The following is a 55,620-nucleotide window of genomic DNA, read 5'->3' as shown; positions in this document are numbered from 1 at the left end:
GCCGCGACGACGTCGAGCTGATCGCCTTCCCGTTCTGATAAATCGCTAACCTCCTGACTTCAGGCGCGAGTGAAAGAATTCGCGCTTTTCACGGTGAAAACCGGCTACGCAACCGTTTTCCTTGCCGGGCGCCCGTGGTATGCTCTACGCCCTCAAATGGCTTGCCGCCTCAGGCAATTGGCCAACGCTTGTACAATACAGGAGCCTTACACCCATGGGAGCCAACGCCGCTTCAGCCACCACCGCTGGCGCTAAAATCGCAATTGTAATGGGATCGAAAAGTGACTGGACCACCATGCAATTTGCGGCCGACGTCCTGACCTCGCTTGATGTCCCGTTCCATGTTGAAGTCGTCTCCGCTCACCGCACGCCGGACAAACTGTTCAGCTTCGCCGAACAGGCCGACGCCAACGGTTTCGATGTGATCATCGCCGGCGCCGGCGGCGCGGCGCACCTGCCGGGCATGCTGGCGGCGAAAACGCTGGTGCCGGTGCTGGGTGTGCCGGTGCAGAGCGCGGCGCTGAGCGGCGTAGACAGCCTGTACTCCATCGTCCAGATGCCGCGCGGCATTCCGGTGGGCACGCTGGCGATTGGCAAGGCGGGTGCGGCCAACGCTGCCCTGCTGGCAGCGCAGATCCTGGCGCGTCACGACGGCGCACTGGCGCAGCGGCTGGCCGACTGGCGTCAGGCGCAGACCGACGAGGTGCTGAGCAACCCGGACCCGCGGGAGGAAGCATGAAGCCGGTTTGCGTACTGGGCAATGGCCAGTTGGGCCGCATGCTGCGTCAGGCCGGCGAACCGCTGGGGATCGCCGTCTATCCGGTCGGTCTGGACGCCGAGCCGGAGGCGGTGCCGTATCAAAACAGCGTGATTACCGCCGAGATTGAGCGCTGGCCGGAAACCGCGCTGACGCGCGAACTGGCGACGCACGGCAGCTTCGTCAACCGTGATATTTTCCCGCGTCTGGCCGACCGCCTGACGCAAAAGCAGCTGCTCGACCAGCTGAAGCTGGCGACCGCGCCGTGGCAACTGCTGGCCGACGCGGCCGAATGGCCGCAGGTGTTCGCCACGCTGGGTGAGCTGGCGATCGTCAAACGCCGCGTCGGCGGCTACGACGGCCGCGGCCAGTGGCGTCTGCGCCCCGGCCAGGAAAACGAGCTGCCGGCCGACGCCTACGGTGAATGCATCGTCGAGCAGGGCATCAATTTCTCCGGTGAAGTGTCGCTGGTGGGCGCGCGCGCTCACGACGGCCGCTGCGTGTTTTATCCGCTGACCCATAATCTGCACGAAGACGGCATCCTGCGCACCAGCGTGGCGCTGCCGACGCCCGATCCGGCGCTGCAGCAGCAGGCGGAGCAGATGCTGTCCGCGATCCTCAACGCGCTGGACTATGTCGGCGTGATGGCGATGGAGTGCTTTATCGTCGGCGACCGTCTGCTGATCAATGAGCTGGCGCCAAGGGTGCACAACAGCGGCCACTGGACGCAAAACGGCGCCTCCATCAGCCAGTTCGAGCTGCATCTGCGCGCCATTCTCGGCCTGCCGCTGCCGACGCCGGTGGTGAACACTCCGTCGGTGATGGTGAACCTGATCGGCACCGGTGTGAACAACGACTGGCTGGCGCTACCGCTGGTGCATCTGCACTGGTATGACAAAGAGGTGCGCGCCGGCCGTAAAGTCGGCCACCTGAACCTCAACGATCCCGATACCGGCGCACTGCGGCAGGCGTTGCAGCAGCTGGCGCCGCTGCTGCCCGCCGAGTACCAAAGCGGCCTGGAGTGGGCTCAGCAGAAGCTGGCGTAATCTGCGCCGCTAGCAACAAGGGTTCACGCAGGTGAACCCTTCAAACTGCTGACAAAGCCTGTTATTAGGGAGAGCGTGGCGATGGGGTCGTAGCGGCGTTAGCCGCCGGAGCGCCCCTCGTTACGCTAGGCCCGAGTATCTCGGATTCTCAGACCACTTTGTCATCAACCTCAACGGTTCACGCAGGTGAACCCTTTTTTATTGGCGCTAGCCGTCGTAACGGCGGAACAGCGCCTGTCCGCGCAGCAGCCGGACGCCCAGCCAGCCGCCGCACAGTGACAGCAACAGCGCGCTGAGCAGCGGCAGCGCCCACCACAGCAGCGGCGTCGGCTGCCACGGGAAGTCAAACACCCGGCTCTGCAGCTGCCACAGCGCGGCTTCGGCGCCCAGCGCCGCCGCCAATCCCGCGGCCAGCCCCAGCAGTGCAAACTCGCACCACAGCGTCCGCCGCAGCAGGCGCTTGCTCGCCCCCAGCGTGCGGTACACCACCAGCTCCTGACGGCGCTGGCGCATCCCCACCTGTACCTGCGCCAGCAGCAGCAGGCCGCCGCACAGCACCACCAGAATCACCATCACCTCCAGCGCCCGGCTGACCTGCTGCAGCACGCCGCCGACCTGATGCAAAATGGCACCGATATCCAACAGGCTGAGCGTCGGGAACTGCCGGTTCAGCTGGGTCAGCACACTGCCGTCGCCGCCGTAGCGGAAACTGGTCAGCCAGGTCTGCGGCTGGCCGTCCAGCGCGCCCGGCGGGAAGATAAAGTAGAAATTAGGCCGCAGGCTCTCCCAGTCTACCTGCCGCAGGCTGGTGACCTTGGCCTGAAACGACTGGGTATCGCCGCTGAAGGTCAGCGTGTCGCCCAGCTTCACCTTCAGCCGTTCCGCGATGCCGGCATCCATCGATACCTCGCCGCGCTGCGGCGGCCACTGGCCTGCGGTCAGCGGATTATGTTCCGGCCGCTGCGCCAGCCAGGTCAGGTTCAGCTCGCGATTGACCGCCTCGCCGCCGGGATCGTCCTCGCGCACCAGCTCCGTCGCCGCCCGCTGGTTAATCTCCGTCAGGCGCACCCGCACGATCGGGTAGAAGGTTTCCGGTGCGATCTGATGCTGCTGCAGGAAAGCGCGCACCTGCGGCACCTGCTGCGCCGTCATATTCATCAGGAAGTAGTTCGGCGCCTCCGGCGGCAGCTGCTGCTGCCAGCGCTCCAGCAGATCGCCGCGCAGCACCAGCAACAGCGCCAGCAGCATAAACGACATGGAAAAAGCCGCCAGCTGGCTGACGGTGACCCACGGCTGATGCAGCAGCCGGTTGACCGCCAGCCGCAGCGCCAGGTTGCGCAGCCGGATGCGACGTAGCAGCGCGATGCAGCCCCAGCCGATCGCGCCGAGCAGCAACGCCAGCACCACCGTACCGGCCAGCACTGACCACAGCAGCGTGCTGCCGCCCATCAACAGGCTCAACAGCGCCACCACAATCAGCAGCGCCGCCGGCAGGAAATAGCGCAGCGGCCAGACGTTGGCCACCACGTCGCGCCGCAGCACCCGCAGCGGCTGGGTCGCCAGCAGCTGCCGGTAAGGCCGCAGCCCCACCAGCAGAGAGATCATCACCAGCGCGCCCAACGCCCACAGCCACGGCCAGCCTCCGGCGGCCGGCAGCGCGCTGGGCAGCACCGGCGCCAACAGCCGGATCAGCAGCGCCTCAAACGCCAGCCCCAGCAGACTGCCGCACAGCGCCGCCAGCAGCAGCACCGCCAGCCACTGGCCGATAATCAGCCGACGCAGCGCCTTGCGCCCGGCGCCCAGCGTTTTCAGCACCGCCATCAAATCATGGCGGCTGCGGCAGTAGTGGCTCATCGCCACCGCCACCGCGGCCACCGCCAACAACAGCGTCAGCAACGCCGACAGTAGCAGGAACTGCTGGGAACGCTGCAGCGACTTGCCCAGCGCGCCGCCGGCGTTCTCCGTATCAAACCAGCGCTGATCGGCCTTCAGCTGCGGCGTCAGCGCCGCCGCATAACGCGCCAGATCTGCCTCGGCGCCGGCGAACATATAGCGGTAGGTCAGGCGGCTGCCGGGCTGCACCGCACCGGTTTTCTCAACGTCCGCCATATTGATCAGAATACGCGGCGCGGTCTGGAAAGGATTAAAGCCGGCGTCCGGCTCCTGCAGTATCTCCCCGGCGATGCGCAGCGTGGCGTCGCCGACGTCCAGCTCATCACCCACCTTGACGCCCAACAGCGCCAGCAGCCGCGGCGCCACCAGCACCGTGCCCGGCTGCGGCTTGACGTCCGCCGGCCGCGTCTCCAACCTGCCGTACAGCGGATAGGCCAGATCGGTGGCCTTAACATTGGCGAGCTGCGGCCGATCGCCGGCATAGGTCATGGTGGTAAAAGAGAGCTGACGGCTTATCCGCAGATTTTGCCGGCTGGCGTCAAGCAGCCAGCCTTCCGGCACCGGGTGTGCGCTGCGCAACACCCGGTCGCCGGCGATAAAATCGCGGCTCTGCTGGCTCAGCCCTTTTTCCATCCGGTCGCTGATGCTGCCAAGCGCCAGCACGCAGGCCACCGCCAGCGTCAGCGCCAGCCAGACAATCAGCAGCGACGGCGAACGCCATTCACGCCAAAACCAGCGCCAAATCATGCTTCCTCCCACAACTTGCCGTCACGCAAGCGCAACCGTCGCTGGCATCGCGCCGCCAGCGTTTCGTCGTGGGTCACCAGAATCAGGGTGGTGGCAAAATCACGGTTGAGGGAAAACAGCAAATCGGCGATACGTTCGCCGGTCTGACGGTCGAGGTTGCCGGTCGGCTCATCGGCAAACAGCACGCGCGGCCGACCGCTGAAAGCGCGCGCCAGCGCCACCCGCTGCTGCTCGCCGCCGGACAGCTGCGCCGGCAGGTGATCCAGCCGCTGCCCCAAACCAAGCTGCTCCAGCAGCTGCACCGCCTGTTCGCGGCTGCGGCGATCGCTCTCACCGCGCAGCAGCGCCGGCAGCTGTACGTTTTCCATCGCGTTCAGCGTCGGCACCAGCATAAAGGACTGAAAGACAAACCCGACGTTGTTGGCGCGCAGCGACGCGCGCCCCTCTTCATCCAGCGCACCCAGCGATTTCCCCAGCAGATGCACCTCGCCGTCGCTGCCGTCGTCCAGCCCAGCCAGGATCCCGAGCAGCGTCGACTTGCCGGAACCGGACTCGCCGATCAGGGCCAGCGTCTGCGCGGGTTTGACAACCAGCTCGACTCCGGTGAGGATGGTGAGCTGATGCTCACCCTGACCAACGTGCTTACTAAGATGATGAACTTCAAGAACGTTTTCCGCTGGCATTTTCCCATCCTTTTACTGTTGGCTTTATTCAGTTTACGTGCGGCGGCGGCCGATACGTTATTGATTCTTGGCGACAGCCTCAGCGCCGGCTACCGTCTGCCGGTGGCGCAGGCCTGGCCGGCGCGGCTGGCCGAACGGTGGCAGAAACAGCCCGGCAGCCCCAAAGTGATCAACGCCAGCATCAGCGGCGACACCGCCGCCCAGGGGCTGGCGCGCCTGCCGGCGCTGCTGAAGCAGCATCGGCCGCGCTGGGTGTTGATTGAGCTCGGCGCCAACGACGGGCTGCGCGGTTTTCCGCCGCCGGATCTGCAGCGCGACCTTGAGCAAATCATCACCCTGACGCAGCAGGCGGGCGCCCGCCCGTTGCTGATGCAGATTCGGATACCACCGAACTACGGCCGCCGCTATACTGAGTCGTTCAGCGCGGTCTATCCGCGACTTGCCGAGCAGTTCAAGATCCCCCTGCTGCCGTTCTTTATGGAGCAGGTGGCGATTAAACCGGAGTGGATGCAGGATGACAGCCTGCACCCGAATCTGGACGCCCAGCCGTTTATCGCCAACTGGATGGCGGAACGCCTGGCGCCGTTAGTGACACAATAAGCCTGTGCCTCCTTGATCCAGGCCGCCTCGCGATCACGCCGCTGCGGCTAGTATGACGGGTATAATCAAATTAGGGATGAAGAGTAGGTAAAGTTATGCAAAAAGCGGTACTCATTACCGGCTGTTCCAGCGGGATCGGCCTGATCGCGGCGCAGGACTTGCGCAGCCGCGGCTATCGCGTCCTGGCCGCCTGTCGCAAGGCGCAGGACGTCGACCATATGCAGCAATTCGGCTTCGAAAGCATCCAGTTGGATCTGGACGACAGCGCCAGCGTCGAGCGCGCGGCGGCGCAGGTGATCGAGATGACCGGCGGCCGCCTGTACGGCTTGTTTAATAACGGCGGCTACGGCGTTTACGGCCCGCTCAGCGGCATCTCACGCCAACAGCTGGAACAGCAGTTTTCCACCAACCTGTTCGGCACCCACCAGCTGACGCAGCTGCTGCTACCGGCCATGCTGCCGCACGGCGAGGGGCGCATCATCCAGACCAGTTCGGTGATGGGGCTGGTCGCCAGCGCCGGACGCGGCGCCTACGCCGCCAGTAAATTCGCGCTGGAGGCCTGGTCCGACGCCCTGCGTATGGAGCTGCACGGCAGCGGCATTCAGGTCAGCCTGATCGAACCCGGCCCGCTGACCACCCAGTTCACCCAGAACGTCAACCAGACCCGCAGCGATCAACCGGTGCATAACCCCAGCATCGCCAAACGCCTGACGCTGCCGCCGGAGGCGGTGCTGCCCAAGCTGCGCCATGCGCTGGAAAGCCCGAAAGCCAAACTGCGCTATCCGGTCACCCTGCTGGCTCATGCGATGAGCGTACTGCGCCGCATTCTGCCCGGCCGGGCGCTGGACTGGCTGCTGCGCGGCAACGGTTAATTACGTTAACGGGGTTGAAGGATGCGTTCCCTGCCCCCACGTAGCCCTATATGCTTCGCAGATCAGAGAGAAAATAATGCTAACGCCGACAGTTATTGAGATTAACGAAACCAACCTGCATCAGACGCTGGAACAGTCAATGTCCGTTCCGGTGCTGTTTTACTTCTGGTCCGAACGCAGCCAACACTGCCTGCAGCTGACGCCGGTGCTGGACAAACTGGCGGCGGAATACGCCGGCCAGTTCGTGCTGGCGAAAGTCGACTGCGACGCTCAGCAGGCGATCGCCGCGCAGTTCGGCCTGCGCTCGATCCCGACCGTCTATCTGTTCAAAGACGGCCAGCCGGTGGACGGCTTCCAGGGGCCGCAGCCGGAAGAAGCGATTCGCGAACTGCTGCAGCGCGTACTGCCGAAAGAAGAAGACCTGAAGCTGGCGCAGGCCGGTGAACTGCTGCAGGACGGCAAGGCGATCGACGCGCTGCCGCTGCTGAAAGAGGCCTGGCAGACCAGCAACCAACGCAGCGACATCGGCCTGCTGCTGGCGGAAACCCAGCTGACGCTGAACCGCGTTGATGAAGCCGAAGCGGTGCTGGCCACCATTCCGCTGCAGGACCGCGATACCCGCTACCAGGGGCTGGTGGCGCAGATCGAGCTGTTGAAACAGGCCGCCGACACGCCGGAGATCCAGCAGCTGCAGCAGCAGGTTGAGCAGGACCCGGCAAACGCCGAGCTGGCGACCCAGCTGGCATTGCAGCTGCATCAGGTCGGCCGTAATGAAGAGGCGCTGGAACTGCTGATGGGACATTTGAAACAGGACCTGGCCGCCGCCAACGGCAGCGCGCGCAAAACCCTGATGGATATTCTCGCCGCGCTGGGCACCGGCGACGCGCTGGCCGGCAAATACCGCCGCCAGCTGTACTCCCTGCTGTACTGATCCTCTCCGCCATCGGGGCCGCCACGCCCCGATGGTTCACCATGTCACACGCTCAGCGATACACCCGCACGCCGCCCTCCACCCCTTTCGGACTGAACAATACCTGCCACAGCTGAATATTGCGCGAGCGAAACGCGCCGGCGCAGGCATTCAGGTAATAGGTAAACATCCGCTCGAAGCGTTCCGAGTAGTCAGCGGCCAGCTCGGGCCACGCGCGTTTAAAATTATCCAGCCAGGCCATCAGCGTGCGATCGTAGTCCGCACCGATATTGTGCCAGTCCTCCATCACAAAGCGCCCTTCGCTGGCGTCGGCAATATGTTTGACCGACGGCAGGCAGCCGTTGGGGAAAATATATTTATCAATCCAGGCGTCCACGTTCAGGTCGGTCTGATTAGAACCGATGGTGTGCAGCAGGAACAGACCGTCCGGGCGCAGGTTGCGCGCCGCGACGCTGAAATAGGTGTCGTAATTCTTCGGCCCGACGTGTTCGAACATGCCGACGGACACAATGCGGTCAAACTGCTGGTGCAGATCGCGGTAATCCTGCAGCAGGATCTCGACGTCCAGCCCGGCGCAGCGCTGCTGCGCCATTTTCTGCTGCTCGGCGGAAATCGTCACGCCAAACACCTTCACGCCGTAATGTTGCGCCGCATACTGCGCCAGCCCGCCCCAGCCGCAGCCGATATCCAGCAGCGTCATCCCCGGCTTTAGCTGCAGCTTTTCGCAGATCATCTGCAGTTTATCCTGCTGCGCCTGCGCCAGCGTTGTCGCCTGTTTCCAATAGCCGCAGGAGTATTGCATATAGGGATCGAGCATGCGGCTAAACAGATCGTTGCCGATATCGTAATGCTCTTTGCCCACCTGCCAAGCGCGCTTGCGCGACTGGCGGTTAACCAGCCGGGCGTAGGCGATACGCGCAATATCCGCGATGTTTTTCGGCAGCCGTTCGTCAACGCCGGCGCGCAGCAGGCGGCTAAACAGCATATCCAGACGCTCGCACTCCCACCAGCCGTCCATATAGCTTTCGCCAAAGCCCAGCGATCCTTCCTGCAGCACCCGTTTAAACATCTGCGGATTATTCACCTGAATATCAAACGCCTGGTTGCCGTTAATCGTAATGCCGGCTTCCGCCAACATCTCTTCAACGATGGCGTGCCAGCGATCTTTTCTACGGGACAGTGTGTTAATACCAGCCGAATCCATAACAATCCTCAATGCAGAAGACGTTTCAACAAGCATAGTCGCAAATTGAAATGACAAAATTTTGAAAGGAAAAGCGCGTTGGTGCAGGTTAACCAACGTGGGAAACGGGTTGAAATGAATTAAAATCATTAACAATATGCCTGATTGGCATAGTGACCTGCTCCGGGGATGCGGCGGACTTCCCCGTTCCGCCGTTTTGCACGGCAGATATACCGAATAATATCGGCCCCCAGGGCAGAGAAAACAGGCTTTCCTCGACAAAGTGGCGTAATATCCGCTTACATCTGTAAAACAGGAGGTTATGCAATGTTCGCTTTTATTCTGATCGTAATTGCTCTGGCGCTGGTCACCGTTTTCGCCGGCGTTAAAATCGTGCCGCAGGGTTACCAGTGGACGGTGGAGCGCTTCGGCCGCTATACCAAAACGCTGATGCCGGGCCTGAACCTGGTGGTGCCATTTGTCGACCGCATCGGCCGTAAAATTAATATGATGGAACAGGTGATCGATATTCCGTCACAGGAAGTCATCTCCCGTGATAACGCCAATGTCGCTATCGACGCCGTCTGTTTTATTCAGGTGATCGACCCGGCGCGCGCCGCCTATGAGGTCAGCAACCTGGAGCTGGCGATTATTAACCTGACCATGACCAACTTCCGCACCGTGCTGGGTTCGATGGAGCTGGACGAAATGCTGTCGCAGCGCGATAACATCAACAGCCGCCTGCTGCAGATCGTCGATGAGGCCACCAACCCGTGGGGCGTGAAGATCACCCGTATCGAAATCCGCGACGTGCGTCCACCGGCCGAGTTGATCGCCTCCATGAACGCCCAGATGAAAGCGGAACGCACCAAGCGCGCCGATATTCTGGAGGCCGAAGGGGTGCGACAGGCGGCAATTCTGCGCGCCGAAGGGGAAAAACAGTCGCAGATTCTGAATGCGGAGGGCGAACGGCAGTCGGCGTTCCTGCAGGCCGAGGCGCGCGAACGTGCGGCTGAAGCAGAAGCCCGGGCGACGCAGCTGGTCTCTGACGCCATCGCCAACGGCAACATTCAGGCGGTAAACTACTTCGTCGCGCAAAAGTATACCGATGCGCTGCAAAGCATCGGCGCCGCCGATAACAGCAAAGTGGTGATGATGCCGCTCGACGCCAGCAGCCTGCTCGGCTCCATCGGCGGTATCGCCGAGTTGCTGAAAGACGGTAAAGGTAAGGCGTAATGCTGGCGCTGATAACGGAAAACCCGCACTGGATCTGGCTGTCGCTCGGCGGCCTGCTCTTAATTGCCGAAATGCTCGGCACCGGCGGTTATCTGCTGTGGAGCGGCGTGGCGGCGGTGATCGTCGGCACGCTGGTCTGGCTGTTTCCCGGCATCGGCTGGGAATGGCAGGGGGTGCTGTTTGCCATTCTGGTCATCGTGGTCGCCTACCTGTGGTGGTACTGGCTGCGCGCCCGCGCCTCCGCCAACGACGGCGCTCAGCTGAACCAGCGTAACCGTCAGCTGATCGGCACCCGCGCCACGCTGGCCGAACCGCTACATAACGGCGTGGGACGCATTAATATCGGTGACGGCAGCTGGCGCGCCCGCGCAACGCAGGACTTACCGGCAGGCGCCGAAGTGGAAGTGATCGCCGTGGAAGGCACAACGCTGGTGATCCGCGCCGTTATCCGCGGATAACGGCGCGGCTGTTTAATTCGACGTATGGCAGCAGCCGGCCAGATTATTAATAATCGGGCAGTCGGCGCCGTCATCGCCGGGACACTGCTCCGCCAGCGTCAACAGACGCTGGCGCATCTCCTGCAGCGCCTGGATATGCTTTTCAATCTCCGTCACCTTGTGCAGGGTGCGCGCTTTCACGTCGGCGCTGTGCCGCGCCGGGTTGTTGAACAGCGCCACCAGCTCGCGGCACTCGTCCAGATTAAAGCCCACCTGCCGCGCCTGGCGCAGCAAGGTCAGCTCTTCAATATGTTTAGGGTTGTAGCTGCGATAACCGTTGCCGGTGCGGATTGGCGCGGTAACCAGACCTTTCTCTTCATAGAAGCGAATCGCCTTGCTGGTTAAACCGGTTTTTTTCGCCACATCGCTGATATTCATCGTTCCCCCTTGACCTTCCCCTAGCGGTAAGGCTCTAGTACAGCGCAGTACCGTAACATACAGCGCCTACCCTGCAGTTTACAAACTTAGTCTACCTCTGCAATATTTTTCAGCGGATAATAAAAATGGGCCTGCGACCAGAACCGGGAAAAATGCTAACCACATAATATAAAAGGGTTGGTTTTGCCTGCTGTGTGGATCGGATGTCTTGGCGGCATGCCACCATCCAACGGGGCTTGGATGGCGAGAAATTGTTGAAAAGCATCAGTACCATTTATTGTATTTAATATATACGAAAGAAACTAATATGATCCAAGGCAGGCTAAGAACCGCAGCATGGCCGGGAATATATCTGACAAATACATAAACTCCCAACAGGATAATAACTGCGGGAATTAAATAAAAAAATGACTGAGCCAGCCATAAAATTGCGCGTCTCATATTCGCAAAACCTCATAGAAAGCATCTGCCGTGTAGGCAGTTTTTGCAATGCGTGGTCATCCAGTGAACGTCGATTTTAACCCTCCTTTTTTATTCGCAAAGTAAAATCTTGACCTTCCCCTAGCGGTAAGGTTTAACCTTGTTTTTAATGAAAAGCGATTAGGCGGTCAAGCCTTAATCAATGACGCTCACACGAAGGAGACAAACCATGTCGCACACTACCGTACTTACGCTGCAGGGCCTCACCTGCTCACACTGCGTCGGGCATACGCGTAAAGCTCTGGAAGCCGTTCCCGGCGTTACCGCCGCCGATGTCACCCTTGAGCAGGCAACCATCACCGGCGATGCCGCGCCGCAGGCGCTGATCGGCGCCGTGGAACAGGCCGGCTACCACGCCCAACTGGCCGGGTAACGCACATCATACCGTTGCCGGTCACCCCACCGGCAACCCACCCGACGGAGGCACTCCCGCCGCCCCGCCTCCTCGTCGTTTCCCTTTGAGATAATTCCATCGTCCGTCGGGCTTTCCCGCGCGGCGCGCAGCGTTTAGCATGGATCACACATTTTACCCATTAGCTTTCAAGTAATGTTGGAATCTGCAGGGATAATCAGGAGCTATGCCGTATGGGTCAACTGTTACGCCGTCTGGCCACCTTTCTTGGCTTATTGTCGCCGGTCGCCTATGCCTACCCGGGCATCGATATTACGCTGCCGGGCGATCGGCAGCTGCATCTGGTCGGCAGCATCCATATGGGTACGGCCGATATGGCGCCGCTGCCCGCCAGGCTGCTCAGCCGTCTGAAGCAGGCTGACGCACTGATCGTCGAGGCCGATATCACCGGTTCGGCATCGCCGTTCGGCGAGATGCCAGAGCAGCCGTCGCTGGCTGAGCGCCTGAGCGACCAAGAGCAGCAGCGTTTACAGACGCTGTGTCAGGAGCTGGGCGCCGATATTGCGCAGTTCGACACGCTGCCCGGCTGGCAGATCGCGCTGACCATGCAGGCGCGTCAGGCGCAGCGGCTGGGGCTGCGCGCGGAATATGGCATCGACCACCAGTTGCTGGACGCCGCCCGCAGCCAGCAGAAAAAGGTGATCGAGCTGGAAGGCGCCGATGCACAGCTCAACATGCTGCTGCAGCTGCCCGAAGGCGGTATGGCGCTGCTGCGCGATACGCTGACGCACTGGCACACCAACGCCCGGCTGCTGCAAACCATGATCGGCTGGTGGCTGGACAGCCAGCCCAGCATCGCGCTGGAAACCCTGCCCGCCACCTTCAGCGCCGGGCTGTATGACGTGCTGATGCATCAGCGTAATCTGCAGTGGCAACACCAGTTACAGGCGCTGCCGCCCGGGAACTATGTGGTGGCCGTCGGCGCGCTGCACCTGTACGGCGAAGACAACCTGCCGGAAATGCTGCAAAAAACGCCATAAAAAAATGGCCAATATCGCTATTGGCCAGTCAAAGAGGAATTTCTCATATTCTCGTTATACGCATGCCGCCGCTTGGCGGCTGCGGTAGACAGGGTAGCAACCTGTATAACAACTTGGCAACCGACTTTACTTAGCCTGCATACCATTGCCGGCATGCCGCCATGCGGAGTACAGTTGCCCACGTTGGCTATCACGGTTTAAGGACACCGATTATGACACCCGCAGTGGTACTGCTTGAAAAAAACAAGGTCGCTTTTACGCTCCATCCCTACCATCACGACAGCGATGAAACCAATTTTGGCGATGAGGCGGTAAAAAAACTGGGGCTGAACGCCGACCAGGTATACAAAACGCTGCTGGTGGCGCTGAACGGCGATGCCAAAAAGTTGGCGGTGGCGGTCACGCCGGTCGCCACGCAGCTGGATCTGAAAAAGGTCGCCAAGGCGTTGGGGGCGAAAAAAGCGGATATGGCCGACCCGCAGCTGGCGCAGCGCGTCACCGGCTATCTGGTGGGCGGCATCAGCCCGCTGGGGCAAAAGAAACGGCTGCCGACGGTGATCGATAGCCCGGCGCAGCAGTTCGCCACCATTTTCGTTTCCGGCGGCAAACGCGGGCTGGATATTGAACTGGCGGCCAGCGACCTATGCCGCCTGCTGGCCGGCACCTTCGCCGATATCGCCAAGCGGGATTAACGCGACGCCAACCTCAGCGGGCGGCGCGCCCTCGTGCCCGCCCGCACTGCATTACCGATAGACGATCTCGCCTTTCGGTTCGAACGCCGCCGCATCCAGCGGCGAGTGCTTCTCGATATACTGCTTCAGCACTTCGGCGTCGATAAAACCGGTATTGACGTAGCTCGGCAGGCCGTCCACCTTCGGATAGCCGTCGCCGCCCAGCGCGTTGAAGTTCAGCGTCGCCATACGGTAGGTTTTATCCGCCTGCAGCGGCTGGCCGTTAATCTTCACCGCGCTGACGCCGCTGCCGTCCGCCACCAGGCTGACGTTGGCGAACTGCGCGTAAGCACCGGAGTCCGGCTTCATATTGGCCACCACCGCCAGATACTTCTCGACCTCACGCCCCGTCATATCGACATACACCAGCGTATTGCCGAACGGCTGCACCTTGAGCACGCTTTTGTAGGTAATATCGCCGGCTTCGATCGAGTCGCGGACGCCGCCGCCGCTCATCACGGCAAAGTCGGCGTTGGCGCGCTCCATCTGCGCCGCCAGCAGCACGCGCGCCAGATTGGTCTGCACAAAGCGAACCTTGCTGCGGTCCCCTTCCAGCTTGCCGTTAACGCTGCCGATTTTCACCTCCAGCTGCGCCCGGCCCTTATCCTGGAACGGCGTCAGCAGTTTCATCATCGCCGGATCTTCCGCAATCTGCCGGGTGTAGTAAACGCGCTCGCTGCTGCCGTCGGCCTTCTCCACCTTTTTCTTCAGGTTTACCGGGATCAGCTGGTAGTGCTTCAGCGTCAGCTTGCCGTTACGGAACTGGAAATCCGCCCGCCCGACATATTTGCCCCACTCGTGCGCCTGTACGATCCAGGTGCCGTTTTGCCGGTCCGGCGCACAAGGCGTGCCCGGCACATAGTCCACCTGCTTGTGGTTATCGCTCGCCATGCACACCGGATCCTGCGAATGACCGCCGACGATCAGATCGAGATAGCCGGCCGGCAGGCTGCGCGCCATCTCCACATCCCCCGGCGCGTTGGAGCCGTGATTGCCGTTATCGTAATGCCCCATATGGGTGGCGGCGATCACCACGTCCGGCCGCTCATCGTTGCGCAGCTGTTCCACCACCTGCCTGGCTTCCTGCGCCGGCACGCGGAATTCGATATCGGTGAAATACTCCGGGTTGCCGATTTTGGCGGTATCGTCGGTCGTCAGGCCGATCACCGCAATCTTGATGCCCTGCCGGTCAAACAGCGCGTAAGGTTTAAATAGCCGCTGTCCGGTGCTTTTCTGATAAATATTGGCGGACAGCAGCGGGAAGGTCGCCCACTTCTCCTGCTGACGCAGCACGCTGAGCGGGTTATCGAACTCGTGGTTGCCGACGGCCATGGCGTCATAGCCGATCAGGTTCATACCGCGGAAATCCGGTTCGGCATCCTGCAGGTCGGACTCCGGCACGCCGGTATTGATATCGCCGCCCGACAGCAGCAGCAGGCTGCCGCCGTTGGCCGCCACTTCCTGACGAATGCCGTCCACCAGCGTTTTTTGCGCGCCAAGGCCGTACTCGCCGTGGTCGTTCTGCCAGAAATGACCATGATGATCGTTGGTATGCAGGATAGTAATGTCGTAAGTCTTATCCTTCTCCCAGGCGCTGGCCAATCCCGGCAGCAGGCTCAGGGAAATCAGCAGCGCTCTGGCGCTGGCTGTTAACGAAAAACGCATGGCGACTCTCCAGATAATCTCAATGGGCAAGTAGTGATAGCGATGGAATTGTAACGTGAATTAATCGCTTACGATTTCAAATAATTGGGATATGCATCAAATTATGTCGCATATGGCAAAAAATAAGCAACCCGCCTAAGATAGGAACCTCTCTCTGTTACTTACCAGGCTAATAATAATATGACCGATCGTAGCGATACCGCCGCGCCGCCGGCCGGAAACAGCGCGGTAAAAGGCACCGCCTTCTCGATTCTCGGCGCCATCAGCGTTTCACACCTGCTCAACGATATGATCCAGTCGCTGATACTGGCGATCTACCCGATCCTACAGGCCGACTTTAATCTCAGCTTCGTGCAGATCGGGATGATCACGCTGACCTATCAGCTGACCGCCTCTCTGCTGCAGCCGCTGATCGGCTACTACACCGATAAATATCCGCAGCCTTACTCGCTGCCGATCGGCATGGGCTTTACCCTGTCCGGCCTGCTGCTGCTGTCGGTGGCCAACACCTTCCCACTGGTGCTGCTGGCCGCCGCGCTGGTGGGCACCGGCTCCTCGGTATTCCACCCGGAATCATCGCGGGTGGCGCGCATGGCCTCCGGCGGCCGCCACGGTCTGGCGCAGTCGCTGTTTCAGGTCGGCGGCAACTTCGGCAGTTCGCTCGGCCCGCTGCTGGCGGCGCTGATTATCGCCCCGTACGGTAAAGGCAATATCGCCTGGTTTACGCTGGCGGCGCTGCTGGCCATTGTGGTGCTGCTGCAGGTCAGCAAGTGGTATCAGCAACAGCATCGCGCGGCGCAAAACCGGCCAAAAACGGCGTCCGCCATCAAACCACTGCCCAAACGCACCGTGGCGTTTTCTCTGACCATTCTGCTGGTGCTGATTTTTTCCAAATACTTCTATCTCACCAGTATCAGCAGCTATTACACCTTTTATCTGATACATAAGTTCGGCGTTTCGGTGCAGAACGCGCAAATTCATCTGTTTGCCTTCCTGTTCGCCGTCGCCGCCGGCACCATTATCGGCGGGCCTCTCGGCGACAGGTTTGGCCGTAAATATGTTATTTGGGCCTCAATACTGGGCGCCGCGCCGTTTACCCTGGCTTTACCCTATGTATCCCTGGCCTGGACCGGCGTTTTGACGGTGATTATCGGCCTGATTCTCGCCTCCGCTTTCTCCGCCATTCTGGTTTACGCGCAAGAGCTGATCCCCGGCAAAGTAGGCATGGTGTCCGGGTTATTCTTCGGTTTTGCTTTCGGCATGGGCGGGTTAGGTGCGGCCGTACTTGGCTATGTCGCCGATTTGACCAGCATTGAGCTGGTTTACAAAATCTGCGCTTTCCTGCCGTTAATCGGCATTATCACCGCCTTACTGCCGAATATGGACGGTAAGGACGGTTAAAGCCCTCCTTTTCCCGGCTGAAAGCGATCGTTCAGCCGGGATTTCCTCATACTCCCAGCTGGTTAAGCCGTCAATTCCCCCTAAAATCCCCTGTTCATTCCCTTTCCGGCAAGATTGCGTGCTTTTTTATAACAATGACAAATTTAGACAAACTATGATTGATTAAATGCAATAAACTAAATGTATCAATACGTAAAAAAACGCCGCCCACTGTAACGCCTGTCGCCCATCAAGAAGGAGCCTGGATGCATCACTCAACACCGCTCATCACCACCATTGTCGGAGGCCTGGTACTCGCCTTCCTCCTCGGTATGCTGGCGAACCGCCTGCGCATCTCCCCGCTGGTGGGATACCTTGCCGCAGGCGTGCTCGCCGGCCCGTTTACTCCGGGTTTTGTCGCCGATATCTCCCTGGCACCGGAGCTGGCGGAAATTGGCGTTATTCTGTTGATGTTCGGCGTTGGCCTCCACTTCTCTCTGAAAGATCTCCTCGCGGTTAAATCCATCGCCATTCCCGGCGCCGTGGCGCAGATTGCCGTCGCCACCCTGCTGGGGATCGGGCTGTCGCGCCTGCTGGGCTGGGATCTGGTCTCCGGCCTGGTGTTCGGCCTGTGCCTGTCGACCGCCAGCACCGTGGTGCTGCTGCGCGCGCTGGAAGAGCGCCAGCTGATCGACAGCCAGCGTGGACAAATCGCCATCGGCTGGCTGATTGTCGAAGATCTGGCGATGGTGCTGACGCTGGTGCTGCTGCCGGCCTTCGGCAATATGATGGGCAATAACGGCGCCAGCACCGCGCAGCTGTTGAGCGAGCTGGCGCTGACCATCGGCAAGGTGATCGCCTTTATCGCGCTGATGATTATCGTCGGCCGCCGGCTGGTGCCGTGGATCCTGGCGAAAACCGCCAGCACCGGTTCGCGCGAGCTGTTTACCCTGGCCGTTCTGGCATTGGCGCTGGGCATCGCCTACGGCGCGGTGAAGCTGTTCGACGTGTCGTTCGCGCTCGGCGCCTTCTTCGCCGGTATGGTGCTGAACGAATCGGAGCTCAGCCACCGCGCCGCCCACGATACCCTGCCGCTGCGCGACGCCTTCGCCGTGCTGTTCTTTGTCTCGGTCGGCATGCTGTTCGACCCGCTGATCCTGATTAATGAACCGCTGGCGGTGCTGGCAACGCTGGCGATCATCGTCTTCGGCAAATCCGTCGCCGCGTTTCTGCTGGTCAGAATGTTCGGCCACTCCAAGCGCACCGCGCTGACCATTTCCGCCAGCCTGGCGCAGATTGGCGAATTTGCCTTTATCCTCGCCGGGCTGGGTATCGCGCTCGGCATGATGTCGGAGCACGGCCGCAATCTGGTGCTGGCCGGCGCAATACTGTCGATCATGCTCAATCCGCTGCTGTTTACCCTGCTGGAGCGCTACCTGAGCAAAACGGAAACCATCGAGGAGCAGACGCTGGAAGAAGCGGTGGAGGAAGAGAAACAGATCCCGGTGGATATGTGCAACCACGCGCTGGTGGTCGGCTATGGCCGCGTCGGCAGTCTGCTGGGCAGCAAGCTGCGCGAGGCCGGTATTCCGATGGTTGTCATAGAAAACTCCCGGCCGCGGGTCGAAGCGCTGCGCGAACAGGGAATTAAAACCGTGCTGGGCAACGCGGCCAACGGGGAAATCATGGAGCTGGCGCGGCTGGACTGCGCGCGCTGGCTGCTGCTGACCATTCCGAACGGTTATGAAGCCGGTGAGATTGTCGCCTCGGCGCGCAGTAAACGGCCGACGATCGAAATTATCGCCCGCGCGCACTATGACGATGAGGTGACCTATATCACCGAACGCGGCGCCGACCGGGTGGTGATGGGAGAGCGGGAAATCGCCAACAGCATGCTGAATATCCTGCAGCTTGATCGGATCAGCGAGGAAGAAAAAGCCGGCGCCTGCCCGATCTAAGCCTGCACGGGCCGGCATCGCCGGCCCGCAAGGTCAGCCTCAGCGTTCCCAGTACGCCTCTTCCAGGCTGTCTTCCCGCTCCGGCAAACCGCGCGTCAGGCGCGGCGAATGCTGGTTCAGCACCTGATAGCTGACGCGGTTGGCGTATTTACACACCTGCGCCAGCGAGGAATAGGTCAGATAGCTGCGCACGTGCTTACTGGAGTTCGGCACATTATTGCGGTGATAACCATTGGCCGCGATATCATGCAGCAGGGCCGACAGCGCGCCGTCGCCGGCGCCGTTGGTATTCATGATCTTTTCCGGGCCGCCCATATACGGGGCAATATGCGAATAGACGCGGAACGGGTTTTCGCAGCTCTCGCGGCGCATGGCGCGGCTGAACTCATAGCGGTTGAATTCAGCGATATGGCCCGGCAGCAGCGGATGCTGCGTCTCACGCTTGTTGGCCTCTTCGGTGTAACCGGCCATATACAGGCCGTGCGGCCCGGCGGTGCACAGCACCAGATCCACCCACTCCAACGCCATATCCGACGCGGTCAGCGGATCGCTCAGGCCGGTCAGCTCCTGCGCTTCGTCCTCGTTCATCGCCAGAATCGAGACGTTATCGCGCAGGAAATCGCGCCACCACTGCGGATCGTCGGCAATCACATACTTGGTGCCGAGCGTCAGCACCACCGGCACATCATACTTTTTAGCGTACTCAATCGCCTGCATGGTCGCCGCCGGCATCGGTTCGCCCGGCTTACAGCGCACCAGATAGGAGGTCAGCACCAGCGCCGAGGCGCCGGCAATCACCGCTTCCGGGATGCTCTCCGGGGTCAGCTGGTTCATCTGGCCGGGGCTGATGGCAAAGGTGCGCTCGCCGCTTTCGCTAATCAGCGTAAAGCAGCGGCCGATCGCGCCGTCCACGCCCTGCAGATAGTTAAGATCGGTACGGCTGGAGGTATTACACAGATAGCGGTAGGCGTAACTGCCAATCTTAACGTTACTGCACATTACGCCCAGCAGCACCGAGCGGTCGTCCGCCAGTACCGAGTAGTTGTGCAGGGTGTTGCCGATGGTGCCGCCGGCAAATTGATGGGTAATCAGGTTGTTGTCGCTTAATTCCTGATACAACGCTTCCGCCACGTCATCTTCAATCACCAGAGAATGCCCCAGGCTCAGGCCGTAGCGCTGGACAAACGCGTCATCCACTTTGGCTTCAATATCCACCAGCGTCTGGTCGATACCGACGATATAAGAGGTGCTGACGTCATGCTCCGGCTGAGCCTGCTGCAGCAGCGGATCGCGGGCGCTCACCGGGAAATAGTGTTTGGATTTACGTTTACCAGGAAATTTCATGTGATTGGCGGTTGTGGCAGTTAACAGACGGGAAATGTTAACACATTCCCGCCTGATTGCAGATCAGAACGACTGCGTCACCAGCTGGCGCATCATCTCGATATGGGCCGGATCGTCATTAAGTGCGGAGATGTACTCGAATTTTTCCCCGCCGGCCTGCAGGAAGATTTCCCGGTTCTGCTCTTTAATCTCTTCCAGCGTTTCCAGACAATCCGCCGAGAAGCCGGGGCAGATTAACTGAATATGCTTCACGCCCTGCGCCGGCAGTGATTTCAGCGTTTCATCGGTATACGGCGTCAGCCAAGGCTCGCGGCCGAAGCGCGACTGGTAGGTCAGCATAACGCGCTCCGCCGGCAGCGGCAACATAGCGGCCAGCGCGCGGCGGGTGTCTTCGCAGCGCTGCGGATAGTCATCTCCGGTCTGCGCGTAGCGCTTGGGAATGCCGTGGAACGACAGCACCAGACGGTCCGGCTGGCCATGTTCGGCGAAAGCGCGCTCAACGCTCTGCTGCAGCGCGGCAATATAGGCCGGATGTTCAGCATAGTCGCTGATAAAACGGATCGACGGCAGCCGGCGGTAGCCGCGCAGCACGCGCGCCACGCCGTCCCAGACCGCGGCGCTGGTGGAGCAGGAGTATTGCGGGTACAACGGCAGCACCACCAACTGCGTGACCCCCTGCGCCAGCAGCTTGTCGATGGCGTCGTTCAGGCTCGGCGCGCCGTAGCTCATGCCCAGCTCCACCGGCACCGATGGCATGCTGGCGGCCAGCGCCCGCTGCTGCCGGCGGCTGTACACCAGCAGCGGCGAGCCTTCTTCCATCCAGATCGACTGATACAGCTTGGCGACGCGCGGCGACCGGATCGGCAGGATCGCGCCGTTGAGAATCGGCTTCCAAATCAGCGGCGAGGTATCCACGACGCGCGGGTCGCTGAGGAACTCTTTCAGGTAGCGTTTTACCGCCGCGGACGTCGGGGCCTCCGGCGTGCCTAAATTGACCAGCAACACCCCATGTTTTTCTTGCGTCATTTCAGCGCCTCTCATTGCCGTTACGCTCGGCCTGTCTCGCCGATGCGCTGCGGCCGTGAATAAATAAGGCCGTATTGTAACGGAAAAGCCGATGGCCGAAACCGATATCAGCAACAGGCATTACCGTTCGGCCAGTTGCCACACCGCGGCGACGTTGCGCGCCGTGACTTCGAGGTTGCGCGCCGCGTCCGTCAGCGCCTCCTCCAGCGTCACCAGCCGATCCAACACCGAGAACGCCGCGTCGATGCCGTGCTGATGCACCACCTGATAGTCGCGCGTCAGGCTGCCGGCAATGGCAATCACCGGGCGCTGATGGCGCTTGGCGACGCGCGCAACGCCGATCGGCGTTTTACCGTGGATCGACTGGCTGTCGAGCCGCCCTTCGCCGGTGATCACCAGGTCGGCATCCTGCAGCGCCGCCTCCAGCCGCAGCGTTTCCACCACGATCTCAACCCCCGGCCGCAGCTCGGCGTTCAGCATGCCCAGCAGCGCGGCGCCCATGCCGCCCGCCGCGCCGGCGCCGGGCGCGTTAATCACCGCGCGGCCGGTTACCCGCTCCAGCAGTTCGCCATAGTGGCGCAGCGCCCGATCCAACTGTTCCACCATCTGCGGCGTTGCCCCCTTCTGCGGGCCAAACACCGCCGAGGCGCCCTGTGCGCCGCACAGCGGGTTATCCACATCGCAGGCGACGGTGATCGTCACCCGACGCAGGCGCGCATCCAGCGCGTCAAGCTCAAGCCGCGCCAGATCCGCCAGCGCCGCGCCGCCGGGCGGCAGCGGCTGCCCCTGCCGATCCAGCAGCTTAACCCCCAACGCCTGCATCATGCCCGCGCCGCCGTCGTTGGTGGCGCTGCCGCCGATGCCTAAAATAATCGCGCTGACGCCACGGTCGAGCGCCGCCAGAATCAGCTCCCCGGTGCCAAAACTGGTGGTTATGCGCGGATCGCGACGCTCACCGGCCGCCAGATGCAGGCCCGACGCCGCCGCCATCTCGATCACCGCCGTTTTACCGTCGCCCAGCAGCCCGTAAAACGCCTCTACCGGCTGGCCCAGCGGTCCAGTGACGGCAACGTTGACGATTTGCCCGTCCGTCGCAGCCACCATGGCGTCAACGGTGCCTTCGCCGCCGTCGGCCATCGGCAGTTTCACATAGCGGGCATCCGGATAAATCTGGCGGAATCCGCGCTCAATCGCCGTCGCCACCTCCAGCGCGCTCAGGCTCTCCTTGAATGAATCCGGCGCTATCACCACTTTCTTCAGCGTTTTCATCGTCAATTCCTTATCCTGCCAGATTAAATACGCCAAACATCAGCGCGGAAACCGCCGCAATGGTGAAGCCCACCAGCGTTTCATACGGCAACAGCTTCAGGCGTTCATGCACCGACATATTGACGCTGCCGCCGGTGGCGTGGAAAAAGCTGCCGTGCGGCAGATGGTCCAGCACGGTGGCGCCGGCATGAATCATGGCCGCGCCCGCCAGACCGCTGACTCCCAGCTCCAGCAGCGTATTGCTGAAGACGCCGGAGGCGACGGCGGTGCCGGCGGTGGTCGAAGCGGTCGCCATCGACATCAGCGCCCCCGACAGCGGCGCCAGCAGCCAGGCCGGCAGCCCGGTATGCGTCAGCGTGTTAATCAATGCGTCCTTCAGCTGCGAGTTGGCGATAATGCCGGCCAGCGTGCCCGTACCCAGCAGCATGATCGCCACCGGCGCCATACGGCTCAGGCCGGACACCATAAACTGATTGCACTGGCGGATGCGCCCCATCAGCAGCGCGCCGGCCAGGCCGCCCACCGGCAGAGCGATCAGCGGATCGATGGCAATACCGGCGAGCGGCCGCAGCGACAGCAGCAAAATGGCGATCAGCGGCGCGCTGAGGGCGGCCCAGAATCCCGGGCGCGCGCCTTCACTCTGCGCCGTCAATTCTTCCGCCAGCACCATGCTGCCTCGGTTGCTCAGACGTTTGGCCAGCAGATACGCCACCAGCAGCCCGCACAGGCCGGGTACGATGCCCGCCATCATCACCGAGGTCAGCGGCTGATGAAAATTATCCGCGGCGGCGATAGTGTTCGGGTTCGGCGACATCACGTTGCCGGCCTTACCGCCGCCGATCATCGCCAGCAGGATCGCCACCCGCGAGATCCCGGCCTTATGCGCAATCGACAGCGCGATCGGCGCTACGGTGATCACCGCCACGTCGATAAATACGCCGACCGCCGTCAGGATCAGTGTAGCCACCGCCAGCGCCAGCAGCGCGCGGGTTTCCCCGACTTTACGCACGATGGTTTCGGCAATGGTGTGCGCCGCCCCGGATTCGATCAGCACGCCCGCCAGTACGCCGGCCGCCAGAATACGCATCACCGCATTAGTGATGCCCTGCGCGCCGCCGATCATCAGCGTGACGGTTTCGACCAGATCGGCGCCGCCGCACAGCCCGCCGGCCAGAGCGCCGGCAATCATGCCGTATGCGGGTGGAACCTTGCGTAGAATCAAGACGATGGCGACGACTAACGCCACCAGTGCGCCCAAAGTGGATACCGTTGTCATTGTTGTTATTCCCCGTTGTTGGTGTCAGGCCAACATATGCCGCGCCGGGACGGTTAACTTGAGAGGAAACAACAAAAAATCAGCGGTCAAAACGCCGGCGACTTGTGGGTTTACACAATTCACTCGTTGAGCAGCATGCCGATATAGAGCTGCAGCGTCGTCGTCAATGCGTTGATTTTTAAGCCGGTAATGGCTTCGATACGCTGCAGGCGATAGCGCAGCGTATTGACGTGAATATGCAGCTGCAGCGCAGTCTGCGTCTGATCACAGTTCCGCGAAAAATATTGCCGCAGGGTGTGGCGCAGCACCCCTTTGTCATCCTGCTCGCTCAGAACGCGCCAGGGTTTGCTCAGCTCCAGCGCGCGCCAGTCCTCACACATGTCGCACAGCAGCGCCGGCAGCGGATAGTCATCATAGAACAGCGACTTGTGGCGCAGCTTCAGCCGCCGCGCCATCGCCTGCGTGGCGCGGGCCGTCAGCCCGGAGCGGAACACCCCCTCTTCGCCGGCAAAATAGCCGCCGACGATCAGCCGCACGGAGAAGCGCTGCTGCAGCCGGGCCTGCAGCGCCTGCGCCTGTTTGCGCTCCAGTTTCTGGCTCCAGGCGCCCTGCAGCCAGCTGGCGGGACGCAGCAGCACCAGCTCGTTAAGGCCGGTCATGGCGATTAGCGTGTCGCGCTGGCTGCTCTCCAGCTCATTGAGCAGTTCACGCAGCAGGTGCGGCTGGCGATCGTGCAGCTCAATAATCCATACGATGCGCGGCTGCAGCAGATCCAGCCCCAGGTAAGCGGCCATCGCCTCCAGCGCCGCCCGGTCTCCCGTCCTCTGCAGCAGCTGGTTGGCTAGCTCTTCGCGGTAGCGTTTCTCCCACTGATGCTGGTCGAGCAGCGCCGCCTGTTCGACCATCAGCTCAGCCGCCATTTTGACCAGCTCTGCATAGTTGCGCACCTGCGCCGGATCGCCGGAAATACCGATCACCCCCACCCGCTGATTGCGAAAACAGAACGGCAGGTTGATGCCAGGCTGCACACCTTTCAGATGGGCGGCGGTGGCGACGTCAATCTCCACCACCCGGTTCTCCGTCAGCGCCAGCACCGCGCCTTCGTGGCGCTGAAACAGGCGCGAGGCGTCGCCGGAAGCGATAATGACGCCGTTGTTGTCCATCACATTCACCGAGTAGGCAATAATGCCCATCGCGCGCTGGACGATCTGGCGAGCGGTGGATTCTTCCAAGAAATTGGTCGGTCTTAGCATGCGCTTCTTCCTGAAAACTGAAGTGTGGGCTGTTATACGTTATTCGCCGCGGGGAATTAAACATCAGTCCGAGCACAAAGCCAGGCGGATCACATTTCATAAGAAAAAAAGGCAAAAAAAAACGCCGGACATCAGCCGGCGTTATCTATCAACGAAGCGCGATCAGCTCAGGATGGACGCCAGTTCGGCGCTGACTTCGTTAACCTGACGGGTACCGTCGATTTTGTGGTACTGGGTATTACCCGCGTCGGCTTCTTTACGGTAGTAAGACACCAGCGGCGCGGTCAGCTGATGGTACTCCACCAGACGTTTGCGCACGGTTTCTTCCTGGTCGTCTTTACGCGTGGTCAGCGCTTCGCCGGTCACGTCGTCTTTACCTTCCACCTGCGGCGGATTGAATTTTACGTGATACACGCGGCCGGACGGCGCGTGCACGCGGCGGCCAACGATGCGATCGACGATCAGTTCGTCCGGCACGTCGAACTCCAGCACGTAATCCACCTTGATGCCGGCTTCTTTCATTGCGTCAGCCTGCGGGATGGTGCGTGGGAAACCGTCCAGCAGGAAGCCGTTACGGCAATCTTCCTGGGCGATGCGCTCTTTCACCAGAGCGATAACCAGCTCGTCGGTGACCAGCTTGCCGGCATCCATAATTTCTTTCGCCTGCTTGCCCAGTTCAGTGCCAGCTTTCACAGCTGCGCGCAACATATCACCGGTGGAGATTTGCGGAATGCCAAATTTCTCCATGATGAATTGAGCCTGAGTACCTTTACCAGCGCCCGGAGCGCCCAGCAGAATGATACGCATTGCGTAAATCCCCTTGCTATGTATCCCCTTGTATCCCTGGCCCGCGGCCGGAATCTATCGGGTATAAGTTTTTATATTAAAATTGCGAAAACGCTCAACCATACCATTTTAGCGGGGGGCGGCTCAAGGCGCAGCGGGAAATCGCTTGCGTACAATAAACAGCCAACGGCATAAAAATTAACGGCTTACGCCGGCTGTCAAACGATGCGCCAAGCGCTGACCGCCGTCGCCAGAGGCCGTAAAGACAGGGCCGCAGCGCGATGCGCTACGGCCCTGGAGCGTTAAGGCATAAATCAGAATTATACTGACAGCAGTTTGTTCATCCGACGGATAAACAGGTTCGGATCTTCCAGCGTGCCGCGCTCGGCCAGCAGCGCCTGATCCAGCAGCAAATCGATCCACTCGGCGAATTGTTCGTTATCGCCCACGTCGGATGCGCGTTTCACCAACGCATGTTCCGGATTCAGCTCGAAAATATACTTCACTTCCGGCGCCTGCTGGCCCGCAGCGGCGAACAGTTTCGCCATCTGGGTGCTCATTTCATCCGCATCGGTGGTGACGATCGCCGGCGTATCGGTCAGGCGGTGCGTCAGGCGCACGTCCTTCACCCGCTCGCCCAGCAGCGTTTTCACGCGGTCGATAAACGGCTCCAGCTGTTTTTCCGCTTCTTTCTGCTCTTCGGTTTCATCCGCCAGCTTCTCCAGCGCCTCATCCGCCTTGCTGACCGACTGGAACACCTTACCATCGAACTCGGTCAGGTAGCTCATCATCCACTCGTCGATGCGGTCGGACAGCAGCAGTACTTCGATGCCTTTCTTGCGGAACAGCTCCAGATGCGGGCTGCTGTTGGCCGCGGCATAGCTGTCGGCGGTGATGTAGTAGATCTTCTCCTGCCCTTCGCCCATGCGGCTGATGTACTCTTCCAGCGACACGGTCTGCGCCGAACTGTCGCCGTGGGTCGAGGCAAAACGCAGCAGCTTGGCGACGGCGTCTTTGTTGTTGGCGTCTTCCGCCGGGCCTTCTTTCAGCACCAGACCGAACTGCTGCCAGAACTTCTGGTAGGCTTCGGCATCGTCTTTGGCCAGTTTTTCCAGCATCTGCAGCACGCGTTTGGTCAGCGCGCTGCGCAGGTTCTGGGTCACGCGGCTGTCCTGCAGAATCTCACGCGAGACGTTGAGCGGCAGATCGTTGGAGTCGATCAGGCCGCGCACGAAGCGCAGGTAATTCGGCATAAACTGCTCGGCGTCGTCCATGATAAACACGCGCTGCACGTACAGCTTCAGCCCGTGCTTGTGGTCGCGGTTCCACATATCCCACGGCGCCTGCGCCGGAATATACAGCAGGCTGGTGTACTCCTGCTTGCCTTCCACCCGGTTGTGGCTCCAGCTCAGCGGATCGCTGAAGTCATGGGCGATGTGCTTGTAGAACTCTTTGTACTCGTCGTCGGTCACGTCCGACTTGCTGCGGGTCCACAGCGCCTGGGCCTTGTTGACCTTCTCCCAGGTGACGGTGTCGTCTTCTTCGTTTTTGGTTTCAATCTCGACCGGCAGTGCGATGTGATCGGAGTATTTGCCGATCACCGAACGCAGACGCCAGGCGTCCAGATATTCATCTTCACCTTCACGCAGGTGCAGAGTGATCTCGGTGCCACGATCTTCTTTGCTGATATCGGCAATGGTGTAGTCGCCTTCGCCGACCGACTCCCAGAACACGCCTTCATCGGCGGCGGCGCCCGCAGCGCGGGTACGTACGGTGACTTTATCGGCAACGATAAACGCCGAGTAGAAGCCCACGCCGAACTGACCGATCAGCTGGCTGTCTTTCGCCTGGTCGGAGCCGATGGACTCCAGAAACGCCTTGGTGCCGGATTTGGCGATGGTGCCGAGGTTTTCGATCACCTCGTCGCGGCTCATGCCGATGCCGTTATCTGAGATGGTCAGCGTACGCTTGTCTTTGTCGAAAGACAGACGAACGCGCAGGTCGCCGTCGCCCGCATAGAGTTCCGGCGCGGACAGCGCGCGGAAACGCAGCTTATCCGCGGCGTCGGAGGCGTTGGAAATCAGCTCGCGCAGAAAAATTTCTTTGTTGGAATACAGCGAATGAATCATCAAATGCAGCAGCTGTTTGACTTCAGACTGAAATCCGCGGGTTTCTTGGCCTTTCATACTCATCGATTACCTCAAAGACAATTGGTACCAAAACGAACGATGAGGATCAGATGGGGATAAGTGCGTGGTTTTTCAAGCGGGTGGCGGGAAGTTTTTATCCTGAAACGGGATGCGCGCGGCATCCCGTGAACGGCAAACGTCAGAATTTGATGGCGTGACGCCCGGCCAGCGAGTGCGACAGCGTGGTGCCGTCGACCATTTCCAGCTCGCCGCCAACCGGCACCCCGTGGGCGATGCGGCTGGCCAGCACGCCGTACTGGCCGCACATTTCCGCGATGTAGTTGGCGGTGGCTTCACCTTCAACCGTCGGGTTGGTCGCCAGGATCACCTCGGCGATCTCCTCCTGCTCAAGCCGCTGCTCCAGCCGGTCGAGGCCGATATCGGCCGGGCCGATGCCGTCCAGCGGCGACAGATGCCCCATCAGCACAAAGTAGCGGCCGGCGAACTGGCCGGTCTGCTCAATGGCATGGATATCCGCCGGGCTCTCCACCACGCAAATCTGGCCGTTTTGCTGACGGCGCGGATTGGCGCAAATGGTGCAGACGTCTTGCTCGGTAAAGGTGCGGCAATCGGCGCAATGGCCGATTTCCGACATGGCGCGGGTCAGCGCCTGCGCCAAACGCATACCGCCGCTGCGATCCCGTTGCAGCAGTTGGAACGCCATACGCTGCGCCGACTTCGGGCCAACGCCCGGCAGGCAGCGCAACGCTTCCATCAATGACTCCAGCAGCGGACTGGTTTGCATCAGAATGGCATCTTAAAGCCAGGCGGCAGTTGCATACCGCTGGAGACCGAGGCCATTTTCTCTTTCTGCGTTTCTTCGATACGACGCGCGGCGTCATTGAACGCGGCGGCGATCAAGTCTTCCAGCATCTCTTTGTCGTCTTCCATCAGGCTAGGATCGATTTCCACGCGACGGCAGTTGTGCGCCCCGTTAATCGTCACTTTCACCAGGCCAGCGCCGGATTCGCCAGTCACTTCCAATTTGGCGACTTCTTCCTGCATCTGCTGCATTTTTTCCTGCATTTGCTGGGCTTGCTTCATCAGGTTGCCCAGACCGCCTTTACCAAACATAGTCGTCTCTCGTGCAATGGGCCGCGCAGGGTGCGCAGCGATTAAAGGGGGCGAACGCTGTCTTCATCCAGCTCCGCGTCAAAGAAACGACGCAGCGTCTGAATATTGGCGTCCGCAACGATCGACTGGCGCGCCTGCGCCAGTTTTTCTTCATAAATGGCTTGCCGCCATTCCAGCGGAGTACGCTCCGCCGGGTTTTCGTCTTCCACCACCGTCAGCTCAACCGGGCCGCCGTGCAGCTCGCTGAGCGCCTCGCTGAGCGCCTTCTGCGCCGAAGGCGAATTCAGATGGCGCTGCGCCGGCCGCAGGTGAAGACAAATTTTTCCTGGCGCCGGCTGCTCTTTAAAGGCGTTTAACGCCAGCTGCTGCACCAGTTTGGGAATTTTAAGCTGGTCGATCTCCGCCGCCCATGCGTCGCGTTCGATCGACTCTGCCACCAGTTTAGCCGACAGTTCGGGCGTTTTTTCATGCTCCAGCGCGGTGCGCAGCGCCTTCGGCGTCGCGACCGGTTCGGGCGCGGCTTCCGGTTCGGTTTGCGCACGCCAGCGGTAAGCTTCCGGCTTGGCCGGTTTTTGCTGCACGATCTTTTCCGCCTGACGCTGCTGGCTGCGCTCAGTCACGGAAGCTAATCGCTCCAGCGCTGAGTTTGCCGGCCGCGCTCTTCCTGGCGCCGCCGGCTCACTCTTTTTTGCGGTGGATGCCCCCTGTTGCCGCTGCAACTGGGTGCGCGCTTTCAATAACTGCGCGGTGGCATCCGGTAATGACGTTCCCGCCGCGCGCGGCGGCGGCGCGCTGCTGCCCAACGGCGGCGGCGCATCCTGCATAGGTGGCTGCTGCTGAACCTGCGGCGCCTGTACCGCCGCCGGCGCACTGGCGACCGGCTCCGGAATCAGCGCCTTGGGGTGAAACGCCAGCGCGCGCAGCAGCGTCATTTCAACGCCCATGCGGCGATCCGGCGCGTAGGCCAGCTCTTTACGGCCGATCAGCAGCGTCTGGTAATACAGCTGTACGTCGGTCGGCGGCAGCGTGCGGGCCAGCTCGCGCAGCCGCTGCTCGATCGCCGCGTACTGGTTATCCAGCACCGACGGCAGCAGCTGCACCATGGCAATGCGGTGCAGCAGCGCCAGGGTCTCCACCAGCAGGTTTTCCCAGTCGACGCCGCGCGAAGCGGCCTGCGCCACCTGCGCCATCACTTTTTCACCGTCGCCGGTCACCAGCGCCTCAAGGATCGCCAGCGGCTGTTCGTCGTCAAGCGTGCCGAGCATCTGGCTGACGGTGGCGGCGGTAACCTGCCCCTGGCCCATGGCGATCGCCTGATCGGTCAGGCTCAGGGCATCGCGCATGCTGCCGTCGGCGGCGCGCGCCAGCAGTTGCAGCGCGCGCGCGTCGCTGGTGATGCTCTCGGCCTGCAGCACCGTCTCCAGCTGGAGGCGGATCTGTTCGACGTCCAGGGCTTTCAGATGGAATTGCAGGCAGCGCGACAGAATGGTCACCGGCAATTTTTGCGGATCGGTGGTCGCCAGCAGGAATTTGACGTGCTCCGGCGGCTCTTCCAGCGTTTTCAGCAGCGCATTGAAGCTGTGACGCGACAGCATATGCACTTCATCGATCAGATAGACCTTGAAGCGGCCGCGCGCCGGCGCGTACTGGACGTTATCCAGCAGATCGCGGGTGTCCTCCACCTTGGTGCGCGAGGCGGCGTCGATTTCAATCAGGTCGACAAAACGCCCCTGCTCAATCTCGCGGCAGTTATCGCATTGGCCGCACGGCGTGGCGGTGATGCCGGTTTCACAGTTCAGGCCTTTGGCCAGCAGGCGGGCGATAGTGGTTTTACCCACGCCGCGCGTGCCTGAGAACAGATAGGCGTGATGAATCCGCCCCAGCGAGAGGCCGTTAGCCAGCGCCGTCAGGACATGCTCTTGTCCGACAACATCTGCAAACGTTTGAGGGCGCCACTTACGGGCAAGAACCTGATAGCTCATTAATACCGGAGAAGTCGAGTAATCTGGAGGGTCATGCTAACACAGCCCCGCGTCAATCCGCGAGGCCGATATACGCATTGCATCGTCAGACCGCCGCGCGTAAGCCTGCGACGGCGGGCAACATGCCGGGCGGGCAACCGCCGTCAATCAGTGGCCGGCGAAGTTCACCAGGCTGTAGCAGTCGATGCCCAGCGTATTCAGCCGCGCTTCGCCGCCGAGATCCGGCAGGTTGATGATGAACGCCGCGTCTTTGACTTCGCCGCCCAGGCGGCGGATCAGCTTGGCGGTGGCCTCAATGGTGCCGCCGGTCGCCAGCAGGTCGTCCACCACCAGCACGACGTCACCGGCTTCGATGGCGTCGGTGTGGATTTCCAGCTGGTCGGTGCCGTACTCCAGCTCATAGCTTTCGCTCAGCGTCGCACGCGGCAGCTTGCCCGGTTTACGCACCGGCACAAAGCCCACGCCCAACGCCAGCGCCACCGGCGCGCCGAACAGGAAACCACGCGCTTCGGTACCAACCACTTTGGTGATGCCCGCATCGCGATAACGCTCAACCAGCAGTTCGATGCTGGAAGCATAAGCCAGTGGGTTCTCCAACAGGCTGGTGACGTCACGGAACAGTATGCCCGGCTTCGGGTAATCCGGAATGGTTTTGATACTGTCTTTAATAAACTGAAGCTGCTGCGCAGTAGCGGTCATAATTATTGCCTGATAAAACTGCTTAAAACTGGAACGCGGGACGCCTGAAATCCGGGGCGCCTCGAAGGGAGGATGCCCTGAAAAAAGGATAATAAGGAGGTAGCCCGCGCACGAAAACGCTCAAATTTATGCAAACTGGCGCACAAATGCAACCGTCCCTTACTTTTGGCCGGCCGACGCCCGTCAATTCTGTCTATCATAAACGGCGTTCAGCGCCGCTTTTCTTGTGGCAGATCAACAACCGGCAGACGCCACATAAAAATCAGCAGCGCGAGCAGCATCAGCAACAGCATCACGCGCAGCCAGACGATCTTCACCAGCCAGATCGACACGGCGAAGGTCAGCGTGCTCAGCAGCATCGCCTTCCATTTGGCGCCGGGCGGCAGCGCCTTATGCTGCTGCCAGTGGCGCAGATAGCCGCCGCACCATGAGCGATACAGCAGCCAGTGGTGAAACCGCGGCGAAGAGCGCGCGAAACACCAGGCCGCCAGCAGCAGGAACGGCGTCGTCGGCAGCAGCGGCAGCACCACGCCGAGCGTCGCCAGCACCACCGCCAGCCAGCCCACTCCGATCAACAGCCAACGCGCCATCGTTTTTCCTCTTCGCCATGCAGACCCCCACTTTACCACCGCACCAGGCCGGCGCGGTAACATTCCCCTCCCGCCGCCGCTTTCAGGTAGTATAACGGTTAGACCGATAACGCCCGTTAGGACACACCACCGTGAGCACACACCGACTGATACAGGTTCTGGAACAGCAGATCGCCCAACTGGCCGGCGAGGTTTCGCCGCACGGCGACGCACCGATCCCGCAGGCCCGCTTCGACAGCGCGCTGTTCAGCCATCAGGGCACGCGGCTGCGCGACTATCTGGCGCAGATCCAACACAACTTTGCCCAGTTGAAAGATGCGGTCAACGACAACCGTACGCCGCAGGTGGCGTTTCTGGCGGAAAAGCTGGTGGCGCAAATCGCCGCGCTGCAGCGTGAACTGGCCACGCAGGCGCTGCGGCGCAAAAACCAACCCCGGGCGCCGAAAGAGGAAGATCTGTACCACAAGCTGGCGGAGCACCAGGATTACGAGCGCCGCCTGATCGCCATGATTCAGGATCGGGAAAGTTTACTCGGCGCGCAGAGCACGCTGGCGGCGCAGCGCAAGCTGCAGCAGGAAGTGGCGGCGCTGGAGGGACGCCTGATGCGTTGCCGGCAGGCGCTGGCGCGCATTGAGCGCGGCATCGAGCGTAAAGAAAACGGTTTTTGAATATTTATCACAATATTTGAAGGAAAATGCCCGGCGCTGCGCGACCTTCACTATACTCAGTGCTGGTTCGCGGGCCGCTTCCCGCTATTTTCCGACCGATTAGGCGCTAGCGTGCCGGATAAACTTACTCATTGAATTAAACGTTGGATTTATGTCCCTAGAAAATGCTTCACCGGAACTGCAGCTGGCGGTAGACCTGATTTACCTGCTGGAGTGTAACGAGATCGATCCAGCCACCGCGCTGGCGGCGCTGGATATTGTCAAACGGGACTATCAGGAAAAACTGCAGCGCGCCGGCGTCACCTCGCCCTATCTGCCGGAAAGCTGAGCCGCCGCTTAAAACGTCAGCACTTTATCTGCGGCCAGCGTCCACTGCGCCAGTTCCACCAGCGTGCCGATTTCCACGCCGTCGGTCAGCGTCAGGCGGCTGACGCCGCGCGCATCCGCGCAGGTTTTGCACAGCCGGATCGGCACCTGCTGCGCCGTCAGAATTTCCAGCATCTGCTGTAAATGGTAGCCTTCATGCGGCTGCTGCCCGGCAATGCCGGCCACCACCGCATCAGACATCAGAAAAATTTTCAGTTCCAGCGCGCTCTGCTGCTCTTTCAGCGCGATCGCCAGACGCAGCGCGTTAAACAGGGATTCCTGGCCATAGGCTGCGCCGCTGGCGACTAGCACGATAGATGACATCACTGCCTCCTTGTTCTCTATTTTGCGGGAGGTGTCCGCTCAGGACGTCAGCGCCGCCTGCTCGGACGGGCTGACGCGCAGCGTCGGACAATACTGAACCATTTCGATAAACGCATCGACCAGCGCCGCCGCCTCGCCCTTCAGATCGAAGGTTTCCGGCATAAACAGCCAGTTTTCCATCAACCCGGTGACGTAAGCGCGTAAAATAACCGCCGCGCGCCGGGTGTGCAGATCGGCCGGCAGCTGACCGCAACGCATGCTGTTGCGCAATACGCTTTCAATATGGTCGTAACTTTCGAGGTATAAAACTTTGTGAATGTCATGCAGCTGCATCATTTCGCCGACAAATTCACATTTATGGAAAAGGATCTCCATCAGGGCGCGGCGGCGCACGTCGTCCACCGTCGCCGTCAGGACATAGATAAGGATTTCCCGTAAAATCCTCAGTGGATTATCGGGAAACTTTGCCTGATACTCTATTTCAAGGTCGCCTATTTTCGACTCTGATAATTCCCAAACTTCGTTAAACAGGTCTACCTTATTCTTGAAATGCCAGTATATCGCACCGCGCGTCACCCCGGCTGCCGTTGCAATATCGGTGAGAGAAGTTGCGGAAACGCCTCGCTCGGAGAATTCTCGCACTGCAGCGTCGAGAATCTGTTGTCGGGTTTCTTGCGCCTGCTGTTTGGTTTTTCGTGCCATGGCATTGTTTTTTCGGGGGAGCGTGATTTACATACATTTGCGAATGTATGTACCATAGCACGCACATAAAATTAACGCAGCAATGGGTTTGCGCGCTTGTGATCCATTGATCATTTTGAAATCGGACACTTGAGGTTTTTCTATGAACAAAAACAGAGGGTTAACGCCTCTGGCGGCAGTTCTGATGCTTTCCGGCAGCTTAGCGCTTACAGGATGTGACAATAAAGAAGCCCAACAGCAAGGCGCTCAGCAGGCTCCCGAAGTGGGCGTGGTTACCTTGAAGGCGCAGCCTCTCAATATGACGACCGACCTGCCGGGCCGCACCGCTGCATACCGCATTGCCGAAGTTCGTCCTCAGGTCGGCGGCATCATCCTGAAGCGCAACTTTGTCGAAGGCAGCGATATCAAGGCCGGCGAATCTTTGTATCAAATCGATCCTGCCACCTACCAGGCCAGCTACAACAGCGCCAAAGGCGATTTGGCCAAAGCGCAGGCCGCGGCGGAAATCGCACGCTTAACCGTCAACCGCTACAAACCTTTGCTGGGCACCAACTACATCAGTAAGCAAGATTACGATACCGCCACCTCGAACCTGCAGCAGGGCAACGCTGCGGTGCTGGCCGCCAAGGCCGCAGTGGAAACGGCGCGCATCAACCTGGCTTACACCAAGGTGACCTCGCCAATCTCCGGCCGCATCGGCAAGTCCTCCGTCACTGAAGGCGCGCTGGTGTCCGCCGGGCAGAGCACCGCACTGGCCACCGTACAGCAGCTGGATCCGATGTACGTCGACGTGACCCAGTCAAGCAACGATTTCCTGCGTCTGAAACAGGAGCTGGCCAACGGCACCCTGAAACAGGAAAACGGCAAGGCGAAGGTCAAGCTGCTGCTGGAAAACGGTAAAGAATACGCGCAGGAAGGCACCCTGGAGTTCTCCGACGTCACCGTCGATGAAACCACCGGTTCCATCACCATCCGCGCGGTGTTCCCTAACCCGAACGACCAGCTGCTGCCCGGCATGTTCGTGCGCGCCCGTCTGGATGAAGGCGTCCGCAGCAACGCGTTGCTGGTGCCGCAGCAGGGCGTGACGCGCAACCCGCGCGGCCAGGCGACTGCGCTGGTAGTCGGCGCCGACAACAAGGTTGAAATGCGTACTCTGCAGGCTGACCAGGCCATCGGCGACAAATGGCTGGTTACCGACGGTTTGAAATCCGGCGACCGGGTGATCGTCACCGGCCTGATGACAACCAGACCAGGCATGCAGGTAAAAGCACAAGAAGTTGACACTCAGGCGCAAAAACAGCCGCAGGCTGACGCGCAGAAGTCATAAAAAGGAGCCGGTAATACATGGCTAAGTTCTTTATAGATCGCCCCATTTTCGCCTGGGTAATCGCCATCATCGTGATGTTGGCGGGGGTGCTTGCGATAATGAAACTGCCGGTCGCGCAGTATCCGACTATCGCACCACCGGCGGTAACCATCTCCGCCACCTACCCTGGCGCTGATGCCACCACGGTGCAGGACACCGTCACGCAGATTATCGAACAGAACATGAACGGTATCGATAATCTGATGTATATGTCCTCCTCCAGTGACTCCTCCGGTAGCGTGCAAATCACGCTGACGTTTGATTCCGGTACCGATCCTGACATCGCGCAGGTACAGGTCCAGAACAAACTGTCGCTGGCAACCCCGCTGTTGCCGCAGGAAGTCCAACAACAAGGCCTGAAAGTAGAGAAATCCAGCAGCAGCTTCCTGATGGTGGCCGGTTTCGTTTCCGACGATCCGAACATGACGCAGGATGATATTGCCGACTACGTGGCCTCCAACATCAAGGACCCGATCAGCCGTGCTTCCGGCGTGGGTGAAGTGCAGCTGTTCGGTGCCCAGTACGCAATGCGCGTCTGGCTGGACCCGAACAAGCTGAACAACTTCCAGCTGACGACCACCGATGTCACCAGCGCCATCACCGAGCAGAACAACCAGATCGCCGCCGGGCAGCTGGGTGGCCTGCCGCCGGTTGAGGGCCAGCAGCTGAACGCCTCGATCATCGCGCAGACCCGTCTGAAAACGCCGGAAGAGTTCGGCAAGATTCTGCTGAAGGTGAACAGCGACGGTTCACAGGTGCGTCTGCGGGACGTGGCGCGCATTGAGCGCGGCGCTGAAAGCTACGCCGTGACCGCACGCTACAACGGCAAGCCGGCCGCCGGCCTGGGTATTAAGCTGGCCACCGGCGCCAACGCGCTGAACACCGCCGCGGCGGTCAAAGCCGAGCTGGGCAAGCTGGAGCCGTTCTTCCCGCATGGGATGAAAGTGGTCTATCCGTACGACACCACGCCGTTCGTTAAGATTTCCATTAACGAAGTGGTGAAAACGCTGTTCGAAGCGATCGTGCTGGTGTTCCTGGTCATGTACCTGTTCCTGCAGAACTTCCGCGCCACGCTGATCCCAACCATCGCGGTGCCGGTCGTTTTGCTGGGTACGTTCGCCATCCTGGCGGCGTTCGGCTTCTCGATAAACACCCTGACGATGTTCGGCATGGTGTTGGCGATAGGCCTGCTGGTGGATGACGCCATCGTGGTGGTAGAAAACGTCGAGCGTGTGATGTCCGAGGAAGGACTGCCGCCGAAAGAAGCCACCAGAAAATCGATGGGGCAGATTCAGGGCGCGCTGGTCGGTATCGCCATGGTGCTGTCTGCGGTATTTATCCCGATGGCCTTCTTCGGCGGTTCTACCGGCGCCATCTACCGTCAGTTCTCGATCACCATCGTTTCCGCGATGGCGCTGTCGGTGCTGGTGGCGATGATCCTGACGCCGGCGCTGTGTGCCACGATGCTCAAACCGATCCCGAAAGGTGATCACGGGGTGAAAACCGGCTTCTTCGGCTGGTTCAACCGCATGTTCGAAAAGAGCACGCACCACTACACCGACAGCGTGGCCAACATTCTGCGCAGCACCGGCCGTTATCTGCTGATCTACCTGCTGATCGTCGTGGGCATGGCGTTCCTGTTCCTGCGTCTGCCTTCTTCATTCCTGCCGGATGAAGACCAGGGCATTCTGCTGACCATGGTGCAGCTGCCTGCCGGCGCGACGGAAGCCCGTACGTCGAAAGTGCTGGAAGAGGTCACCAACCACTTCCTGACCAAAGAGAAAGATAACGTGGTGTCCGTGTTTACCGTTGCTGGCTTCGGCTTTAACGGTAATGGCCAGAACAACGGTCTGTCGTTCGTCAGCCTGAAAGACTGGAACGAACGTCCGGGCAGTGAGAACAAGGTCGAGGCGATTGCCGGCCGTGCGATGGCCGCCTTCTCGCAAATCAAAGACGGGATGGTGATTCCATTCAACCTGCCGGCGATTATCGAACTGGGCACCGCAACCGGCTTCGACTTCGAGCTGATTGACCAGGGCGGCCTCGGCCACGAAAAACTGACCGAAGCGCGTAACCAGCTGCTGGGCATGGCCGCACAGCATCCGGACATGCTGGTGGGTATGCGTCCTAACGGCCTGGAAGATACGCCGCAGTTCAAACTGACCGTCGACCAGGAGAAAGCCAAGGCGCTGGGCGTCAGCCTGACCACCATCAATAGCACGCTGACTACCGCGCTGGGCGGCTCATACGTCAACGACTTCATCGACCGCGGTCGTGTGAAGAAGGTGTACGTACAGTCTGATGCGCCGTACCGTATGCTGCCGGAAGATATCAACAACTGGTATGTCCGCGGCGAATCCGGTCAGATGGTGCCGTTCTCCGCCTTCTCCAGTGCCAAGTGGGAATACGGTTCACCGCGTCTGGAGCGTTATAATGGCCTGCCGTCCATGGAGATCCTCGGCCAGGCAGCGCCAGGCAAGAGTACCGGTGAAGCCATGAGCCTGATGGAAGAGCTGGCGTCGAAACTGCCAAGCGGCGTAGGTTACGACTGGACCGGCATGTCCTATCAGGAACGTCTGTCCGGCAACCAGGCGCCGTCGCTGTACGCTATCTCGATTCTGGTGGTGTTCCTGTGTCTGGCAGCGCTGTATGAGAGCTGGTCGATTCCGTTCTCGGTCATGCTGGTACTGCCGCTCGGGGTTATCGGTGCGCTGCTGGCGGCCACGATGCGCGGCATGAACAACGACGTTTACTTCCAGGTAGGCCTGCTGACAACCATTGGGCTATCGGCGAAGAACGCGATATTAATCGTCGAATTCGCCAAAGATCTAATGGAAAAAGAAGGCAAGGGCCTGATTGAGGCGACGCTGGATGCGGTACGCATGCGTCTGCGCCCAATCCTGATGACCTCACTGGCATTTATCCTCGGGGTACTGCCGCTGGTCATCAGCTCCGGCGCAGGTTCCGGTGCGCAGAACGCGGTAGGTACCGGCGTAATGGGCGGGATGATTACCGCTACCGTGCTGGCCATCTTCTTCGTTCCGGTCTTCTTCGTGGTGGTACGCCGCCGCTTCTCCAAGAAGTCTGAAGATATCGAGCACAGCCACCCGGTTGAACATCGTTAATCGCATTTAACTCACACCAAGGCCGCGCAAGCGGCCTTTTTTTCGCCCGACGTTCCCTCCCCCTTCCCCTCCTCTTTTTTCACTTGATCGCCGGCGGTAAGCGGCGCATAATAATTGTTATGATATAACATATCATAAGGAGTCTATCATGAAGCCCGACATTCATCCGCAGTACCGCCCGGTGGTCTTTCACGATCTGAGCGCCAACAGCTACTTCAAAATCGGCTCAACCATCAAAACCGATCGCACCGTGGAGTTCGAAGGCGAAACGCTGCCCTACGTCACCATCGACGTCTCTTCCGCTTCCCACCCGTATTACACCGGCAAGCAGAAAGAGTTCTCGAAAGAAGGCAGCACCGCCCGTTTCCAACAGCGTTTCGGCCGTTTTATCGGCAGTAAATAAGGGATCCACATGCAGGTTTTAAGTTCGTTGCGTTCGGCGAAGAATCGCCATCCAGATTGCAAAGTCGTGCGCCGCCGCGGCCGCATCTATGTCATCTGTAAGTCCAACCCGCGCTTTAAAGCGGTACAGGGACGTAAGAAAAAGCGTTAACCGTAGTACCTCATCTGTCGTCAAAGCCCCGCTACCGTTTGCGGGGCTTTTTTATACCGGCAACCTCCGGCCCCGTTTGGCACGGGGCGCAAAAAGGTTATTTCATACCGGCGATCATCGCGCTGACATTATGTTTGAAGGCTTTCACATAGGAAGAAGCCGGCCCGCGCGCGTCGGATAACGCCTCCGGATAGAGTTCACCGCCGGCCTTGGCGCCGGTGGCCGCCGCAATTTGCTTCATCAGACGAGGATCGGTCTGGTTCTCAATAAAGTAGCTGTGTACGCCTTCACGTTTGATTTGTTCGATTAAACCGGCGACCTTGCTGGCGCTGGCCTCCGATTCGGTGGAGAAACCCACCGGCGCAAGGAAAGTCACGCCATACTCCTGGCCAAAATAGCCGAAGGCGTCATGACTGGTCAGTACCTTACGCCGCTGCGGCGCAACCGTCGAAAACTCACTTTTTGCCCAGCTGTCCAACTGTTGCAGCTGCTGCACATAGGCTTTGCCCCGCTGACGGAAATAGTCGGCGTCCTGCGGGTCGGCAACCACCAGCGCATTCATCACATTGGTGGCGTAGCGTACGCCGTTCTTCATGCTGTTCCAGGCGTGTGGATCGGTAATCTGCTGCCCGTCTTCCTCCATGCTACGCGTGTCGATGCCCTGCGAGGCGACCACCACCGGCCCCTGATACCCCGATGCGCCAACCAGCCGGTCCAGCCAGCCCTCCAGCCCCAGACCGCTGACAAACACCACGTCAGCCTGCTTCAGCGCCTTGCTGTCCTGCGGCGACGGTTGAAACGCGTGCGGATCGCCATTCGGCCCGACCAGCGACACCACGTTAACGTGCTCACCGCCTACCTGCTTAACGATATCCGCCAGGACGGAAAAACTGGCGACGGCGTCTACGGTTTTTGCCATCGCCGCCGGGCTGACCAGCAGCGCCGCCGTCAGAGTGATTGATAAAGATTTCATATTTTCTCCTTGCCATTACGCCAATCGACGCCGCACCACGGAAAATATCCCGCCGTGCGCGCCAAACAATACGGAAACAAAAAAGACCAGGCTGGCGCTCAGCACGATCGACGGCCCGGCCGGTAGCGACGCATAGTAGGAACCGATCAGTCCGATCAAAGAGGCGAACATCGCCAGCCCCATGGAAATCAGCAGCGTCTGCGGCAGGTCGCGCGCCCAAAAACGCGCGCTGGCGGCGGGCAGCATCATCACCCCCACCGACATCAGCGTGCCGAGAATCTGAAAACCGGCCACCAGATTGAGCACCACCAACGCCAGAAATACGCCGTGGATCAGCGCCAGACTGCGCGGCGCGCTGACGCGCAGAAAGGTGACGTCGAAGGCCTCAATCACCAGCGCGCGATACAGCGCGGCCAGCGTCAGCAGCGACAGGCTGGCGATCCCCCCCACCAACACCATCGCCTGCACGTCGATCGCCAAAATCGAGCCAAACAGCACGTGCAGCAGATCGACGCTGGAGCCGCGCAGCGACACCAGGGTGACGCCCAACGCCAGCGAGCCCAGGTAAAACCCGGCAAAGCTGGCGTCTTCTTTTAATGGCGTACGACGGCTGACCACGCCGGACAGCATCGCTACCGCCAGCCCGGCGACAAACCCGCCGGCCCCCATCGCCACCAGCGACATACCGGAAATCAGATAGCCGATGGCCGCCCCCGGCAGCACCGCATGGGATAATGCATCACCCACCAGGCTCATACGCCGCAACAGCAACAAAACTCCCAGCGGCGCGCTGCTCAGCGACAGCGCCAAACAGGCAACCAGCGCACGGCGCATAAAACCGAATGAGGTAAAAGGATCTGTCAGCAGATGAAATAGCATCATGGTGCGACCGCCTGACGATACGCCGTCGCATTGCCCGAAGGATCCGGCGTCAGCACCGCCTCCGCGCGTCCCCAGTGACAGTACTGCGGCGTCAGCCGGAGTGCCTGCGGAAAGTGACCGGCCACCATCGCCATGTCATGCAATACGGCAATCAGCGTTTTCCCCTGCCGGTGCAGCTGTCCGATCACCTGCAGGAGCAGATCGGTCGTCGCGGCATCAATCCCGGTAAAAGGTTCATCGAGCAGAATCAGCGGCGCCTGCTGCACCAGCAAACGGGCAAACAGCGCCCGCTGCAGCTGCCCGCCCGATAACGCATTCAGCGGCCTGCGCGCCAATGACGCCATGCCCACCGTCTCCAGCGCCTGCGTAATCTGCTGCCGCTGCGTTCGTGTGATGGCCCCGAAGATACCGCTCCGCCGCCAGCAGCCCATCGCCACCAGATCGCCGACGGTGATAGGAAATTGGCGGTCAAGCTCAAGCTGCTGCGGCAGATAGGCGATCGTTGGCGGCGAATTGGGGCTAAACTGCAGTGAGCCGCTCTGCAACGGCAGCAGACCGGCAATGGTTTTCAACAGCGTGGATTTACCGGCGCCGTTCACGCCGATCACCGCCGTCAGAGAGCCAGTGGCAAAGTGCCCGGTTAACGGCGGGAACAGTGGCGCACCACCATAACCGACGGTTGCCTGATGCAGCGCGATCATGGCAGCGATACCGCCCAGGCGATAGCCAGCCACAACAGCGCCAGCAGCAATAGCACCGCCAGGCAACGACGAGCGGCCGAGACGGTGAACACGCTGGTGTTCGCCGCCGTTTTCAGGTTACGTTCAGAAGAGTACAGAGACATCATGGCGACCTCAGGTTAATGTTATAATATAACATCACATGTATCACAATAACTCAAGACGTCATGTTCCGGCCCCGCGTGGGTAAACAGCACGCAAAGCATGCCAACGCCGTATTGAAAATGGCGTAAAATGGAAACAGAGCAGAGTAAAACGGTAAAATTTTATGCATATCACCCTGGCCTGTCCCTTGAAAACGCTGCCTGCATCAACGGATCAATTAAAAAGCATCATTAATGAGAAACGGGCGGAACTGGCTCCCTTGCTTACCAGCGAGCTGCGCTATTATTCTGAAAATGCGCGTTATGTTGAGGGTTCATTAGAAATACTTGATATTCGGAATGTGTCTGGCCCAGACTATTCAATGAGTTATCGTTACCAGTGGCACATTTTTAATGCCTGTCTGGATATCAATACGCAAGAAACCGTCAATGGCAGCGTAAGATTCACCCAGCTCCCACAGGGATTAATTTTTGATATAATCGATAACACGCCTCCGTCACCTGCCGATGAATTGTAAGTTTACGTAATAATGACAGGCCGAACGCCGCGAAATGTTTTATATTGAAAATACCCGGAATAATTACTGCAGCCGTGAGGAAATCATCCCATCGCTGGGTTAACCCGGAGTTTCATGCCAGGCAACGGCGTTACGCTTTCAAGCATAAAGGGGTTATACGGAAAGTTTATACGCCCTAAATAATTCAGGTTGCAGGAAGGCGGTCAGGGAAGGAATCCCAATGCGCTGACTCAGGCGCAGCCAACGTACCGGCAACCTGAAGTATCGCGGCTATATACGCTATCCGTTAATGACATCAATCCATCTACTCACCCAAGTGCGGTCACCAAGAAATTAAGATTTGCGGAGGAGATGATATGGATGAGTACTCGCCGAAACGGCATGATATTGCTCAACTCAAATTCTTGTGTGAAAATCTGTACGATGAAGGCATAGCGACGTTGGGCGACAGCCACCACGGCTGGGTTAACGATCCGACATCGGCCGTCAATCTGCAGCTGAATGAGCTGATCGAACATATTGCTTCGTTTGTGATGAGCTATAAAATAAAATACATGGACGAAAGTGACTTTTCAGAATTAGTCGAAGAGTACCTCGACGATACCTATACGTTATTTAGTAACTACGGTATTAACGATTCCGATCTGCGTCGTTGGCAAAAAACTAAACGGCGACTATTCGGAATGTTCTCAGGGGAGGTTTGCTGTACGAAAATGAAAACTTAGGGGATAATTACCCCAAACTATTTAACAATTTAAATAAGATTAGTAACCATAAGGCTATCATGACAAAAACCGACTATCTGATGCGTTTACGTAAATGCACCACTATCGATACGCTTGAAAGAGTGATTGAAAAAAACAAGTACGCGCTCTCTGACGATGAGCTCGAGCTGTTTTACTCCGCAGCCGACCATCGTCTGGCTGAACTCACCATGAATAAGCTGTATGACAAAATCCCGACGTCTGTTTGGAAATATGTAAGATAATCAGTCGTTCAACTGCGTTGAGCCGATGTCGCTATCGGCTTCAATGGTAAATACTCCCTGGCTGTTTTCTTATTTCCTCTCTAGCCGTCCCGGCTTTGGCCCTGCAAGTTTTGTAAGAATAATTGGAAGCACGCTTCAATTAACGGCGAACGTATTCCCTGTTTGGCGCGCATCAGTGCGACGCTGCGGCTCAGTAGCGGCTGCTGTAAATGGATGACCGTTAGTTCATCATCATGCAAATGCGTGGTGTAAAGCTGCGGTAAAATGGCGATCGCCAGTTTCGAACGCACCAGCCCATATAAGGTCTCCAGAAAATCGACCTGATAACGGGCGGTGACATTAAGCCGGTGGGTTTCCGCCAGCGCCGCAACCAGGCGGCTGACGTTCCCTTTGGAAAAGAGCGCAATATCCCGGCCGATTAACTGCCGCCAAGGTAAATGATGGGATTCAGCCAGGGGATCATCGCGACGCATCACCACCACAAACGGATCTTCCCGCAGCGGATAAACCTCCAGCGTTGTCGGCACCGAGCGATCAAGTGCACCGATACCAAAATCAATTTGCCCATTCTGCAGCTGCATCAGCAAAGCATCGTTGGTTTGATCGTGATATTCCACCTGCAGACGGGGAAAATGCTGCGCCAATAGCTGCGGCGCCGCAGGAAACAGCAGGCTGCCCACCGACGGCACCAGGCCAATACGCAGCGTACCGTCACCGCCGTCCTGCATGATTTTCTGCATATCGTCAAAGGTGGCCTGCGCCACATTCAGCAGCCGTTCGGCATGCGGCAAAATTGCCGCCCCCAGCTCGGTCAGCGTTACCGCCGACGCGGTGCGGTTAACCAGCCGCCCGCCCAGCACCGACTCTGTCTGGCGTAAAGCGCTGCTCAGCGCCGGCTGGCTGATCGCCAGCCGGTGAGCAGTATCGGTAAAGTGCCGCAGCTTGGCCAGCGTGACAAAATACTGAATCTGTTTCAGGGAAAGCGCAGGAAGCCGGCGCCAGGGTTCAAACATCGCAACAGTCCGCCACATTGCAGGTAAACGTTTGCTACAGCATAAACGTTTCTTATCACGCGATAAAATAAATCATCTGTGCAAACTCAGCGCCGCCCCCTAGAGTAACAACCCTGTTATTTTGCAGGGTAATTATCATGACCGCTTCCTCCGTCAGCGCCCACGACCGCCAGCGCGCCATTGCCGCCGCGCTGGGAAAAACGCCGTTCGATCTGTTGCTGACCAACGCCCGCATCGTCGATATGGCAACCGGCGAAATCCGTCCGGCCGATGTCGGCATCGTCGGCGTCCTGATCGCCAGCGTACACCCCTGCGGCGCCTTCTCCGCCGCTCACGACACGCAGGATTTAAACGGCGCCTATCTCAGCCCGGGGCTGATCGATACCCACGTGCACGTTGAAAGTTCCCATTTACCGCCGGCGCGCTACGCGGAAATCGTTGTCGCACAAGGCACCACCACCATCTTCTGGGATCCGCACGAACTGGCCAACGTGCTGGGCGTCGCCGGCGTGCGCTACGCCATTGACGCCAGCCGCGATCTGCCGCTGCGGGTGATCTGCGCCGCACCGTCAAGCGTGCCGTCAACCCCCGGCCTGGAGATGTCCGGGGCGGACTTTGCCGGACAGGAGATGGAAACCATGCTGGGCTGGCCGGAGGTGGCCGGCGTCGCCGAAGTGATGGATATGCACGGCGTGCTCAACGGCAGCGAACGGATGGTAGAGATCCTCAACGCCGGCCTCAACAGCGGCAAACTGATTGAAGGCCACGCCCGCGGCCTGAACGGCGCGGAGCTGCAGGCGTACCTCGCGGCCGGCGTGACCTCTGACCATGAGCTGACCTCGGCCGATGACGCGCTGGAAAAACTGCGTGCCGGCCTGACGCTGGAGATCCGCGGCTCTCACCCCTATCTGCTGCCGGATATCGTCGCGGCGCTGAAAACCCTGCCCCATCTGTCATCACAGATTACCGTCTGCACCGACGACGTCCCGCCGGATATGCTGCTGGAAAAAGGCGGCGTTATCGCCCTGCTGAATCTGCTGATCGCACACGGCCTGCCGGCCACTGACGCCCTGCGGATGGCCACGCTTAACGCCGCCATCCGCCTGCAACGCAACGATCTGGGGCTGATCGCCGCCGGACGGCGCGCCGATCTGGTGGTGTTCGACAGCCTGGAACAGCTCTGCGCCCGCCGGGTCTACGTTTCCGGCCGCTGCAGCGCCCAGAACGGTAAGATGTTGGCGCCGGTGGCCGCCAACCCGCAGCTTTGCGTACCGCGCGATACCCTGCGCCTGTCGCCGCCGACGCCGGAGGCGTTTGTCCTGAAGGTGGCAGGCATCAAACACGGGCAGGCCACGCTGCGCCATATCAAAGGCGCGCGCTTTACCCAGTGGGGTGAAACCACGGTAGAAGTACGCGACGGTCAGGTGCAGCTGCCGGCCGGCTTCAGCCTGATCTGGGTGCAGCACCGCCACGGCCGCCATCCGGCTGCGCCGCAGCTGGCGCTGCTGGAAGGCTGGGGCGAACTACGCGGCGCCATCGCCACCAGCTATTCCCACGATTCACACAATCTGGTGGTGCTGGGACGCGATCCGCAGGATATGGCGGTAGCGGCCGATGCGCTGATCGCCAGCGGCGGCGGCATGGCGCTTAGCCAGAACGGCGAAATACTGGCACAGGTCGCCATGCCGATCGCCGGCATGCTGTCGGACCTGCCGCCGGCCGAGCTGGCGCAGCAGTTCAAAAACCTGCGCGACCTCAGCGCACGGATTGCCGACTGGGAGCCGCCTTACCGGGTCTTCAAGGCCATCGAGGGCACCTGTCTGGCCTGCAATGCCGGGCCGCACCTGACCGACCTCGGCCTGACCGACGGCACCACGCGGCAGATTGTCGATCCGCTGATCGCCTGCTGGGAAACCCCGGCCTGAAGATAAACATAATAATGATGATAGATACCCGGGCACCACGGTGCGGGTAACAATACAGGAGAGCCATAAATGGCCGACAATTCAGTGAATGCTCCAACACCAGGGAGCTGGTTACAACGACGTTTTCAACTGCACGCCCGGCGCAGTACGGTCAAAAGGGAGTGTCTGGCGGGCATCACCGGCTTTCTCGCCGCCGCCTATCTGCTGGTGGTGATCCCCGGCCTGCTGGCGGTCGGCGGTATGGATAAAGGCGCGGCGACCACCGGCACGATCCTGGTCTTTGTCGCCGGTACGCTGCTGATGGCGTTTTACGGCAACCTGCCGTTTATCGTCGGGCCGGGCATCGGCGGTTCGGTGCTGGTCGGCGTGACGCTGGCCGGCAGCGAAGGCATCAGCTGGCAGATCGGGCTGGGGATCGCCTGCTGGTCAGGCATCCTGTTCTTTGCGCTGACCCTGTTCGGGCTGCGGGAAGTGGTCACCCGTTCGGTGCCGCAGTCGATAAAGCTGGGCCTGACCGCGTCGATCGGCCTGTTTGTCGCCGTGCTGGGGTTCCGTAACGCCGGGCTGGTGCTGGCCAACGCCAAATCCAACGCCCTGATGCTGGGGGATTTCACCGCGCCGGGCGCGCTGGTGGCGCTGGCCGGGCTGTTTCTAGCCATCGCCCTGCAGGCAAGGAAAATCCCCGGCGCCATCCTGTGGGCGATCCTGTTCGCCACGCTGATCGGCATTCCGTTCGGCGTCACCCAACTGCCCGGCAATTTTATCGCCGCACCGCACGCGCTGACGCCGGTCTGGGCGCAGGTGGATATGCTGGGGGCGCTGAACATCGCCTTCCTGCCGTTCCTGTTCGTCTTTTTCGCCTCCGAGTTTTTCTCCACCATGGGCACCACGCTGGCGGTCGGCGGCGAGGCCGGCTTACTGGACGAACATGGCAATATGCCGCAGATTAACCGCCCCTTTATGGTGGATTCCATCGCCGCCGCGCTCGGCCCCTGGGTCGGCATTCCGGCGGCAACGGCGCTGATCGAATCTTCCGCCGCCGCCGAGGCCGGCGGCAAAACCGGGCTGACCTCGCTGGCCGCCGCCGTGATGTTCCTGCTGATGCTGCTCTTTACCCCGGTGGCGCTGATGATCCCGAAAGAGGCGACCGCCCCGGCGCTGATCCTGATCGGTCTGAATATGTTCAGCGGGCTGCGCAAGGTCGATTTAGCCAACTTTACCGACGGGCTGCCGGTGCTGATGATGGTGATGATCACCCTGATCGCCAACAGCTTCGGCACCGGGATCGCCGGCGGGCTGCTGTTTTATATCATTATCAAGGTGATTGCCGGGAAATGGCGCGAGGTGCCGGCCGGTCTGTACCTGCTGGCGATCCCGCTGATCTACTACTTTGCCACGCTGGTCAGGCATTAATCTCAGCGGCATCGGTGCAGACCGATGCCGTGATTTAATACTGCGCCGCCGCCTGCAGCACGCCGCCGTTATCCCGCCATACGGAAAACTGCACGGAAAAATCACGCCGGTGAGGAGTGATGTGTTTTTTTACCTTATCGGCGGAATAGAGTTCGACGGCAACGTTATACGCCCTGTCCGGTATAAACAGATAGTTTGCCGTGGGCACGCAGTTGTCCGCCGATACAACCGGCCGCTCGCTGCCGTTTTCCCCAAACCGCTGATCCAGCTTGCGGCTAACGTTGCCGACCTCTTCAATATAGATAGCGCCGATCGTTTCATCCCCTTCCGGTTGCACCCTGATGCATACCTGATTCGCCACGGCGCTGACCGTCGCCCGCTCCATCGGCGGCCGCGGATCGTTCAGCTGGCAGCCAGACACCACGACGGCTAGCAGACACAAGAGAGATTTTTTCATCCCTAATTACCTTTGGGTAAAGAAAAACGTGCCGCTATCAGATGATTTCCCCCGGCCGCTGTCAATCCGCAAAAGCTTTATGTTTCATCGTTAATTGATTGCATTACGCGTTTTTAAAACACCGTTTTTGCATGGTCTCAGACGATGGCAACAGCGCCCACCGCGCTAACGATAACAGGGCCGGCTGGCCCTGTTATTTCAATCAGGTATTACAGACTGCGTTCTAACGCGAGGTAGCGCGCTTCCTTCTTCTGTTTTATACGCCAGAACACCCACAGCATAATAAACCACACCGGCGTGGCGATCAGCGCCTTGCGGGTATCGGGATCAAACAGCATGATGAAGATGGTAAAGGCAAAGAACAGCAGCGTCAGCCGGCTCATCAACACGCCCGCCGGCATCTTGAAGATCGAGCGCTCATGCAGCTCGGGGGATTGTTTGCGGTACGCCAGATAGGCAAGCAGTATCATCATCCAGCTGTAAACCACCATAATCGCCGCCAGCGTCGAAACGATGGTGAACAGCGTCATCACGTTGGGCACCAGGAACAGCAGCAGCGTGCCGCTTAACATACAAAAACAAGAGAACATCAGGCTGCGCACCGGAATGCGCGTGGTGCGCGACAGGATGCGAAACTGCCAGTGGGCGTGCTTTTCCACCGACAGGCCGTACAACATGCGCGTGCTGGAATAGACGCCGCTGTTCGCCGACGACATCGCCGACGTCAGCGCGACAAAATTGATCATCGCCGCCGCCGCCGGCAGGCCGGCTTTGTCAAACAGCGTCACAAAGGGGCTGCTGTCGGGGGAAATCCCCGACCATGAGGTCACGCCGATAATCACGATCATCGACAGCAGATAAAAAATAATGATCCGCAGCGGCAGCGAGTTAATCGCGCGCGGCAGGATCTTCTGCGGATCTTTGGTTTCCGCGGTCATCGTCCCCAGCAGCTCAATGCCGGTGCAGGAGAATATCGCAATCTGAAAGCCCGCCAAAAAACCGCTGATGCCATGCGGCATAAACACCTGCGGATCGGTGATGTGGCTCAGCGAGGCCCGCACACCGTCCGGCGATGTCCAGCCGGAGGCGATCATCCAGCCGCCGGTCAGAATCAGCGCGATAATGGTGACCACCTTGATCAACGCAAACCAGAACTCCGCCTCGCCGAACATTTTTACCGACAGCAGGTTAAACAGGCACAGCAGGCCAAGGGTGAATAACGCCGGGATCCAGGCTGACATCTCCGGAAACCAATACTGCATATAGCTGCCGCACACCACCACGTCGGCAATGCAGGTCACCACCCAGCTCAGCCAGTAGGTCCAGCCTAAAAAGAAGCTGGCGCGCGGGCCAAGGTAATCACCGACAAAGTCGGCAAACGAGCGGTAGTCCAGCTTTGACAGCAGCACTTCCCCCATCGCCCGCATCACCATATAGGTAAAAAAACCGACCAGTACGTAAATAATCAGGATCGACGTGCCGGAGATGGCGATATTTCTGCCCGCCCCCATAAACAGGCCGGTGCCAATCGCGCCGCCCAGCGCGATCATCTGGATATGACGCTCACCGAGGCCGCGCGTCAATTTCTGCGGGGCAGAGGTCGCCCGCCCTTCAGGTGTATGGTGTGTCATGGCTATTCCTTCATCAATCTGGCAAAGCGAGATGCGGCGCGGCGGAGCGCAGCTGCAAACAGGTTGGTGATAGCGCGGTCAGCCCGGCGTAACGCCGTCGACCGCTCAATGCATTTCCGGCGCCCTAGCGCTGGAAATCATAGATGGAGCCAAGGCGTAAAATTTGCGTGAGCTCGTCAAGCGCCTGCCGCACCTCATACAACAGGTGGGGATCGGCCAGGTCGCGGGCGTGCAGCCGGTCGCGATAATGCTTTTCGACCCACTGCGTCAGGCGCTGGTAGCGCTCCTCATTCATCAGGCTGGCGGCATTGACGGCGGCCAGTTCGGCATCGTTCAACGCCACCCGCAGGCGCAGACACGCCGGCCCGCCGCCGTTGCGCATACTCTCACGCAGGTCAAAAACGGCGATCTCGTCAATCGGCGAACGTCCGTCGCGCGTCAGCTCGCAGAGGTATTCCCAGACGTTGGCGCGCTGACGGCACTCTTCCGGCACCACGATCAGCATTTTCCCGTCCGGTTTGCTGAGCAGCTGGCTGTTGAACAGATATGACGCCACCGCATCGCCCAGGCTGACCCGCTCCTGCGGCACTTCGACGTTGATAAACGGCAGTTCCAGCGCATCGGCCTTTTCCCGCAGCTCCGCCAGCAGCGCCTGCTGGTGCAAAAACGCATGCTGGTGATGAAACAGCACGTTGCGGTTGCTGACCGCAATCACATCGTTATGAAACACCCCGCTGTCGATGGCGGCCGGGTTCTGCTGCGCATAGATCGTATATTCCGGTCTGAGCCGATGCAGCCGCGCCACCGCCTGGCTGGCCTCCAGCGTCTGACGGGCCGGATACCTGGTCGGCGCCGGCCCGCCGCCAACGGCGCGGCGGCCGTAAACGAACAGTTGCAGCCCCTGCTGGTGATAAGCCTGACACAGCCGGTTGTGGTTCGCCGCCCCTTCATCGCCGAAGTCGCTCTGCTGCGGCAGAGCATCGTGGTGGCAGAAAAAACGCTCATCGGCGAAGGTCGCGCGCAGGATTGCCGCGGTGACCGGCGCTTCCTGCGCGCGATGCAGCTTGTTATTCAGATTGGCGACGGTGAAGTGCAGTTTGCCGTCCGCGCTGTCGGCGGAAGGGGAAACCGTCGCGGCATTGGCGGTCCACATCGACGAGGCCGACCCGTAGGCCGACAGCAGGTGCGGCGCATCAGCGGCGGCGCGCTGTACAACCTGCGCATCCGTCCCCGTGAACCCCAGCGCGCGCAGCGCGGCGACATTGGGCCGCGGCTGCGGCGGCAGGATGCCCTGAATATATCCCCGATCGGCCAGCGCTTTCATTTTATGCAGCCCCTGCAGCGCCGCCTGACGCGGGTTGGACAGCCCGTCGCGGTTGTTTTGCGAGGCCTCATTGCCGACGGAAAGCCCGGCGTAGTGATGCGTCGGCCCGACCAGGCCGTCAAAGTTGGCTTCAGCGCCCGACATCCGCTGCGTTTTTTCGGTCATAAGCATCTCTTTCTTAAGGGTTAAGTGTGAGCACGTGGAGCGGATCCCGTTCGCCGCTTTGCAGCGCATCCAGCAGCGGCTGGTCAAGCGTCTGCGGCTCTTCCGCGGCGATCAGCAGCGCGCGGAAATGGGCAAACTGGTTGTTGGCGACAATCACCGGCGACTGCGGTGTGAGCGTCAGCTGATGCGCCGGCATGCACTGCGCGCGGCGAATCGCCTTGAGCTTATCGGTTTCGGCCTCCAGCACCGGGCCGGCATCAAAAATATCGACCGACCCTTCCCAGCGGAATCCCTCTTTTTCCAGGATGGCTCTGGCCGGCGCCGTCTGCGCGTGCACCTGCCCGATGGCCTTTTTGGCGCTGTCGGGCAGCAGAGTGACGTAAATCGGGTAGGACGGCATCAGCTCGGCAATGAAGGTTTTCATTCCGCTGCCGCTGAGACGGTCTGCTTCGGCGAAAGGAATAGCAAAAAAATGGTGGCCCAACGCATCCCAGAACGGAGAACCGCCGTTGTCATCAAGCAGGCCGCGCAGTTCGGCAAAAATATGGGAGGAGAACCAGCTTCTGAAGGCTGAAATAAACAGGAAACGCGCCTTGGACAGCAGCAGGCCATTACGATTTTTTTGATATTCCGGGTCGAGGAACAGCGTGCAAAGCTCGCTGTGGCCGGTATGGTCATAGCTCAGATTGAGCAGCTCAATGTTCTTATAAACGCCCAACTCTTTTGAGGCGCGCACCGTACGCTGCAGGCGGAAATTGTAGAACGGTTCATCCAGCCCCACCGCGACTTCAATCGCGCTGACGCCCGCCACGCGCGCGGCCTCGGTGTCTTCCAGAACGAACAGAAACCCTTGCTGCGCACGCGGTAACCTGCCGGCGAAGGTATCGATACTGCGGCGGATGCGCGCCGCCAAGCGCGCCCGGTCGTTGGGCAACGACGTCAGCCCGACGCCCGCGCGTGATGCCAGCCGCATGATGTCATTCAGATCGTCTTCCCGTACGGGTCGAAAAATAATCACTAATGCGCTCCCAAACCAACCTGACGGAACGTAGCGACACGTCCGGCAGGAATAAAAAAAGCGGGTAACAAGCACCAACCGCGTCTTCGTGCCCCGATTGCAGCGCGCTCCTTTCCATGATGAATGCCCACAGTCAAACCGTCGGCATCCCGGAGAAACGGAACGCCGCATGCGTTTTTTAATGCGCGCCAACCCATTGCGCTGAAAGACAATTTTCATCGCCACGGAGAGGGAACAGGAAAAACCAGACGGTCAGCAGGTCATTACCAATACCTTTTTGGTTGCGTACCTTAATGCTGTGTCGGCTAACGAAATAAAGTCAATATGAAAAAACACCAATTTATTCACTTTTTGATAACCTTCAATATTCTGAAAAATAGGCATAATTTCACAATTTATTCACTAAGTAGCGCGCAAAGTGAATGAATATGCGCACATAGTGGGCGATATATATGACTTTTTATTCACTTAATCGTGCTGTCAGATGGCTTAAACGCAGTTATTTTCTCTACAAGGTGATAGCATATTTTTAAAATAGTGCTAACGTTAAGCGCGTATCGCTTATTGCACTAACTTTCCACGTCTACACAACATAATTTTTGGTAAAACAGGCCTATTATGGAAAAGTTATCTTACGCTTCCGACAGCTCCACCTCTCCTTGGGTAACCTATCTGCGCCAAATTGACCGCGTCGCGCCCCATCTGGGCGACCTGGCCCATTGGATCGAAACGTTGCGCCACCCTAAGCGCGCACTGATCGTCGATATTCCGCTGCAAATGGATGACGGCACCATTCGACATTTCGAGGGCTACCGCGTACAGCACAACCTGTCGCGCGGCCCGGGTAAAGGCGGCGTGCGTTATCATCCCGATGTGGATCTCAACGAAGTGATGGCGCTTTCCGCCTGGATGACCATCAAGTGCGCGGCCTTGAACCTGCCGTACGGCGGCGCCAAAGGCGGCATCCGCGTCGATCCTTTCTCGCTGTCTGAAGGGGAACTGGAGCGTCTGACGCGCCGTTATACCAGCGAAATCGGCCTGATTATCGGCCCGCAGAAAGATATTCCGGCTCCGGACGTCGGCACCAACGGCAAGGTTATGGCCTGGATGATGGATACCTACTCCATGAACCACGGCACCACCATCACCGGCGTAGTAACCGGCAAGCCGATCCACCTGGGCGGTTCTCTCGGCCGTGAAAAAGCCACCGGCCGCGGCGTATTTATTACCGGCTGCGAAGTCGCCAAGCGTTCCGGCATTGAGATCGAAGGCGCCAAAATTGCGCTGCAGGGCTTCGGCAACGTAGGCAGCGAAGCGGCTCGCCTGTTCGAGAAAGCAGGCGCACGCGTTGTGGCCGTGCAGGATCACTCGGCCACGCTGTACAACGAAGCCGGCATCGATTTAACCGAGCTGACCGTATGGCAAACCGAGAGCAAGCAGATTGCCGGCTTCCCGGGCGCGCAGGAAATTGCCAAAGAGGAGTTCTGGACGCTGCAGATGGATATTCTGATCCCGGCGGCGCTGGAAGGACAGATCACCCGTGAACGGGCAGAGAACCTCAGCTGCAAACTGATCCTGGAAGGCGCGAACGGCCCGACCTATCCGGAAGCGGATGACGTGCTGGCCGAGCGCGGAATTCTGGTGGTGCCAGACGTTATCTGTAACGCCGGCGGGGTAACGGTCAGTTACTTCGAGTGGGTGCAGGATATGGCCAGCTTCTTCTGGAGCGAAGAAGAAATCAACCAGCGCATGGACAAGATCATGACCGACGCCATCGCCCACGTGTGCGATAAAGCCGAAGAGAAGAACTGTTCACTGCGCACCAGCGCCTATATCGTCGCCTGCGAACGTATCCTGCTGGCCCGTAAGGACCGCGGTATTTACCCGGGCTGATTGGCACTACGCCATCAGATGTTACACAAGGGCGCGGATCGCGCCCTTTTTGTTGCCCGCCACTCAGCCATTATTGCGCATCACGGCCCGTTGATAAGCCTCCCGCGCCTGACAACGCTGCAGGTACGCTTCCAGCGCCGGCGGCAGGGATATTCATCCGCCGTCCTTTTTCTAGCAAGCTAATGATGAAACAGGCTACTTAGGGAAAACAGCACCAGCAGCGTTCCCCCGCCGATATTGATGTACTTTTTCAGCGTCAGTGGATCGGCCTTTCTGGCGGAGAACACCAGCGCATGGCTGACGACAATCAGCCAGACGCTCATCACGGCGATATGTACGGAAGCCAGCAGTAAATAGTTACCGATATCACCATGCTGCCCGGCGAACTGCGACACCACCGTCAGATAAAACATAATCGCTTTGGGGTTCAGCACGTTGAGCAACCAGGCGCTCTTTAACGTTACACGCATGCCGCCGCTGTTCAGCGCCAGTCGCCGCGCGGCAACGCCGCTGCGGATCAGTGAAATCCCCAACCAGAGCAGATACAGGCTGCCGACGATGCTCAGCACGCCGAACGCCGCCGGCGAAGCCACCAGCACGGCGGTAACGCCAAGGCCGATCAGTAATGCATGGGTGTAGATGCCCAGCGCCGTACCCAGCAGCGTGCGCAACAGCCCCTGACGCCCGTCCGCCAGCGCGCCGTTCATCGCCAGCGTGAAACTCGCGCCGGGAGAAAGCGCAACGGGTAGCAGCGCGGGGATAAAACCAGGCAGGTTAATGTCCATAGACGAAGGATAATAGGTAACCGCCTGCGGCTTGGCAAGCCGGCAGGATATGCGTGTGCGTAGTGCAGAACAATGGAAAAGTCCGTGGTGCCAGGCTAAAAAATAGGGGGAAACAGCGATTGGATGGCAGAAATGGTGGAGGCCCTGCCAGCTACATCCCGGCACACACGTCACCTGCTGCGGCTGCTTCCTTCCGGACCTGACCGAGTTCACAAGTTAGTGTTGCGGGAGAACCAACAGGGCCCCCATTGACGGCTTCCGTACTGCGAAGCGGTGGGCATTATCAATGATGATATCTGAAATAGCAAGCCAACCGGGGCCAACCGCTGTTTTCTTACCCAGCCGGCCTGTGGCACACTGCCACTCCGACAGCAACACGGCGTACTTATCTCTATGACATCCACAGATCCGACTTTCCGCCAGCGCGTCTTTCACGTCGTCGCCGCCATTCCCTGCGGCAAGGTGATCGCCTACGGCGAAGTGGCCGCGCTTGCCGGTTCGCCGCGCGCAGCGCGGCAGGTCGGCGGCGTCCTGAAGAAACTGCCGCCGGGCAGCACCCTGCCCTGGCACCGGGTGATCAACCGGCACGGCAAGATCTCGCTGCGCGGCGAGGACTTTCAGCGGCAGCGACAGGCGCTGCTGGCGGAGGGGATTATGTTTGATGCCGAGGGCGCGGTGGACTTTGCCCGCTTCGGCTGGCGGCCATAAGCACGCTGCCTTTAGCCGGCCGGCTAAAGGCAGCGAAAACGGTCAGGCCGCAGCGATTACGG

At 59.9% G+C, this 55,620-nt stretch carries 55 protein-coding genes, 1 other RNA gene, 1 pseudogene and 1 other annotated feature (2 of these 58 cut by a window edge); of the genes and pseudogenes, 26 read left to right on the top strand and 31 right to left on the bottom strand.

Annotation, left to right across the window (positions count from 1 at the left end):
- From D781_RS05175 to purK, 3 genes are all read left to right on the top strand, one after another.
- Window positions 1–38, top strand: partial view of a UDP-2,3-diacylglucosamine diphosphatase gene (locus D781_RS05175; protein ID WP_015671262.1) — the 3' end only. 685 nt of this gene lie to the left of the window's left edge; only the last 38 of its 723 coding nucleotides appear in the window; the start codon falls outside the window, past its left edge; the stop codon is at window positions 36–38.
- Between the two features lie 176 nt (window positions 39–214).
- Window positions 215–739: a 5-(carboxyamino)imidazole ribonucleotide mutase gene (gene purE, locus D781_RS05170; protein ID WP_015671261.1), complete on the top strand. Its 525-nt coding sequence runs from the start codon at window positions 215–217 to the stop codon at window positions 737–739.
- Window positions 736–1,803 (top strand): 5-(carboxyamino)imidazole ribonucleotide synthase, encoded by a 1,068-nt coding sequence (gene purK / locus D781_RS05165; protein WP_015671260.1) that lies wholly within the window; start codon window positions 736–738, stop codon window positions 1,801–1,803. Before purE ends, purK begins: the two co-directional genes overlap by 4 nt.
- A 207-nt stretch (window positions 1,804–2,010) precedes the next feature.
- Here purK and ybbP read toward each other — a convergent pair whose 3' ends face one another.
- Both ybbP and ybbA read right to left on the bottom strand, forming a co-directional pair.
- The gene (gene ybbP, locus D781_RS05160) at window positions 2,011–4,443 is read right to left on the bottom strand and encodes a putative ABC transporter permease subunit YbbP (RefSeq protein ID WP_015671259.1); all 2,433 of its coding nucleotides are present in this window, start codon (window positions 4,441–4,443) and stop codon (window positions 2,011–2,013) included.
- A complete protein-coding gene (gene ybbA, locus D781_RS05155; RefSeq protein WP_015671258.1) occupies window positions 4,440–5,126 on the bottom strand; it encodes a putative ABC transporter ATP-binding protein YbbA in 687 nt (228 codons plus the stop codon). Before ybbA ends, ybbP begins: the two co-directional genes overlap by 4 nt.
- Here ybbA and tesA point away from each other — a divergent pair.
- The 3 genes from tesA (at window position 5,097) to D781_RS05140 (ending at window position 7,529) form a co-directional block, all read left to right on the top strand.
- Window positions 5,097–5,726 carry a multifunctional acyl-CoA thioesterase I/protease I/lysophospholipase L1 gene (gene tesA, locus D781_RS05150; RefSeq protein WP_015671257.1) on the top strand — a complete coding sequence of 210 codons (630 nt, stop codon included), beginning with the start codon at window positions 5,097–5,099 and terminating at the stop codon, window positions 5,724–5,726. The genes ybbA and tesA overlap by 30 nt on opposite strands.
- Before the next feature lie 95 nt (window positions 5,727–5,821).
- Window positions 5,822–6,598 carry an SDR family oxidoreductase gene (locus tag D781_RS05145; protein ID WP_015671256.1) on the top strand — a complete coding sequence of 259 codons (777 nt, stop codon included), beginning with the start codon at window positions 5,822–5,824 and terminating at the stop codon, window positions 6,596–6,598.
- A 76-nt stretch (window positions 6,599–6,674) separates the two neighbouring features.
- Entirely contained in the window at window positions 6,675–7,529 is an 855-nt protein-coding gene (locus D781_RS05140; protein WP_015671255.1) for a co-chaperone YbbN, read from the top strand.
- A gap of 52 nt (window positions 7,530–7,581) precedes the next feature.
- On the opposite strand, the gene cfa is transcribed toward D781_RS05140, so the two are convergent.
- On the bottom strand, window positions 7,582–8,733 hold the full coding sequence (gene cfa, locus D781_RS05135; protein ID WP_015671254.1) for a cyclopropane fatty acyl phospholipid synthase: 1,152 nt from the start codon (window positions 8,731–8,733) through the stop codon (window positions 7,582–7,584).
- A 306-nt stretch (window positions 8,734–9,039) separates the two neighbouring features.
- Here cfa and D781_RS05130 point away from each other — a divergent pair, with 306 nt between their 5' ends.
- Both D781_RS05130 and D781_RS05125 read left to right on the top strand, forming a co-directional pair.
- Window positions 9,040–9,948, top strand: coding sequence for an SPFH domain-containing protein (locus D781_RS05130; protein WP_015671253.1), 909 nt, complete (start codon window positions 9,040–9,042; stop codon window positions 9,946–9,948).
- A complete protein-coding gene (locus D781_RS05125) occupies window positions 9,948–10,406 on the top strand; it encodes an NfeD family protein (protein WP_015671252.1) in 459 nt (152 codons plus the stop codon). Before D781_RS05130 ends, D781_RS05125 begins: the two co-directional genes overlap by 1 nt.
- A 12-nt stretch (window positions 10,407–10,418) precedes the next feature.
- Here D781_RS05125 and cueR read toward each other — a convergent pair whose 3' ends face one another.
- Complete coding sequence (gene cueR / locus D781_RS05120; protein WP_015671251.1) at window positions 10,419–10,823, bottom strand: Cu(I)-responsive transcriptional regulator; 405 nt, start codon at window positions 10,821–10,823, stop codon at window positions 10,419–10,421.
- 661 nt (window positions 10,824–11,484) lie between these two features.
- Between cueR and D781_RS05115 the strand changes: the two are divergent.
- From D781_RS05115 to ybaK, 3 genes and pseudogenes are all read left to right on the top strand, one after another.
- A pseudogene (locus D781_RS05115) lies at window positions 11,485–11,673 on the top strand (cation transporter); the annotation flags it as partial.
- Window positions 11,674–11,888: 215 nt separating this feature from the next.
- Complete coding sequence (locus D781_RS05110) at window positions 11,889–12,695, top strand: TraB/GumN family protein (RefSeq protein ID WP_015671249.1); 807 nt, start codon at window positions 11,889–11,891, stop codon at window positions 12,693–12,695.
- Window positions 12,696–12,907: 212 nt separating this feature from the next.
- Complete coding sequence (ybaK, locus tag D781_RS05105; protein WP_015671248.1) at window positions 12,908–13,387, top strand: Cys-tRNA(Pro)/Cys-tRNA(Cys) deacylase YbaK; 480 nt, start codon at window positions 12,908–12,910, stop codon at window positions 13,385–13,387.
- 51 nt (window positions 13,388–13,438) lie between these two features.
- Here the strand turns inward: ybaK and ushA are convergent, their stop codons facing one another.
- Window positions 13,439–15,091: a bifunctional UDP-sugar hydrolase/5'-nucleotidase UshA gene (gene ushA, locus D781_RS05100; protein ID WP_015671247.1), complete on the bottom strand. Its 1,653-nt coding sequence runs from the start codon at window positions 15,089–15,091 to the stop codon at window positions 13,439–13,441.
- 180 nt (window positions 15,092–15,271) lie between these two features.
- On the opposite strand from ushA, the gene D781_RS05095 reads away from it, so the two are divergent.
- On the top strand, window positions 15,272–16,492 hold the full coding sequence (locus D781_RS05095) for an MFS transporter (protein ID WP_015671246.1): 1,221 nt from the start codon (window positions 15,272–15,274) through the stop codon (window positions 16,490–16,492).
- A 245-nt stretch (window positions 16,493–16,737) separates the two neighbouring features.
- Window positions 16,738–18,429 carry a YbaL family putative K(+) efflux transporter gene (gene ybaL, locus D781_RS05090; protein WP_015671245.1) on the top strand — a complete coding sequence of 564 codons (1,692 nt, stop codon included), beginning with the start codon at window positions 16,738–16,740 and terminating at the stop codon, window positions 18,427–18,429.
- A 39-nt stretch (window positions 18,430–18,468) separates the two neighbouring features.
- Here ybaL and D781_RS05085 read toward each other — a convergent pair whose 3' ends face one another.
- The 12 genes from D781_RS05085 to D781_RS05030 form a co-directional block, all read right to left on the bottom strand.
- Window positions 18,469–19,773 (bottom strand): inosine/guanosine kinase, encoded by a 1,305-nt coding sequence (locus D781_RS05085; protein ID WP_015671244.1) that lies wholly within the window; start codon window positions 19,771–19,773, stop codon window positions 18,469–18,471.
- A 63-nt stretch (window positions 19,774–19,836) separates the two neighbouring features.
- Window positions 19,837–20,799: a ferrochelatase gene (gene hemH, locus D781_RS05080; protein ID WP_015671243.1), complete on the bottom strand. Its 963-nt coding sequence runs from the start codon at window positions 20,797–20,799 to the stop codon at window positions 19,837–19,839.
- Between the two features lie 120 nt (window positions 20,800–20,919).
- A complete protein-coding gene (locus D781_RS05075; RefSeq protein ID WP_015671242.1) occupies window positions 20,920–22,068 on the bottom strand; it encodes a glycerate kinase in 1,149 nt (382 codons plus the stop codon).
- 10 nt (window positions 22,069–22,078) lie between these two features.
- Window positions 22,079–23,344, bottom strand: a complete 1,266-nt coding sequence (locus tag D781_RS05070) for an SLC13 family permease (protein WP_015671241.1) — start codon at window positions 23,342–23,344, stop codon at window positions 22,079–22,081.
- A 119-nt stretch (window positions 23,345–23,463) separates the two neighbouring features.
- Window positions 23,464–24,597 (bottom strand): sugar diacid recognition domain-containing protein, encoded by a 1,134-nt coding sequence (locus tag D781_RS05065; RefSeq protein WP_015671240.1) that lies wholly within the window; start codon window positions 24,595–24,597, stop codon window positions 23,464–23,466.
- A gap of 162 nt (window positions 24,598–24,759) precedes the next feature.
- Window positions 24,760–25,404, bottom strand: a complete 645-nt coding sequence (adk, locus tag D781_RS05060; protein ID WP_015671239.1) for an adenylate kinase — start codon at window positions 25,402–25,404, stop codon at window positions 24,760–24,762.
- 299 nt (window positions 25,405–25,703) lie between these two features.
- Entirely contained in the window at window positions 25,704–27,569 is a 1,866-nt protein-coding gene (gene htpG / locus D781_RS05055; RefSeq protein WP_041411723.1) for a molecular chaperone HtpG, read from the bottom strand.
- Between the two features lie 142 nt (window positions 27,570–27,711).
- Window positions 27,712–28,317, bottom strand: coding sequence for a recombination mediator RecR (recR, locus tag D781_RS05050; protein WP_015671237.1), 606 nt, complete (start codon window positions 28,315–28,317; stop codon window positions 27,712–27,714).
- Complete coding sequence (locus D781_RS05045) at window positions 28,317–28,646, bottom strand: YbaB/EbfC family nucleoid-associated protein (RefSeq protein ID WP_004940264.1); 330 nt, start codon at window positions 28,644–28,646, stop codon at window positions 28,317–28,319. Before D781_RS05045 ends, recR begins: the two co-directional genes overlap by 1 nt.
- A 41-nt stretch (window positions 28,647–28,687) precedes the next feature.
- The gene (gene dnaX / locus D781_RS05040) at window positions 28,688–30,628 is read right to left on the bottom strand and encodes a DNA polymerase III subunit gamma/tau (protein WP_015671236.1); all 1,941 of its coding nucleotides are present in this window, start codon (window positions 30,626–30,628) and stop codon (window positions 28,688–28,690) included.
- Window positions 29,291–29,355, bottom strand: a sequence feature (DnaX frameshifting element). Its footprint overlaps the gene before it by 65 nt.
- Before the next feature lie 147 nt (window positions 30,629–30,775).
- On the bottom strand, window positions 30,776–31,327 hold the full coding sequence (gene apt, locus D781_RS05035) for an adenine phosphoribosyltransferase (RefSeq protein ID WP_015671235.1): 552 nt from the start codon (window positions 31,325–31,327) through the stop codon (window positions 30,776–30,778).
- Window positions 31,328–31,536: 209 nt separating this feature from the next.
- Window positions 31,537–31,917, bottom strand: coding sequence for a DUF454 family protein (locus D781_RS05030; RefSeq protein ID WP_015671234.1), 381 nt, complete (start codon window positions 31,915–31,917; stop codon window positions 31,537–31,539).
- Window positions 31,918–32,048: 131 nt separating this feature from the next.
- Between D781_RS05030 and D781_RS05025 the strand changes: the two genes are divergently transcribed.
- Window positions 32,049–32,585: a primosomal replication protein gene (locus tag D781_RS05025; RefSeq protein WP_015671233.1), complete on the top strand. Its 537-nt coding sequence runs from the start codon at window positions 32,049–32,051 to the stop codon at window positions 32,583–32,585.
- Between the two features lie 151 nt (window positions 32,586–32,736).
- Entirely contained in the window at window positions 32,737–32,913 is a 177-nt protein-coding gene (rsmS, locus tag D781_RS22535; protein ID WP_015671232.1) for a pleiotropic regulatory protein RsmS, read from the top strand.
- Window positions 32,914–32,921: 8 nt separating this feature from the next.
- Here the strand turns inward: rsmS and D781_RS05020 are convergent, their stop codons facing one another.
- Both D781_RS05020 and acrR read right to left on the bottom strand, forming a co-directional pair.
- The gene (locus tag D781_RS05020) at window positions 32,922–33,275 is read right to left on the bottom strand and encodes a DsrE/DsrF/TusD sulfur relay family protein (protein WP_015671231.1); all 354 of its coding nucleotides are present in this window, start codon (window positions 33,273–33,275) and stop codon (window positions 32,922–32,924) included.
- A gap of 39 nt (window positions 33,276–33,314) precedes the next feature.
- On the bottom strand, window positions 33,315–33,977 hold the full coding sequence (acrR, locus tag D781_RS05015) for a multidrug efflux transporter transcriptional repressor AcrR (protein ID WP_015671230.1): 663 nt from the start codon (window positions 33,975–33,977) through the stop codon (window positions 33,315–33,317).
- A gap of 142 nt (window positions 33,978–34,119) precedes the next feature.
- Here acrR and sdeX point away from each other — a divergent pair, with 142 nt between their 5' ends.
- From sdeX to ykgO, 4 genes are all read left to right on the top strand, one after another.
- The gene (gene sdeX, locus D781_RS05010) at window positions 34,120–35,304 is read left to right on the top strand and encodes a multidrug efflux RND transporter periplasmic adaptor subunit SdeX (protein WP_015671229.1); all 1,185 of its coding nucleotides are present in this window, start codon (window positions 34,120–34,122) and stop codon (window positions 35,302–35,304) included.
- Window positions 35,305–35,321: 17 nt separating this feature from the next.
- Window positions 35,322–38,468 (top strand): multidrug efflux RND transporter permease subunit SdeY, encoded by a 3,147-nt coding sequence (gene sdeY / locus D781_RS05005; protein ID WP_015671228.1) that lies wholly within the window; start codon window positions 35,322–35,324, stop codon window positions 38,466–38,468.
- A 148-nt stretch (window positions 38,469–38,616) separates the two neighbouring features.
- Window positions 38,617–38,871: a type B 50S ribosomal protein L31 gene (locus D781_RS05000; RefSeq protein ID WP_015671227.1), complete on the top strand. Its 255-nt coding sequence runs from the start codon at window positions 38,617–38,619 to the stop codon at window positions 38,869–38,871.
- Between the two features lie 9 nt (window positions 38,872–38,880).
- The gene (gene ykgO / locus D781_RS22530; RefSeq protein WP_004940304.1) at window positions 38,881–39,021 is read left to right on the top strand and encodes a type B 50S ribosomal protein L36; all 141 of its coding nucleotides are present in this window, start codon (window positions 38,881–38,883) and stop codon (window positions 39,019–39,021) included.
- A 97-nt stretch (window positions 39,022–39,118) separates the two neighbouring features.
- On the opposite strand, the gene D781_RS04995 is transcribed toward ykgO, so the two are convergent.
- The 4 genes from D781_RS04995 to D781_RS23830 are packed head-to-tail and all read right to left on the bottom strand — an operon-like array spanning window position 39,119 to window position 41,723.
- Entirely contained in the window at window positions 39,119–39,994 is an 876-nt protein-coding gene (locus D781_RS04995) for a metal ABC transporter substrate-binding protein (protein WP_015671226.1), read from the bottom strand.
- A gap of 15 nt (window positions 39,995–40,009) precedes the next feature.
- The gene (locus tag D781_RS04990) at window positions 40,010–40,876 is read right to left on the bottom strand and encodes a metal ABC transporter permease (protein WP_015671225.1); all 867 of its coding nucleotides are present in this window, start codon (window positions 40,874–40,876) and stop codon (window positions 40,010–40,012) included.
- Complete coding sequence (locus tag D781_RS04985; protein ID WP_015671224.1) at window positions 40,873–41,577, bottom strand: ABC transporter ATP-binding protein; 705 nt, start codon at window positions 41,575–41,577, stop codon at window positions 40,873–40,875. The genes D781_RS04990 and D781_RS04985 overlap by 4 nt, the downstream gene beginning before the upstream one ends.
- Window positions 41,574–41,723 (bottom strand): hypothetical protein, encoded by a 150-nt coding sequence (locus D781_RS23830; RefSeq protein ID WP_015671223.1) that lies wholly within the window; start codon window positions 41,721–41,723, stop codon window positions 41,574–41,576. The genes D781_RS04985 and D781_RS23830 overlap by 4 nt, the downstream gene beginning before the upstream one ends.
- A 161-nt stretch (window positions 41,724–41,884) precedes the next feature.
- On the opposite strand from D781_RS23830, the gene D781_RS22525 reads away from it, so the two are divergent.
- The 3 genes from D781_RS22525 (at window position 41,885) to D781_RS04975 (ending at window position 43,226) form a co-directional block, all read left to right on the top strand.
- Window positions 41,885–42,238 carry a hypothetical protein gene (locus D781_RS22525; protein ID WP_015671222.1) on the top strand — a complete coding sequence of 118 codons (354 nt, stop codon included), beginning with the start codon at window positions 41,885–41,887 and terminating at the stop codon, window positions 42,236–42,238.
- A 356-nt stretch (window positions 42,239–42,594) separates the two neighbouring features.
- The gene (gene tomB, locus D781_RS04980) at window positions 42,595–42,963 is read left to right on the top strand and encodes an Hha toxicity modulator TomB (protein ID WP_015671221.1); all 369 of its coding nucleotides are present in this window, start codon (window positions 42,595–42,597) and stop codon (window positions 42,961–42,963) included.
- Between the two features lie 59 nt (window positions 42,964–43,022).
- Window positions 43,023–43,226, top strand: coding sequence for an HHA domain-containing protein (locus D781_RS04975; RefSeq protein ID WP_015671220.1), 204 nt, complete (start codon window positions 43,023–43,025; stop codon window positions 43,224–43,226).
- Window positions 43,227–43,306: 80 nt separating this feature from the next.
- Here D781_RS04975 and D781_RS04970 read toward each other — a convergent pair whose 3' ends face one another.
- Complete coding sequence (locus D781_RS04970) at window positions 43,307–44,239, bottom strand: LysR family transcriptional regulator (protein WP_015671219.1); 933 nt, start codon at window positions 44,237–44,239, stop codon at window positions 43,307–43,309.
- Window positions 44,240–44,376: 137 nt separating this feature from the next.
- On the opposite strand from D781_RS04970, the gene D781_RS04965 reads away from it, so the two are divergent.
- Window positions 44,377–46,164 (top strand): adenine deaminase C-terminal domain-containing protein, encoded by a 1,788-nt coding sequence (locus D781_RS04965; RefSeq protein WP_015671218.1) that lies wholly within the window; start codon window positions 44,377–44,379, stop codon window positions 46,162–46,164.
- 69 nt (window positions 46,165–46,233) lie between these two features.
- Window positions 46,234–47,577, top strand: a complete 1,344-nt coding sequence (locus D781_RS04960) for an NCS2 family permease (protein ID WP_015671217.1) — start codon at window positions 46,234–46,236, stop codon at window positions 47,575–47,577.
- A 34-nt stretch (window positions 47,578–47,611) separates the two neighbouring features.
- Here the strand turns inward: D781_RS04960 and D781_RS04955 are convergent, their stop codons facing one another.
- The 4 genes from D781_RS04955 to astA all read right to left on the bottom strand — a co-directional run bounded on the left by D781_RS04955 (window position 47,612) and on the right by astA (window position 52,169).
- Window positions 47,612–48,034: a putative T6SS immunity periplasmic lipoprotein gene (locus D781_RS04955; protein ID WP_015671216.1), complete on the bottom strand. Its 423-nt coding sequence runs from the start codon at window positions 48,032–48,034 to the stop codon at window positions 47,612–47,614.
- 209 nt (window positions 48,035–48,243) lie between these two features.
- Window positions 48,244–49,665: an amino acid permease gene (locus tag D781_RS04950; RefSeq protein ID WP_015671215.1), complete on the bottom strand. Its 1,422-nt coding sequence runs from the start codon at window positions 49,663–49,665 to the stop codon at window positions 48,244–48,246.
- 124 nt (window positions 49,666–49,789) lie between these two features.
- Entirely contained in the window at window positions 49,790–51,133 is a 1,344-nt protein-coding gene (gene astB, locus D781_RS04945; RefSeq protein WP_041412007.1) for an N-succinylarginine dihydrolase, read from the bottom strand.
- A gap of 34 nt (window positions 51,134–51,167) precedes the next feature.
- Window positions 51,168–52,169 carry an arginine N-succinyltransferase gene (gene astA / locus D781_RS04940; protein WP_232037742.1) on the bottom strand — a complete coding sequence of 334 codons (1,002 nt, stop codon included), beginning with the start codon at window positions 52,167–52,169 and terminating at the stop codon, window positions 51,168–51,170.
- 621 nt (window positions 52,170–52,790) lie between these two features.
- On the opposite strand from astA, the gene D781_RS04935 reads away from it, so the two are divergent.
- Complete coding sequence (locus D781_RS04935) at window positions 52,791–54,065, top strand: Glu/Leu/Phe/Val dehydrogenase (RefSeq protein ID WP_015671212.1); 1,275 nt, start codon at window positions 52,791–52,793, stop codon at window positions 54,063–54,065.
- A 179-nt stretch (window positions 54,066–54,244) separates the two neighbouring features.
- Here the strand turns inward: D781_RS04935 and D781_RS04930 are convergent, their stop codons facing one another.
- Together D781_RS04930 and ffs are read right to left on the bottom strand one after the other, a co-directional pair.
- A complete protein-coding gene (locus tag D781_RS04930) occupies window positions 54,245–54,850 on the bottom strand; it encodes a LysE family transporter (RefSeq protein WP_015671211.1) in 606 nt (201 codons plus the stop codon).
- A 142-nt stretch (window positions 54,851–54,992) separates the two neighbouring features.
- Window positions 54,993–55,089, bottom strand: an RNA gene (ffs, locus tag D781_RS22340) — signal recognition particle sRNA small type.
- A gap of 154 nt (window positions 55,090–55,243) precedes the next feature.
- Here ffs and D781_RS04925 point away from each other — a divergent pair.
- Entirely contained in the window at window positions 55,244–55,558 is a 315-nt protein-coding gene (locus D781_RS04925; protein WP_015671210.1) for an MGMT family protein, read from the top strand.
- 56 nt (window positions 55,559–55,614) lie between these two features.
- On the opposite strand, the gene D781_RS04920 is transcribed toward D781_RS04925, so the two are convergent.
- Window positions 55,615–55,620, bottom strand: the final stretch of a protein-coding gene (locus tag D781_RS04920; RefSeq protein WP_015671209.1) for a YbaY family lipoprotein. The gene runs 483 nt beyond the window's last position; 6 of the gene's 489 nt are visible here — the last part of the coding sequence; its start codon lies beyond the right edge, outside the window — the gene reads right to left on this strand; it ends in the stop codon at window positions 55,615–55,617.

It is taken from the genome of Serratia sp. FGI94, from assembly GCF_000330865.1.
Lineage (GTDB): Bacteria > Pseudomonadota > Gammaproteobacteria > Enterobacterales > Enterobacteriaceae > Serratia_B > Serratia_B rubidaea.
Note: the sequence above shows the minus strand (reverse complement) of the source record. Positions and strands in the feature narration are given on the sequence as shown.

Bases quoted from the DNA above. Each gene is read 5' to 3' on its own strand.
- adk (WP_015671239.1), bottom strand. From the start codon at position 25,404: ATGCGTATCATTCTGCTGGGCGCTCCGGGCGCTGGTAAAGGTACTCAG.
- D781_RS05145 (WP_015671256.1), top strand. From the start codon at position 5,822: ATGCAAAAAGCGGTACTCATTACCGGCTGTTCCAGCGGGATCGGCCTG.
- D781_RS05130 (WP_015671253.1), top strand. From the start codon at position 9,040: ATGTTCGCTTTTATTCTGATCGTAATTGCTCTGGCGCTGGTCACCGTT.
- tesA (WP_015671257.1), top strand. From the start codon at position 5,097: ATGAACTTCAAGAACGTTTTCCGCTGGCATTTTCCCATCCTTTTACTG.
- ybaK (WP_015671248.1), top strand. From the start codon at position 12,908: ATGACACCCGCAGTGGTACTGCTTGAAAAAAACAAGGTCGCTTTTACG.
- D781_RS22525 (WP_015671222.1), top strand. From the start codon at position 41,885: ATGCATATCACCCTGGCCTGTCCCTTGAAAACGCTGCCTGCATCAACG.
- purE (WP_015671261.1), top strand. From the start codon at position 215: ATGGGAGCCAACGCCGCTTCAGCCACCACCGCTGGCGCTAAAATCGCA.
- D781_RS05065 (WP_015671240.1), bottom strand. From the start codon at position 24,597: ATGCTAAGACCGACCAATTTCTTGGAAGAATCCACCGCTCGCCAGATC.
- D781_RS05030 (WP_015671234.1), bottom strand. From the start codon at position 31,917: ATGGCGCGTTGGCTGTTGATCGGAGTGGGCTGGCTGGCGGTGGTGCTG.
- D781_RS05110 (WP_015671249.1), top strand. From the start codon at position 11,889: ATGGGTCAACTGTTACGCCGTCTGGCCACCTTTCTTGGCTTATTGTCG.
- cfa (WP_015671254.1), bottom strand. From the start codon at position 8,733: ATGGATTCGGCTGGTATTAACACACTGTCCCGTAGAAAAGATCGCTGG.
- D781_RS04970 (WP_015671219.1), bottom strand. From the start codon at position 44,239: ATGTTTGAACCCTGGCGCCGGCTTCCTGCGCTTTCCCTGAAACAGATT.
- D781_RS04925 (WP_015671210.1), top strand. From the start codon at position 55,244: ATGACATCCACAGATCCGACTTTCCGCCAGCGCGTCTTTCACGTCGTC.
- D781_RS05140 (WP_015671255.1), top strand. From the start codon at position 6,675: ATGCTAACGCCGACAGTTATTGAGATTAACGAAACCAACCTGCATCAG.
- ybaL (WP_015671245.1), top strand. From the start codon at position 16,738: ATGCATCACTCAACACCGCTCATCACCACCATTGTCGGAGGCCTGGTA.
- tomB (WP_015671221.1), top strand. From the start codon at position 42,595: ATGGATGAGTACTCGCCGAAACGGCATGATATTGCTCAACTCAAATTC.
- D781_RS05085 (WP_015671244.1), bottom strand. From the start codon at position 19,773: ATGAAATTTCCTGGTAAACGTAAATCCAAACACTATTTCCCGGTGAGC.
- rsmS (WP_015671232.1), top strand. From the start codon at position 32,737: ATGTCCCTAGAAAATGCTTCACCGGAACTGCAGCTGGCGGTAGACCTG.
- D781_RS04935 (WP_015671212.1), top strand. From the start codon at position 52,791: ATGGAAAAGTTATCTTACGCTTCCGACAGCTCCACCTCTCCTTGGGTA.
- D781_RS05000 (WP_015671227.1), top strand. From the start codon at position 38,617: ATGAAGCCCGACATTCATCCGCAGTACCGCCCGGTGGTCTTTCACGAT.
- astB (WP_041412007.1), bottom strand. From the start codon at position 51,133: ATGTCGGGCGCTGAAGCCAACTTTGACGGCCTGGTCGGGCCGACGCAT.
- purK (WP_015671260.1), top strand. From the start codon at position 736: ATGAAGCCGGTTTGCGTACTGGGCAATGGCCAGTTGGGCCGCATGCTG.
- apt (WP_015671235.1), bottom strand. From the start codon at position 31,327: ATGACCGCTACTGCGCAGCAGCTTCAGTTTATTAAAGACAGTATCAAA.
- cueR (WP_015671251.1), bottom strand. From the start codon at position 10,823: ATGAATATCAGCGATGTGGCGAAAAAAACCGGTTTAACCAGCAAGGCG.
- ykgO (WP_004940304.1), top strand. From the start codon at position 38,881: ATGCAGGTTTTAAGTTCGTTGCGTTCGGCGAAGAATCGCCATCCAGAT.
- D781_RS23830 (WP_015671223.1), bottom strand. From the start codon at position 41,723: ATGATGTCTCTGTACTCTTCTGAACGTAACCTGAAAACGGCGGCGAAC.
- D781_RS05075 (WP_015671242.1), bottom strand. From the start codon at position 22,068: ATGAAAACGCTGAAGAAAGTGGTGATAGCGCCGGATTCATTCAAGGAG.
- D781_RS04950 (WP_015671215.1), bottom strand. From the start codon at position 49,665: ATGACACACCATACACCTGAAGGGCGGGCGACCTCTGCCCCGCAGAAA.
- D781_RS04995 (WP_015671226.1), bottom strand. From the start codon at position 39,994: ATGAAATCTTTATCAATCACTCTGACGGCGGCGCTGCTGGTCAGCCCG.
- ybbP (WP_015671259.1), bottom strand. From the start codon at position 4,443: ATGATTTGGCGCTGGTTTTGGCGTGAATGGCGTTCGCCGTCGCTGCTG.
- ybbA (WP_015671258.1), bottom strand. From the start codon at position 5,126: ATGCCAGCGGAAAACGTTCTTGAAGTTCATCATCTTAGTAAGCACGTT.
- acrR (WP_015671230.1), bottom strand. From the start codon at position 33,977: ATGGCACGAAAAACCAAACAGCAGGCGCAAGAAACCCGACAACAGATT.
- D781_RS05020 (WP_015671231.1), bottom strand. From the start codon at position 33,275: ATGTCATCTATCGTGCTAGTCGCCAGCGGCGCAGCCTATGGCCAGGAA.
- D781_RS04985 (WP_015671224.1), bottom strand. From the start codon at position 41,577: ATGATCGCGCTGCATCAGGCAACCGTCGGTTATGGTGGTGCGCCACTG.
- dnaX (WP_015671236.1), bottom strand. From the start codon at position 30,628: ATGAGCTATCAGGTTCTTGCCCGTAAGTGGCGCCCTCAAACGTTTGCA.
- D781_RS05125 (WP_015671252.1), top strand. From the start codon at position 9,948: ATGCTGGCGCTGATAACGGAAAACCCGCACTGGATCTGGCTGTCGCTC.
- D781_RS04955 (WP_015671216.1), bottom strand. From the start codon at position 48,034: ATGAAAAAATCTCTCTTGTGTCTGCTAGCCGTCGTGGTGTCTGGCTGC.
- hemH (WP_015671243.1), bottom strand. From the start codon at position 20,799: ATGACGCAAGAAAAACATGGGGTGTTGCTGGTCAATTTAGGCACGCCG.
- D781_RS04930 (WP_015671211.1), bottom strand. From the start codon at position 54,850: ATGGACATTAACCTGCCTGGTTTTATCCCCGCGCTGCTACCCGTTGCG.
- D781_RS05070 (WP_015671241.1), bottom strand. From the start codon at position 23,344: ATGACAACGGTATCCACTTTGGGCGCACTGGTGGCGTTAGTCGTCGCC.
- D781_RS05095 (WP_015671246.1), top strand. From the start codon at position 15,272: ATGACCGATCGTAGCGATACCGCCGCGCCGCCGGCCGGAAACAGCGCG.
- recR (WP_015671237.1), bottom strand. From the start codon at position 28,317: ATGCAAACCAGTCCGCTGCTGGAGTCATTGATGGAAGCGTTGCGCTGC.
- D781_RS04960 (WP_015671217.1), top strand. From the start codon at position 46,234: ATGGCCGACAATTCAGTGAATGCTCCAACACCAGGGAGCTGGTTACAA.
- D781_RS04965 (WP_015671218.1), top strand. From the start codon at position 44,377: ATGACCGCTTCCTCCGTCAGCGCCCACGACCGCCAGCGCGCCATTGCC.
- sdeY (WP_015671228.1), top strand. From the start codon at position 35,322: ATGGCTAAGTTCTTTATAGATCGCCCCATTTTCGCCTGGGTAATCGCC.
- D781_RS05045 (WP_004940264.1), bottom strand. From the start codon at position 28,646: ATGTTTGGTAAAGGCGGTCTGGGCAACCTGATGAAGCAAGCCCAGCAA.
- D781_RS04975 (WP_015671220.1), top strand. From the start codon at position 43,023: ATGACAAAAACCGACTATCTGATGCGTTTACGTAAATGCACCACTATC.
- sdeX (WP_015671229.1), top strand. From the start codon at position 34,120: ATGAACAAAAACAGAGGGTTAACGCCTCTGGCGGCAGTTCTGATGCTT.
- ushA (WP_015671247.1), bottom strand. From the start codon at position 15,091: ATGCGTTTTTCGTTAACAGCCAGCGCCAGAGCGCTGCTGATTTCCCTG.
- htpG (WP_041411723.1), bottom strand. From the start codon at position 27,569: ATGAAAGGCCAAGAAACCCGCGGATTTCAGTCTGAAGTCAAACAGCTG.
- D781_RS04990 (WP_015671225.1), bottom strand. From the start codon at position 40,876: ATGATGCTATTTCATCTGCTGACAGATCCTTTTACCTCATTCGGTTTT.